The sequence below is a fragment of the Streptomyces sp. NPDC003635 genome (assembly GCF_053587635.1).
This window is the reverse complement of record NZ_JBSFOK010000006.1, coordinates 42,765-88,558: the sequence shown is the minus strand read 5'-3', so window position 1 is coordinate 88,558 and position 45,794 is coordinate 42,765. Positions and strand designations below refer to the sequence as shown.

39 protein-coding genes, 1 tRNA gene and 4 pseudogenes are annotated in these 45,794 nt (G+C 69.7%); 18 read left to right on the top strand and 26 right to left on the bottom strand.

The annotated features are described in order from the left end of the window. Positions 1 to 60 precede the first annotated feature (60 nt). The 4 genes from ACWDRW_RS08135 to ACWDRW_RS08120 all read right to left on the bottom strand — a co-directional run bounded on the left by ACWDRW_RS08135 (position 61) and on the right by ACWDRW_RS08120 (position 5,083). Positions 61 to 1,710, bottom strand: a complete 1,650-nt coding sequence (locus tag ACWDRW_RS08135) for an AMP-binding protein (RefSeq protein WP_451721463.1) — start codon at positions 1,708 to 1,710, stop codon at positions 61 to 63. Between the two features lie 145 nt (positions 1,711 to 1,855). Beyond that, complete coding sequence (locus ACWDRW_RS08130; RefSeq protein WP_451721462.1) at positions 1,856 to 2,461, bottom strand: lytic polysaccharide monooxygenase auxiliary activity family 9 protein; 606 nt, start codon at positions 2,459 to 2,461, stop codon at positions 1,856 to 1,858. A 101-nt stretch (positions 2,462 to 2,562) separates the two neighbouring features. Next, positions 2,563 to 3,696 (bottom strand): SPFH domain-containing protein, encoded by a 1,134-nt coding sequence (locus ACWDRW_RS08125; protein WP_451721461.1) that lies wholly within the window; start codon positions 3,694 to 3,696, stop codon positions 2,563 to 2,565. Between the two features lie 55 nt (positions 3,697 to 3,751). Continuing rightward, positions 3,752 to 5,083 (bottom strand): peptidoglycan-binding protein, encoded by a 1,332-nt coding sequence (locus ACWDRW_RS08120; RefSeq protein ID WP_451721460.1) that lies wholly within the window; start codon positions 5,081 to 5,083, stop codon positions 3,752 to 3,754. Positions 5,084 to 5,260: 177 nt separating this feature from the next. On the opposite strand from ACWDRW_RS08120, the gene ACWDRW_RS08115 reads away from it, so the two are divergent. From ACWDRW_RS08115 to ACWDRW_RS08105, 3 genes are all read left to right on the top strand, one after another. Then, a tRNA-Lys gene (locus ACWDRW_RS08115) sits at positions 5,261 to 5,334 on the top strand. Between the two features lie 419 nt (positions 5,335 to 5,753). Next, complete coding sequence (locus ACWDRW_RS08110) at positions 5,754 to 7,742, top strand: glycosyltransferase family 2 protein (protein ID WP_451721459.1); 1,989 nt, start codon at positions 5,754 to 5,756, stop codon at positions 7,740 to 7,742. Beyond that, positions 7,739 to 9,676: a galactose oxidase-like domain-containing protein gene (locus ACWDRW_RS08105; RefSeq protein WP_451721458.1), complete on the top strand. Its 1,938-nt coding sequence runs from the start codon at positions 7,739 to 7,741 to the stop codon at positions 9,674 to 9,676. The genes ACWDRW_RS08110 and ACWDRW_RS08105 overlap by 4 nt, the downstream gene beginning before the upstream one ends. A gap of 36 nt (positions 9,677 to 9,712) precedes the next feature. Here the strand turns inward: ACWDRW_RS08105 and ACWDRW_RS08100 are convergent, their stop codons facing one another. Then, complete coding sequence (locus ACWDRW_RS08100) at positions 9,713 to 10,729, bottom strand: glycoside hydrolase family 6 protein (RefSeq protein WP_451721457.1); 1,017 nt, start codon at positions 10,727 to 10,729, stop codon at positions 9,713 to 9,715. Positions 10,730 to 10,890: 161 nt separating this feature from the next. On the opposite strand from ACWDRW_RS08100, the gene ACWDRW_RS08095 reads away from it, so the two are divergent. Then, the gene (locus ACWDRW_RS08095) at positions 10,891 to 11,664 is read left to right on the top strand and encodes an ANTAR domain-containing protein (protein WP_451721456.1); all 774 of its coding nucleotides are present in this window, start codon (positions 10,891 to 10,893) and stop codon (positions 11,662 to 11,664) included. 728 nt (positions 11,665 to 12,392) lie between these two features. Here ACWDRW_RS08095 and ACWDRW_RS08090 read toward each other — a convergent pair. From ACWDRW_RS08090 to ACWDRW_RS08055, 8 genes and pseudogenes are all read right to left on the bottom strand, one after another. Beyond that, positions 12,393 to 13,058 carry a class F sortase gene (locus tag ACWDRW_RS08090; RefSeq protein WP_451721455.1) on the bottom strand — a complete coding sequence of 222 codons (666 nt, stop codon included), beginning with the start codon at positions 13,056 to 13,058 and terminating at the stop codon, positions 12,393 to 12,395. Positions 13,059 to 13,060: 2 nt separating this feature from the next. After that, positions 13,061 to 13,603, bottom strand: coding sequence for a hypothetical protein (locus tag ACWDRW_RS08085; protein WP_451721454.1), 543 nt, complete (start codon positions 13,601 to 13,603; stop codon positions 13,061 to 13,063). 103 nt (positions 13,604 to 13,706) lie between these two features. After that, positions 13,707 to 14,486, bottom strand: a complete 780-nt coding sequence (locus tag ACWDRW_RS08080) for an HAD-IIA family hydrolase (protein ID WP_451721453.1) — start codon at positions 14,484 to 14,486, stop codon at positions 13,707 to 13,709. 76 nt (positions 14,487 to 14,562) lie between these two features. Then, positions 14,563 to 15,035: pseudogene (locus ACWDRW_RS08075) on the bottom strand (alkaline phosphatase family protein); the annotation flags it as partial. Then, positions 14,996 to 15,198, bottom strand: a pseudogene (locus tag ACWDRW_RS08070) (2-aminoethylphosphonate ABC transport system ATP-binding subunit PhnT); the annotation flags it as partial. The pseudogenes ACWDRW_RS08070 and ACWDRW_RS08075, both read right to left, overlap by 40 nt. Before the next feature lie 65 nt (positions 15,199 to 15,263). Continuing rightward, a pseudogene (locus tag ACWDRW_RS08065) lies at positions 15,264 to 15,632 on the bottom strand (GntR family transcriptional regulator); the annotation flags it as partial. 31 nt (positions 15,633 to 15,663) lie between these two features. Continuing rightward, positions 15,664 to 16,434: a hypothetical protein gene (locus tag ACWDRW_RS08060; protein WP_451721452.1), complete on the bottom strand. Its 771-nt coding sequence runs from the start codon at positions 16,432 to 16,434 to the stop codon at positions 15,664 to 15,666. Positions 16,435 to 16,807: 373 nt separating this feature from the next. Next, a complete protein-coding gene (locus tag ACWDRW_RS08055; RefSeq protein WP_451721451.1) occupies positions 16,808 to 17,884 on the bottom strand; it encodes an ROK family transcriptional regulator in 1,077 nt (358 codons plus the stop codon). A gap of 82 nt (positions 17,885 to 17,966) precedes the next feature. Here ACWDRW_RS08055 and ACWDRW_RS08050 point away from each other — a divergent pair, with 82 nt between their 5' ends. Both ACWDRW_RS08050 and ACWDRW_RS08045 read left to right on the top strand, forming a co-directional pair. Beyond that, positions 17,967 to 19,034 (top strand): Gfo/Idh/MocA family protein, encoded by a 1,068-nt coding sequence (locus ACWDRW_RS08050; RefSeq protein ID WP_451721450.1) that lies wholly within the window; start codon positions 17,967 to 17,969, stop codon positions 19,032 to 19,034. Beyond that, on the top strand, positions 19,031 to 19,540 hold the full coding sequence (locus tag ACWDRW_RS08045) for a heme-degrading domain-containing protein (protein ID WP_451721449.1): 510 nt from the start codon (positions 19,031 to 19,033) through the stop codon (positions 19,538 to 19,540). The genes ACWDRW_RS08050 and ACWDRW_RS08045 overlap by 4 nt, the downstream gene beginning before the upstream one ends. A gap of 15 nt (positions 19,541 to 19,555) precedes the next feature. On the opposite strand, the gene ACWDRW_RS08040 is transcribed toward ACWDRW_RS08045, so the two are convergent. The 4 genes from ACWDRW_RS08040 to ACWDRW_RS08025 all read right to left on the bottom strand — a co-directional run bounded on the left by ACWDRW_RS08040 (position 19,556) and on the right by ACWDRW_RS08025 (position 22,411). Then, complete coding sequence (locus ACWDRW_RS08040; protein ID WP_451721448.1) at positions 19,556 to 20,407, bottom strand: fumarylacetoacetate hydrolase family protein; 852 nt, start codon at positions 20,405 to 20,407, stop codon at positions 19,556 to 19,558. Between the two features lie 119 nt (positions 20,408 to 20,526). After that, positions 20,527 to 21,216, bottom strand: coding sequence for a YidC/Oxa1 family membrane protein insertase (locus ACWDRW_RS08035; protein WP_451721447.1), 690 nt, complete (start codon positions 21,214 to 21,216; stop codon positions 20,527 to 20,529). An 87-nt stretch (positions 21,217 to 21,303) separates the two neighbouring features. Continuing rightward, positions 21,304 to 21,627 (bottom strand): DUF6412 domain-containing protein, encoded by a 324-nt coding sequence (locus tag ACWDRW_RS08030; protein WP_451721446.1) that lies wholly within the window; start codon positions 21,625 to 21,627, stop codon positions 21,304 to 21,306. A 37-nt stretch (positions 21,628 to 21,664) separates the two neighbouring features. Beyond that, entirely contained in the window at positions 21,665 to 22,411 is a 747-nt protein-coding gene (locus tag ACWDRW_RS08025) for a class E sortase (protein WP_451721445.1), read from the bottom strand. A gap of 240 nt (positions 22,412 to 22,651) precedes the next feature. Between ACWDRW_RS08025 and ACWDRW_RS08020 the strand changes: the two genes are divergently transcribed. Both ACWDRW_RS08020 and ACWDRW_RS08015 read left to right on the top strand, forming a co-directional pair. Continuing rightward, positions 22,652 to 24,124, top strand: a complete 1,473-nt coding sequence (locus tag ACWDRW_RS08020; RefSeq protein ID WP_451721444.1) for a glycoside hydrolase — start codon at positions 22,652 to 22,654, stop codon at positions 24,122 to 24,124. A gap of 57 nt (positions 24,125 to 24,181) precedes the next feature. Then, positions 24,182 to 25,204 (top strand): SEC-C domain-containing protein, encoded by a 1,023-nt coding sequence (locus ACWDRW_RS08015; RefSeq protein WP_451721443.1) that lies wholly within the window; start codon positions 24,182 to 24,184, stop codon positions 25,202 to 25,204. Between the two features lie 7 nt (positions 25,205 to 25,211). Here the strand turns inward: ACWDRW_RS08015 and ACWDRW_RS08010 are convergent, their stop codons facing one another. After that, a complete protein-coding gene (locus ACWDRW_RS08010; RefSeq protein ID WP_451721605.1) occupies positions 25,212 to 25,679 on the bottom strand; it encodes an SRPBCC family protein in 468 nt (155 codons plus the stop codon). A 172-nt stretch (positions 25,680 to 25,851) separates the two neighbouring features. Here ACWDRW_RS08010 and ACWDRW_RS08005 point away from each other — a divergent pair, with 172 nt between their 5' ends. The 8 genes and pseudogenes from ACWDRW_RS08005 to ACWDRW_RS07970 all read left to right on the top strand — a co-directional run. After that, positions 25,852 to 26,271: a very short patch repair endonuclease gene (locus tag ACWDRW_RS08005; RefSeq protein WP_451721604.1), complete on the top strand. Its 420-nt coding sequence runs from the start codon at positions 25,852 to 25,854 to the stop codon at positions 26,269 to 26,271. 176 nt (positions 26,272 to 26,447) lie between these two features. Further along, complete coding sequence (locus ACWDRW_RS08000) at positions 26,448 to 29,012, top strand: Z1 domain-containing protein (protein ID WP_451721442.1); 2,565 nt, start codon at positions 26,448 to 26,450, stop codon at positions 29,010 to 29,012. Beyond that, positions 29,009 to 30,034: a PD-(D/E)XK motif protein gene (locus tag ACWDRW_RS07995; RefSeq protein ID WP_451721441.1), complete on the top strand. Its 1,026-nt coding sequence runs from the start codon at positions 29,009 to 29,011 to the stop codon at positions 30,032 to 30,034. The genes ACWDRW_RS08000 and ACWDRW_RS07995 overlap by 4 nt, the downstream gene beginning before the upstream one ends. After that, entirely contained in the window at positions 30,031 to 32,007 is a 1,977-nt protein-coding gene (locus ACWDRW_RS07990) for a hypothetical protein (RefSeq protein WP_451721440.1), read from the top strand. The genes ACWDRW_RS07995 and ACWDRW_RS07990 overlap by 4 nt, the downstream gene beginning before the upstream one ends. Beyond that, positions 32,004 to 32,903 carry a hypothetical protein gene (locus tag ACWDRW_RS07985; RefSeq protein WP_451721439.1) on the top strand — a complete coding sequence of 300 codons (900 nt, stop codon included), beginning with the start codon at positions 32,004 to 32,006 and terminating at the stop codon, positions 32,901 to 32,903. The genes ACWDRW_RS07990 and ACWDRW_RS07985 overlap by 4 nt, the downstream gene beginning before the upstream one ends. Continuing rightward, positions 32,900 to 34,717, top strand: a complete 1,818-nt coding sequence (locus ACWDRW_RS07980; RefSeq protein WP_451721438.1) for a DUF6339 family protein — start codon at positions 32,900 to 32,902, stop codon at positions 34,715 to 34,717. The genes ACWDRW_RS07985 and ACWDRW_RS07980 overlap by 4 nt, the downstream gene beginning before the upstream one ends. 9 nt (positions 34,718 to 34,726) lie before the next feature. After that, on the top strand, positions 34,727 to 36,079 hold the full coding sequence (locus tag ACWDRW_RS07975) for a DNA cytosine methyltransferase (RefSeq protein WP_451721437.1): 1,353 nt from the start codon (positions 34,727 to 34,729) through the stop codon (positions 36,077 to 36,079). A 19-nt stretch (positions 36,080 to 36,098) separates the two neighbouring features. Then, positions 36,099 to 36,597: pseudogene (locus ACWDRW_RS07970) on the top strand (transcriptional regulator); the annotation flags it as partial. Here ACWDRW_RS07970 and ACWDRW_RS07965 read toward each other — a convergent pair. The 3 genes from ACWDRW_RS07965 to ACWDRW_RS07955 all read right to left on the bottom strand — a co-directional run bounded on the left by ACWDRW_RS07965 (position 36,578) and on the right by ACWDRW_RS07955 (position 38,760). Next, positions 36,578 to 37,240, bottom strand: coding sequence for an HAD family hydrolase (locus ACWDRW_RS07965; RefSeq protein WP_451721436.1), 663 nt, complete (start codon positions 37,238 to 37,240; stop codon positions 36,578 to 36,580). The pseudogene ACWDRW_RS07970 and the gene ACWDRW_RS07965 sit on opposite strands and share 20 nt — an antisense overlap. A gap of 142 nt (positions 37,241 to 37,382) precedes the next feature. After that, on the bottom strand, positions 37,383 to 37,880 hold the full coding sequence (locus tag ACWDRW_RS07960; RefSeq protein WP_451721435.1) for a peptidylprolyl isomerase: 498 nt from the start codon (positions 37,878 to 37,880) through the stop codon (positions 37,383 to 37,385). Between the two features lie 58 nt (positions 37,881 to 37,938). Next, positions 37,939 to 38,760, bottom strand: coding sequence for an alpha/beta fold hydrolase (locus ACWDRW_RS07955; RefSeq protein ID WP_451721434.1), 822 nt, complete (start codon positions 38,758 to 38,760; stop codon positions 37,939 to 37,941). 104 nt (positions 38,761 to 38,864) lie between these two features. Here ACWDRW_RS07955 and ACWDRW_RS07950 point away from each other — a divergent pair, with 104 nt between their 5' ends. After that, positions 38,865 to 39,167: a hypothetical protein gene (locus ACWDRW_RS07950; RefSeq protein WP_451721433.1), complete on the top strand. Its 303-nt coding sequence runs from the start codon at positions 38,865 to 38,867 to the stop codon at positions 39,165 to 39,167. 119 nt (positions 39,168 to 39,286) lie between these two features. On the opposite strand, the gene ACWDRW_RS07945 is transcribed toward ACWDRW_RS07950, so the two are convergent. The 4 genes from ACWDRW_RS07945 to ACWDRW_RS07930 all read right to left on the bottom strand — a co-directional run bounded on the left by ACWDRW_RS07945 (position 39,287) and on the right by ACWDRW_RS07930 (position 43,274). After that, entirely contained in the window at positions 39,287 to 39,646 is a 360-nt protein-coding gene (locus tag ACWDRW_RS07945; RefSeq protein ID WP_451721432.1) for a VOC family protein, read from the bottom strand. A gap of 41 nt (positions 39,647 to 39,687) precedes the next feature. Further along, positions 39,688 to 40,161: a carboxymuconolactone decarboxylase family protein gene (locus ACWDRW_RS07940; RefSeq protein ID WP_451721431.1), complete on the bottom strand. Its 474-nt coding sequence runs from the start codon at positions 40,159 to 40,161 to the stop codon at positions 39,688 to 39,690. Between the two features lie 107 nt (positions 40,162 to 40,268). Beyond that, the gene (locus ACWDRW_RS07935; RefSeq protein WP_451721430.1) at positions 40,269 to 41,759 is read right to left on the bottom strand and encodes an MFS transporter; all 1,491 of its coding nucleotides are present in this window, start codon (positions 41,757 to 41,759) and stop codon (positions 40,269 to 40,271) included. 57 nt (positions 41,760 to 41,816) lie between these two features. Further along, the gene (locus ACWDRW_RS07930) at positions 41,817 to 43,274 is read right to left on the bottom strand and encodes a DUF445 domain-containing protein (protein ID WP_451721429.1); all 1,458 of its coding nucleotides are present in this window, start codon (positions 43,272 to 43,274) and stop codon (positions 41,817 to 41,819) included. A 187-nt stretch (positions 43,275 to 43,461) separates the two neighbouring features. Here ACWDRW_RS07930 and ACWDRW_RS07925 point away from each other — a divergent pair, with 187 nt between their 5' ends. After that, entirely contained in the window at positions 43,462 to 44,796 is a 1,335-nt protein-coding gene (locus tag ACWDRW_RS07925) for an SGNH/GDSL hydrolase family protein (protein ID WP_451721428.1), read from the top strand. A 9-nt stretch (positions 44,797 to 44,805) separates the two neighbouring features. On the opposite strand, the gene ACWDRW_RS07920 is transcribed toward ACWDRW_RS07925, so the two are convergent. Next, entirely contained in the window at positions 44,806 to 45,507 is a 702-nt protein-coding gene (locus tag ACWDRW_RS07920) for a DUF1707 SHOCT-like domain-containing protein (protein ID WP_451721427.1), read from the bottom strand. Positions 45,508 to 45,794 lie beyond the last annotated feature (287 nt).

The following is a 45,794-nucleotide window of genomic DNA, read 5'->3' as shown; positions in this document are numbered from 1 at the left end:
GGGCGGGGCAACTCACACCACGGCTGGGGGTCTGGGGGTCGCCCCCCAGAAGATGCAGCATCAGCGGGTCCGGGGTTCGAGTCCCTGGCGGCGCACCTTTGAAGGGCCTCTCGTGGAGACGAGGGGCCCTTCGGTGTCTTTCGGGGGCAGGGGGCGGTACGTCGGTTCGCCGGGTGGGCGCCACCACACGGGGTCCGGGCAGTGGACGCCCTCTCGGCGCAGCAGGGCTCGGTGGATCTTGTTCGTGGCCGTCACCGGCATGGCGTCCGTCACTCGGACGAACCTCGGGGCCATCTTCGTGCCGAGGTCCGGCTGGGAGCGCAGGAACTCCGTGAAGCCCAGCGGGTCGAACGTTCCGGCGAGGGTCGCCATCACCTGGTCCCCGGTCACCGGATCCGGCACCGCGTACACGGCGACGGCACGGGCACCGTCGTACCGGGCGAGGATGTTCTCGATCATCGCGGCGGCCAGGTTCTCCCCGTCCACCCGCAACCGGTCGTCCGCCCGCCCGGCGAAGTACAGGTAGCCGTCGGTGTCCCGGTAGAACAGGTCCCCCGTCCAGTACGCCCCGCCCCGCCGCCGCTCGGCCTCCGCCCCCGGATTGCGCCAGTACCCCTCGAAGGGGCTCGGCCCCCGGTTGACCAGCTCCCCTATCGACTCGTCCCCGTTCAGCAGCCGCCCACCGGAGTCGAAGCACGCGGCCGGACACTCCTGACCCGTCTCCGGGTCGAGTACGACGAGACCGGGCACCGCCCGCCCCACCGCACCCGCCGGCGTCCCCGGCGACCACTGGATCGCCGCGCCGCCCTCCGAGGAGCCGTATCCCTCCACCAGCCGCACCCCGAACCGCCGCTCGAAGGCCGCCGCGTCCGCAGCCCCCGCCTCGGTGCCGAAGCCGAGCCGTAACGGGTTGTCGCGGTCGTCGGCGCGGGGCTCGGTGGCGAGGACGTACTGGATCGCCCGGCCGACGTAGGTGAAGTAGGTCGCCCCGCAGGCCCGTACGTCGGGGAGGAAGCCGGACGCCGAGAAGCGCCGCCGCAGCGCCACGCCGGCGCCCCGGGCGAGCGCGGGGGCCCAGTCGGCGATGACCGCGTTGCCGTGGAACATCGGCATGCAGATGTAGTGCACGTCCTCGGGCCCGACCCCGAACTGCCCGGCCAGCGACTCCCCGGCGGCGGCCAGGCGGCCCTGGGTGCAGATCGCCGCCTTGGGGGCACCGGTCGAGCCGGAGGTGAAGTAGAGGAGGAGGCGGTCGCGCGGGGTGGCGCGGGAGGGGTCGGGGCGGGCGGCGGCGTAAGGCGCGAGGAGGGCGTCGTACTCCTCGGAGCCGGTCAGCAGCAGCCGTACGCCGGGCAGGTCGAGGCCCTTGAGGAGCGGGACATGCGTCGGCTCGGTGATCAGGACGCGGCACTCGGTGTGCAGGATGTCCCGGGCCAGTTCGGGGCCTCTGCGGGTGGTGTTGAGCCCGGCGACCGCAGCGCGGGCGAGGGCGGCGGCGGCGAGCCAGAGCGGGTACTCCTCGATGTTGTCGAGGAGGAGCCCGAGGTGCGGCTCGGCGCCGGGCGGCAGCAGGTCGGCCAGCAGCGCCGCGCGGGCGGCGGCCCCGGCGGCCACCTCGTGATGACTCAGCACCCTCCCCTCGCACCACAGTCCCGGCCGGTGGTCACCCCAGCGCGCTCCTACGAGTTCGGCGATGCTCGTAAAATCCATGAGCGCGCACGGTAGTTGACATACCGTCAGATGTGGAGGGCTACGGCGTCAGCCCCACCCACGCAACGGTTTCCCGCACGCCGTCCAGCCAGGTGACGTGCGGGAAACCTGCCCGCGGGGGGTGCCGGAGTCGCTCAGGCGGTGCTCAGAACGTGACGTCCGAGCAGGCGTAGAAGGCGTTGCCGGTGTCGTTGATCGTCCACACCGCCAGGATCACGTGTCGTCCGCTGAGCCCGGACGGCAGCGTGCCGCTGTGCGAGAGCGTGGACGGCGGCCGCTGACCGTTGTACGGCACCGTCAGGAACGGGGTGAGGTTGAGGTCGGAGCGGGCCAGGTTGTGGTTCTGGTTCCAGCCCTGCTTGGTCACGTAGTACTTGAAGTCCGTCGTGGCGTGCATGGCGGTGAACTGCCAGCGGAACGTGTAGCTCTGGCCGCCCCTGACACTCGTGGCCGGCCAGGCGCCGCCCGACGGGGTGCGCGGTGCGCTGAGCTGGCTGAACTGGCCCAGCCCGGCGTTGCATATCTGCCCGTCGGCGGGGCCGGAGCCCGGGAAGCCCTTGGGGCCCTCGACACTCTGCGGCTCCCACTGGATGGAGCCGCAGTTGGTCACGGTGCCGTTCTGGCAGAGCTTCTGCCTGCTGATGGGGAGGTCGGTGTAGCCGTGGCCTGTGGCCCCGCCGGACGAGAGCACCAAGGCTCCGGTGGTGGCGAGACCGACCACGGCGGCAGACAACTTGGTCTTTCTGCGCATGCTGCCGCTCCTGGGAACGTGGGGGATGTTCAGTGAGCTGTGCAGGGTAGGTCTAGACCAAGTCTGAGAGTATGGCCGTTAGTTGAACATGTCCATACCAATCACGAGCCCGATTCCCCGCGCCCGGCGCAGAAGGCGACCGTCAGGTCCTTCACGAGCGCCTTGCGTTCGTAGTCGTCGAGTTCGACCAGGCCCCGCATGGTCAGCCGGGTCACCGTGTCCTCCACCGAGTCCACCACCGAGGTGAGCATCGAGGCCCGGTGCTGGGCGTCCAGCGCGGCGATCCGGCGCCGGTGCATGGCGGCGGCCACCTCGGGGGCGTACTCGACCCGGACCGGCTGCACCGAGAAGACCTCGACCCCGATGGGCGCCGCGTCGGTGGCCACCAGCCGGGTCAGCGTCTCCCCCGCCGCGTCCACGGTGCCGCGCCCCGACCCCGGCGTCTCCACCGGAACCCGCGCCAGCGCCGCCTCCACGCACTCGCGCAGGTACGCCTCGTGGTCCTCCACGCCCAGCGTCGCCCGCGCGGTGTCCCGCACCCGCCACACCGCGAGGACCACCACCCGCAGCGCGACCCCGCTCGCGTCCGCAGCCGGCATCGGCTCACTGCGCCAGTGCCGCAGCCGTACGTCCACCCGGCGGCGCAGCAGCATCGGGTTGACCCACATCAGCCCGGTGCGCCGGACCGTCCCGCGGTAGCGGCCGAACAGGCCGAGCACCCAGGCCCGTCCGGTCCGGCCCCGGGCGAGTCCGCCGAAGCCGACCAGACCCAGGGCGCCGGCCCCCGCGTAGGCCGCCCACTGGGCGGGGCCGAGGGCCGCGCCCGCGTACGACGGCAGCCGCAGAGCCTCCAGCGCCAGCGGCGGCAGGGTCCCGGCCCACCAGGAGGTGACCGCGCAGCCCGCGAGCCCGCAGGCCCCGGCGAGCACCCCGGCCGCCCCCGGCAGCACCCGCGCGGGCCGCTCGACCAGCTGGGGGTCCACGTCCGGCACCGACCGCGCCCGCGCGGCGGCCGGCCGGCGCAGGCGGGGCTGTTCCCCCGTCCCCTGCCGTCGGCTGACGACCGCCGGCTTCAACGGGACGGACACCGGGTCGGGCTCGTCACGGAAGAGCAGATGGACCGGGATCTCGGTGGTGACCTCGTTCTGGATCAGCCGCGCGGGCCGGGGGGCCGGGTGCTCGGGACGGCCCTCGGACTCCGGTGTCGGCGGTGTGGACGAAGTGGTCGTGCTCATGCGTGCCTCCAGCCTCCGCGCCAGATGCGTCACAACAGGTGTTCGGGAAAGGCATTCAGGAAAAGAGCCGCCGCCAGGTCTCCGGGCCCGGGTAGCCGTCCGCCGCGCCGCCCCGCCAGCCCTGGGCACGCTGGAAGGCCTCGACGTTCCGCCGGTCCGCCTCGCCCCAGCGCGGCCCGGGACCGGTCGTGTAGTGCTTGCCGAACCCTTTCTTCACGAGCTGCTTCCCGAGCAGCGTGACGTAGGAGTTGTTCGCCCCGGGCCGCAGCAGCGCCCGCCCCGGATACCCGGGCACCCCGTGCGAGGCGGGTGGGGCCGCCGGTCCGCCGTTCACGTCCCGGCCGCCCCCGGTGACCAGCAGTTCCCAGGTGCGCGGCCCCGGCAGCCCGTCCGCGTCCGGGCCCCACCAGCCCTGTGCCCGCTGGAAGGCCTGGGTGGCCCGCCGGTCGGCGTCCGACCAGCGCGGCCCGGGACCCGAGGTGTAGTAGCGGCCCGCTCCGCGCTCGACGAGCATGCGGCCCAGCCGGGTGACGTACTTGTTGTGGGCCCCGGGCCCGAAGTAGGCCCGCCCGGGGTAGGGCGTCGAGCCGGGCTCCCCGGCGTCCGGCCGCTCGCTGCCGGGCGTCTCGGTGTCCGGCGCGGAGCCCGCCGTACCTCCGGCGAGGCCCTTGTAGCGGTAGGCGACATAGCGGTCGGAGTGGCTCCAGTAGGCGTACGGGGTGGACTGCCTGCGGGCGTGCGGGCGGGTCGACTCGTAGGCGATGTAGTAGGTGTGCGTGTAGTCCGTCCAGCCGCCGAAGATGACGACGTGCGAGCCCTTCTCGGGGTCCGCCGGGTTGTGGAACAGCAGGATGTCGCCGGGCTGGAGGTCGTCCTTCGGGATCCGCACGCCGTACTGGTCGAGCGATCCGGTCCACTCGTTGCCGGGCAGGTTCCAGGCCATCGAGACGAACCCCGAGCAGTCCTGTCGGTACCCGTCCGACCAGTACTGGGACATGCTGTACGGCACCCGCGCCGCGACCCACAGCTTGGCCCGCCGGATGATGTCCGCGCGGGTGGTCGTGGGCGCCTTGGCGGGCTTGGCCGGGACCCCGCCCGGGCCGTGCAACGGGGCCTTGCTCCCCTGGGGGGTGTCGGGCTCGTCGGCGCCGGGGAGGCCCGCCGGAAGGCTCGGCCGGCCGGGGGACTGCGAGGTGGCGAGCGCCGGTACGGCGTGTCCCGCGCCGAGCGCCGCTGTGGCGGCGGCCGCCACGATCACCGTGCGGTGGGCCGGGTGGGCGCCGGTGCGGCCCGCCGCGGAGTGCGGCAGGACGCGGCGCCAGTGGACGCATCCGGGGCACTCGCAGTCGTTCGCGGGGTCGAATTCCTCGAAGACCGGAGTCCCCATGCGATGCCCCTCACATTCCGGATGGAAATGTCCGCGTGTGTACACATTCGTCAGTTTCTCAACCGTGTTCCGCGCGCGCATGTTGACGGTCCGAATGATGTACGGGGCCACCCGGGGGCCCGACGGGCGCTGGTCGGGAGCACCCTCCCAGGTCAGGTAGAGTTACGACGTCAGCAGGCGCCGCTAGCTCAGTTGGTTAGAGCAGCTGACTCTTAATCAGCGGGTCCGGGGTTCGAGTCCCTGGCGGCGCACCGACCGAGAAGCCTCCCGCGTGAGCGGGGGGCTTCTCGTACATCCGGACAGGGTGTCCACAGGCAGTCCACACGACCCCCACAGACGCCACAATGAACGCGTATGACCGGTAAACACCGCGTTTCGCATCTTGCGATCATGCTGAACGCCGTAGAACCCTGGTTCTTCAAGATGCTGCGGTTACGCGGCAGTTGGGGGGCAAGGAGCCGGTTGCCCGATTCGGCGGGGAGAGGGGCCCCGTTCACGATCGGATGCCGAGGGGGGCATCATGCAACCGGAAGGTCGCGGTTCCATGTCTATGAAGTGGAAGACGTGGTGACTGTGACCCACCACTGATACGTCTGTGAAGGTCGAGGGGGACCGCAACAGACGAAGGAACCGACAGACACGCGGCGACCCGCGTGTGGGGGGATGACTCATGACGTCGACGCCGACGGGCGCCCGGCCGAACTCCGACCCGTCACAAACCACTCAGCTCAGAGTGCCTACGCACCGGACCGGGGCGTTCCGGCGGATCAAGAAGACGCTGCCGAAATACGACTACGAGCACTACAGCAGGCTGGCCGGTCCCCTCACCCAGCCCGACCCGAACAAGCCGTACCGGGTCCAGTACCGCTCGCTGATCTCGCAGGAGCCGCACCGGATCAGGGTCGCGCTGATGCTCGCGGCCGCGCCGCTGCTCTCGCTGGTCCTGCTGGCCTGGCTGCTCCAGCCCGAGCACTGGACGGAACGCGACTACCCGGCCTACGACTTCCTGCCGACGCTCGACGTCGTCATGCTCGTCTCGATCGGTCTGATCGAGTTCTTCCGCTGCATGAACGTCCTGTCGAACGCGCACGCCACCCTGGTCGCCCGCGACCCGATCCCGGTGGTGCCCGAGACCGGCACGAGAGTGGCCTTCCTGACCTCCTTCGTGCCCGGCAAGGAGCCGCTGGAGATGGTGACGAAGACCCTGGAGGCGGCCGTCAAGCTGCGCCACCGGGGCCTGCTGCACGTCTGGCTGCTCGACGAGGGCGACGACCCGGCGGTCAAGGAGGTCTGCGCCCGGCTCGGCGTGCACCACTTCTCCCGCAAGGGAATCGCGAAGTGGAACCAGTCCAAGGGCCCGCACCGCGCCAAGACCAAGCACGGCAACTACAACGCCTGGCTGGACGCGCACGGCGACGACTACGACTACTTCGCCTCCGTCGACACCGACCATGTCCCGCTCCCCAACTACCTGGAGCGCATGCTCGGCTTCTTCCGCGACCCGAACGTCGGCTTCGTCATCGGCCCGCAGGTCTACGGCAACTACGACAACTTCGTCACCAAGGCCGCCGAGTCCCAGCAGTTCCTCTTCCACGCCCTCATCCAGCGCGCGGGCAACCGCTACGGCGCCCCGATGTTCGTCGGTACGTCGAACGCCGTACGCATCAAGGCGCTGAAGCAGATCGGCGGTCTGTACGACTCGATCACCGAGGACATGGCGACCGGCTTCGAGATCCACCGCCACAAGAACCCGGCGACGGGCAAGAAGTGGCGCTCGGTCTACACCCCGGACGTGCTGGCCGTCGGTGAGGGCCCGAGCGCCTGGACGGACTTCTTCACCCAGCAGATGCGCTGGTCGCGAGGGACGTACGAGACGATCCTCAAGCAGTACTGGAAGGGCTGGTACTCGCTGCCGCCGAGCAAGCTCTTCAACTACACCATGATGATCATCTTCTACCCGATGTCCGCCCTGAACTGGATCCTCGCGGCCATCAGCTGCGCCCTGTTCCTGGGTCTCGGCGCCTCGGGTGTGGACATCGACCCGACCATCTGGCTGATGCTCTACGGCAACGCCTCCGCGCTGCAGATCGGCCTCTACGTCTGGAACCGCCGCCACAACGTCTCGCCGCACGAGCCGGAGGGCTCCGGCGGTGTGGCCGGCATGGTGATGTCCGCCCTCTCCGCGCCGCTGTACGCCAAGGCGCTGATCGACTCGGTGCTGCGCCGCAAGAGCAAGTTCGTCGTCACCCCCAAGGGCGACTCCGCCAGCCCCGACCGCTGGTTCGGAACCTTCCGGTACCACTGGTACTTCATCCTGATCTTCGGCGCCTCGATCGCCGCCGGTTTCGTCTACGGGCACTCGCACCCCGCGATGGTCATCTGGGCGACGTTCGCCATGCTGATCACGGCCACGCCGATCTTCGCGTGGCGGCACATGCTCCGGCAGGCGAAGAAGAAGCCGCCGACCCCGGCCGAGCCGGACACGGCCACGCCGGTCGTGCCGCACCAGGCTCAGCCGCAGCCGCTGCCGGCCCAGGCGGGCGGTCACCACAGCCCGCAGCACAAGCCGAGTTGGGCCGCCGCCCAGCAGCCCTCGGCCGGCGGCACCGACCAGACCATGCAAATCGCCCTGGGTGGACTTGGGGGACGTAAGGAATGAAAGACCAGGCCGGCCGCCGCCGTGTCCGTCGACTCGCGATAGGCACGGCGGTGGTGCTCGCGCTGGCCGGGATGAACGGTCCGTGGCTCTACCGCTTCGGCACCGAGAAATACCACCAGTACCAGATCAACAGACCGGAGTACAAAGCCGACAACGGTCACTGGGAGATCGTCGACTTCCCCGAGGAGTACCGGCAGAACACCATCCACGCGGCGCTGCTGCGCACCGGGAAGGTGCTGCTCGTCGCGGGCTCCGGCAACAACCAGGAGAACTTCGACGCGAAGAAGTTCGACACCCGGATCTGGGACCCGGTCAAGGGCACCATCAAGAAGGTGCCGACCCCGAGCGACCTGTTCTGCACGGGGCACACGCAGCTGGCGAACGGCAATCTGCTGATCGCCGGCGGCACCAAGCGGTACGAGAAGCTCAAGGGCGACGTCACCAAGGCCGGCGGCCTGATGATCGTCCACAACGAGAACCCGGACAAGCCGATCACCCTGCCCGCGGGAACCAAGTTCACCGGCAAGGAGAACGGCAAGACGTTCGTCTCCAAGGACCCGGTGCTGGTGCCGCGCGCCAAGAAGGTCTTCGACCCGGACACCGGCGCGTTCCTGCGCAACGACCCGGGTCTCGGCCGGATTTACGTAGAGGCGCAGAAGAGCGGCTCGAAGTACGAGACCGGCACCGAGGACAACTACCGGGTGCAGGGTCTGTCCGGTACTGACGCGCGTAACACGTACGGCATCGCGCAGAAGCTGGCACTGGACAAGAAGGACTTCCAGGGCATCAGGGACGCCTACGAGTTCGATCCGGTCGCCGAGAAGTACATCAAGGTCGACCCGATGAAGGAGGCCCGCTGGTACCCGACGCTCACCACCCTGAGCGACGGGAAGATCCTCAGCGTCTCCGGGCTCGACGACATCGGGCAGTTGGTGCCGGGCAAGAACGAGGTGTACGACCCCAAGACCAAGAAGTGGACGTACACCGAGAAGGTCCGGCAGTTCCCGACCTACCCGGCGCTCTTCCTGATGCAGAACGGCAAGGTCTTCTACTCCGGCTCCAACGCGGGGTACGGCCCTGACGACGTCGGGCGGGACCCCGGTGTCTGGGACGTGGAGACCAACAAGTTCACCAAGCTTCCCGGCCTCAGTGACGCCGATCAGCTGGAGACCTCCGGGACCGTGCTGCTGCCTCCGGCGCAGGACGAGAAGTACATGGTGATCGGCGGCGGTGGCGTCGGCGAGTCCAAGCTGTCCAGTGAGAAGACGCGGCTGATCGACCTGAAGGCCGACAGCCCGAGGTTCGTGGACGGGCCGTCGATGGAGAAGGGCACGCGGTACCCGCAGGCCTCCGTGCTGCCCGACGACACCGTGCTGGTGTCGGGCGGCTCCGAGGACTACCGCGGGCGCGGGGACTCCAACATCCTCCAGGCGCGGATCTACGACCCCACCGCCAACACCTTCGACCAGGTCGCCGATCCGCTGGTCGGGCGGAACTACCACTCCGGTTCGGTGCTGCTGCCCGACGGCCGCGTGATGTTCTTCGGGTCGGACTCGCTGTACGGCGACAAGGCGAACACCAAGCCGGGCGAGTTCGAGCAGCGGATCGAGATCTACACGCCGCCGTATCTGTACCAGGGGTCCCGTCCGTCGCTGTCCAAGGGGACGGAGACCATCAAGCGGGGCGAGACGGGGACGTTCACCTCGCAGCACGCCTCGTCGATCAAGAAGGTACGGCTGATCCGGCCGAGCGCGGCGACGCATGTGACGGACGTTGACCAGCGGTCCATCGCGCTGGACTTCAAGGCCGAGGGCAACAAGGTGACGGTGACCGTGCCGGAGAACAGGAACCTTGTTCAGGCCGGCTGGTACATGTTGTTCGTCGTGGATGACCAAGGAGTGCCGTCGAAGGCCCAGTGGGTCAGGGTTCCCTGAGGTCGAGCCCCGCGCCCCTCTCGGGGCGCGGGGAACTCACTTGGAGGCCTTGGCCAGTCCGAGCGCGTACTCCGCCCACCACTCGCCCGCCTTCGGACCGCCCTTGCACTCGCCGTCCGACTCGCCCGGGCGCTTGACCCAGACATACGCGTCCACCAGCGGGTCCGCCGTCTTGGTCGTCGGCGTCTCCCCCAGGGCCCGGCCCGGCGGATTGCACCACCGCTCGTTCGGGTCGCCCTCCTCGTACGGGCCGTTGCCGTTGCGGCTGGTGTCGATGACGAAGGGCTTGTCGCCGACCTTGGCCGAGAGCGTCTTGCCGTACTCGATGGACTTCTCGGTGGTGTAGAAGTTCGAGACGTTGACCGAGAAGCCGTCCGCCTGGTCGATGCCGGCCCATTTCAGCGGCTCGAAGATCTGGTCCGGGTTGCCCCAGCCCGCGTTGCCCGCGTCCAGGTACACCTTGGTGTTCTTCAGCGACTTGAGCTTCTCCACCGCGCCCTTGAGGAGGTCGTAGCGCTCCTCGTGGAACTCGTCCGGAGTGCAGCCGTCCACCAGGTGCAGGACCGCGTCCGGTTCCAGGATGACCGTCGCCGAGCGGTCGCCGATGCCCGCCGCCACGCCGTCGATCCAGTCGCGGTAGGCGTTGCCGTCGGCGGCGCCGCCCTGTGAGTACTGGCCGCAGTCGCGGTGCGGGATGTTGTAGAGCACCAGCAGAGCCGTACGGCCCGCCTTGTCCGCGGCCTCGGTGTAACCGCGGGCCTCTTCCTCAGGGCTCTCCGGGCCGATCCACTCGCCGGTCGGCTGCTCGGCGATCTTGCGGATCTGCTCGGCGTCGGCGTCCTTGCCGTCCTGCTCGTAGTCGGCCACCTGCTGGGCCGCGTTTCCGTCGGGATTGACCCAGAACGGGTCGATCTCCTTGGGCTGCTGGGTGATTCCGGCGCCGGCACTGTCCGGCTCGTCACCACCGTCGTCGGAGGAGCATCCCGAGATCAGCAGCGCCGCCCCCAGCACCACCGCGGACGCGCCCTTCCGGGCCCCCCTACTGCCGTACATCCAACTCCCCCTTGGGTGCACTGTTCCAAGCCTCAATCCTGACATACGCGTCCTGAGACCCACGAGGTCGGTCGGGCCTTGTCCGAGAGCTGTTACACCCCTGGGGGTGAGGGTAGGTGCGCCGCTGAGCGGGGAGGGCGTCAGGGGAAGGGACGTGGGCCATGCAGTGCACCCCTCGGGAGACCCGGCTGGCCGCCGCGCTCGTGGAGGCGGCGGACACGCTGACCGACGGATTCGAGACAGCCGACTACTTACAACGCGTCTGCGACCACTGTGTGGACCTGCTGAGCGCGCGGGCCGCCGGGTTCATGCTGATCGACGGGGGCCGTACCGTCTCGCTGGCCGGGAGCAGCCGGCAGCGGGAGCTCGCGCTCGACCTGCTCCAGGCGCAGTCCGGCGGCGGGCCCTGCCTGGACAGCTACGGCACCGGGAAGCCGGTGCCGCCGGTCTCCCTCAGCGTCGCGCACGCCGGTTCGCGCTGGCCGGTGTTCACCGAGCGAGCGCTGCGGCACGGGGTGGCGGCGACCTTCGCGGTGCCGCTGCGCCGCCGCGAGACGCTGCTGGGAGCGCTGAACGTGTTCGTGCCGACACTGCCCGAGGACGCGGGAGGCGGCGACGGTGAGCTGCGGCTGGCGCAGGCGCTGGCCGACGCGGCGGCCGTGGGCCTGCAGAACCAGCGGACGTACGCCCGGTACCGCACGCTGGCGGGCCAGTTGCAGGAAGCGCTGTCCAGCAGGGTCCGCGTCGAGCAGGCCAAGGGCATGCTCGCGGAACGCTGGCAGACCGGCGCGGACCAGGCCTTCGTGGCGCTGCGGCAGTACGCGCGGCGGCGCCGACTGCCGCTGGACCGGGTCGCGCAGGCCGTCATCGACCGAGTCGCGGACGACGCGGAACTGCGGCGCGAGGCCGGTGACGGGCCGCAAGAGCGGCCGTAGACGCGGCTTCGGGCCGAGGGCACGACAGGTGACCGGCCGCAGACAAGGACTCCGGACCGAGGTGCGCCGGGTGGGTGGTCGCAGGCAAGGCCTCCGGGCCAGGGTGCGGCGCATGGACGGCCGCAGACAAGGACTCCGGGCCCAGGTGCGGCGCGTGGACGGCCGCTGACAAGGACTCCGGGCCAAGGTGCGCCGCATGGACGGCCGCTGACAAGGACTCCGGGCCCAGGTGCGGCGCGTGGACGGCCGCTGACAAGGACTCCGGGCCAAGGTGCGCCGGGTGGGTGGTCGCAGGCAAGGACTCCGGGCCCAGGTGCGGCGCGTGGACGGCCGCAGACAAGGACTCCGGGCCCAGGTGCGCCGGGTGGGTGGTCGCAGACAAGGACTCCGAGCCAAGGTGCGGCGTATGGGTGGCCGTAGGCAGGGCTTCGGGCCGAGGGTGTGATGGGTGGGTGGTCGTCGAGGGGGCTCTAGGCCACGGCTCGCATCCGTCATAGAGTCGTGTGAGACGGCCCCAGCCCCCGGCCTGTCGCCTCTCTCCGTGATGACCACCCCAACCTCCCGCGCCTGTCGCCGGGTTACTCCCGCAGCCCGAGCGCGCGCGGTCGAGGGCCGGCCCGGTCGGCGGCTTCGGGGGGAGCGGGCCGTCGACCGGGCCAGGTGGCCTTCTTCCAGCCTCGCCGCACAGGTGGCCTTCTCCCGCCCTTGCCGCGCGGGCCGTTGCCCCCTCACAGGCCCGTGCCCGTGAGGTACGCCGACACCACGACGTTCGCCGTGTAGCTGCGGCTGGCCCGGTCGAAGGTGCCGCCGCAGGTGATCAGCCGGAGTTCGGCGCGGCCTCGCTCGCGGGGCCCGTAGGCCTGGCGGGCGTCGAAGCGGTCGCGGGTGACCACCTGGACGTCGTCGACGGTGAACTCGGCGGCCCGGCCGTCGTCGCGGATGACACGGACCGTCTGGCCCGGCTTCAGCGCGCTGATCTTGTAGAAGACGGCGGGCCGGGTCTCGGTGTCGACGTGCCCCACCAGCAGCGCGGTGCCGGACGCCCCGGGCGCCGCGCCGGCGGCGTACCAGCCGACGACGCCGGGCTGGTCGAAGGGCGGTGGGTCGACGGCGCCCTGCGGGTCGAGGCCGCGGGCCACCACGGGGGCCTGCACGCCGAGTCCGGGTATGTCGACGCGCTGGGGAAGGGCGTCGCCGAGCGGCTGGGCGGGGGGCGGCATGGCGACGTCGGGCGGGCGGCCCACCGCCGCCATGTCGCCGGTGGTGGGCGTGGATGTCCCGTGTCGTACGTCGGTGGCGTCCCGTCCCCACAGCCACAGCCCGAGCAGCAGGACGGCCCAGGCGGTGGCGGTGAGCAGACGGCCGGAGAGCCGTGCACGCGGTTGTCCGGACATGGTCAGTCCGTCCCGCGGCTCCGGCGGGCGCTTCTGAGCGCCACGGCCGTCGCCGCGACGCCGGCGAGGACGAGACCGATCACGGCGTGCGTCCGGCCGGGGCCGGTGGTGTCGTCCCCGTTGTCGGCGTCGGCCTCGGCGAGCCGGACCGCCGTACCGCCGCCGCCCGCCTTCACGGGGGCGACCGGCGAGGCCGGGGTGGCGGGCGTCTTCCCCACCGGCAGGGACACCGTCCTCTTGACGTCACCGCAGGTGACGGTGACGTCGTAGCTCCCGATCTCCAGGGAGGACCGGATACGGCTCTCGCCGATGAGGGTGCCCTCGGCGCCGCTGACGGTGAGCTTGACGTCGGTGACGAAGGCGGCCGAGAACGCGCTGGCCGTCTTCTCGGCGCAGCCCGTGACGCGCAGCGCGACATCACCGCCCGGGGTGGGCGAGGCGGGGTTCACCGAGATGCCGCCCCCGTCCGCCGCGTGTGCCCCCGGGGTGAGCGCGAGGACGGCCGCGGCCGCGCCCGCACAGAGAGTGACTTTTATTGAGCCCATCGTGAACCTCCAGTTACTTGGAGGCTCCTCCTGGGCGCCGGACCCCGCATCCTCAGCGGGGCCCGACTGCTCCGTACGGGTCGAATCGTGGCCTCAGGGGTTTTCAGACCCGGTCGACGAGGTCCGCGATGGAATCGACGATCTGGGACGGCCGGTAGGGGAAGTTCTCCACCTGCTCCGGCCGGGTCAGCCCGGTGAGCACCAGGAAGGTCTGCATCCCGGCCTCCATGCCGGCCAGGACGTCGGTGTCCATGCGGTCACCGATCATGGCGCTGGTCTCGGAGTGGGCGCCGATGGCGTTCAGGCCGGTGCGCATCATCAGGGGGTTCGGCTTGCCCGCGAAGTAGGGCTGCTTGCCGGTCGCCTTGGTGATCAGGGCGGCGACGGCGCCGGTCGCGGGGAGCGGGCCCTCGGTGGAGGGGCCGGTCTCGTCGGGGTTGGTGCAGATGAACCGGGCGCCCTCGTTGATCAGCCGGACCGCCTTGGTCATGGCCTCGAAGGAGTAGGTGCGTGTCTCACCGAGGACGACGTAGTCCGGCTCGTGGTCGGTGAGGATGTAGCCGATGTCGTGCAGAGCCGTGGTGAGCCCCGCCTCGCCGATCACGTAGGCCGAGCCGCCGGGCCGCTGGTCGTCCAGGAACTGGGCGGTGGCCAGGGCCGAGGTCCAGATGGACTCGATCGGCACCTCCAGGCCCATGCGCCGCAGCCGGGCGTGCAGGTCGCGCGGGGTGTAGATGGAGTTGTTGGTGAGGACCAGGAACGGCTTTCCGGACTCACGCAGCTTCTTGATGAACGCGTCGGCGCCGGGGATCGGTACGCCCTCGTGGATGAGCACACCGTCCATGTCGGTGAGCCATGACTCGATGGGCTTGCGGTCTGCCATGTGCGGGACTCCTGGCGTACGTACGAAGGTGAGCGGAGGGCGCCGGAACCACGGCGTACCGACGCCCTCAGCCTAATCAGGAAGTGCTCACCCTGACCCCGTCGATCACCCAGTACCAGTTGTTGGCGCCGGTGCAGAGGAAGCGGAAGCTCACGCTGGCGGCCCCGGCGGGGACGGGTACGGAGAGGGACTGCGGCTGGGAGACGACGTCCGAGGTGTAGCTCTCGACGACGGCCGGGGTGCCGCCGTTGTCGGAGTCGGCGAGGGCGAACACGCCCCGGGACCGGACGTTGAGCTCACGGGACTGGTCGCGCTGGGTGCGGGACCAGAACTCGTCGGTGGCGAAGGACCAGCCGCTGGGCGGGGTGTGCGGGCGGAGAGGGTGAGCGCGTCGACGGGGTCGGTGGACCGCTGCTGGATCGGCTTGCCGTCCAGGCCCCAGGCCGGGTCGACGGCGATGCCGAGCTGCTTGAGGACGGTGGGCACGACGTCGACGAGCCGGGTGTCGGCGGGGCCCGGTGCAGCTCCCGCGGCGTCCCGCATGCCTGGAGGCGCGCGCTGTCCATGACCGCGATGCGGTCGGCGAGGGTGAGCGCCTCGACCTGGTAGTGGGTGACGCAGAGGATCGACACGTCCGGCAACTCGCGGTGCGGCGCGTCAGTTCGGCGAGCATCCCGGAGCGCAGGCGGGCGTCGAGGGCGGAGAGGGGTTCGGCCATGGCTCAAGGTGCCAGACGGCCTCGCCGCGGGTGAGTCCGGTCTCGGCGGCCAGCGCCTACGGGCAGGGGAAGCGGTCGAGTGTGACGAGGGTACGGCCGGGGGTGCGGCCCTGGCGCCGTACGCCCTCGGCGTAGCTGGCGAGCGAGAGCGGCTGTTCCAGCTTCGGGCCCGCGACGACCGTGCCGCGCCCCTGCCGGCGCAGCTTGCCCTCCAGCACGAGTTCGCGCAGCGCCTGCCGTACGGTCTCGCGGGCGACGTCGTACTCCTCGGCGAGATCGCGTTCGGTGGGGATGGCCCTGCCCTCGGGAAGTTCCGCCACGAGCCGGTCGATGCGCGCCTTCACCGCGTAGCACTTCGGGATGCGTCCGTGCTCGGGGATGCCGGAGCGGACGGGGGCGCCGGGGGCCTGGTCGTTCGGGTAGTCCACGCAGGGAGCGTGTCAGACGTCCCCGGTGGGCTCAGCGCCGCCTCCGGGCGATCAGCAGCGCTCCGCCGGTGACGAGCAGCACGGCGAACGTCGCGGCGAGGGCGGTGGCGGGGGTGCCGGTGCTGGCGAGCTCCTCGGCGAAGGGGAGGCGGGGGGCGGTGGATCGACCGGGGTCCGCGGTGGCGGTGGTGGGGGGCTCGGAGGCGGAGCCGGCTTCGGAGGCGGAGTCGGAGGCGGAGTCCGAAAGGGATTCGGATTCGATGCCGAACCGGTAGTCGTTGGACTGCCCGATCCAGTCCCCGTCGTCGTCGTGGCGCTGCACCACGGCGGCGTTGGCGGTGACGCGGTTGGGAACGGCGTCGGAGGTGACGGCGAGCCGCACCTTCACGGTGACGGTCTTGCCGGGCCCGACCGTGAACCCGTCCTCGGCCGCCCCGCCGAAGGCCCCGACGAGTTCGTCCTCGTCGGTGGTCTCGAACCGCACGGGGTGGGGCCGGTCGCCGACGTAGTACTCCAGCCGGGGCTGGGCGGCCGTGAGCGCCCGCCGGTCGTCGACGAGCACCACGACGGGGTGCACGTTCTCGCAGGTCACGTCGGTCTTGTTGCGCAGCTCCAGATACCAGGTGCCGAACCCGCCGCCGGCCTCGTACGACCCGGGCCCGCCGCGGATCCGGGTACTGAGCGGAAACGACCGCCCGTCGGACGCGGCACAACCGCTCTCCGGCCCGGCGGCGTGCGCGACCCCGGGCGCGGCGACGAGAGCGAGGGGAAGGAACAGGGACACGGGGAGGAACAGTCGCATGAACACATGACCATGCCGGAGAACTCGCCCGACAGGCGTACGCCGCTCCCAGGAAGCCGCCGTTTCCCCCCGAACGGCCCTGCCGTGCCAACGCCGTGCGGCGAGTACGGGCCGGCAGTACCCACGGAACTCCCGCCGAACCCGCCGTATCCGCCCAACGCCCCCTCCACGCCACCGCCGCGCGATAACTACGGGCCGACCGTCCCCACCGGACTCCCGCCGAACCCGCCGTATCCGCCCAACGCCCCCGCCACGCCACCGCCGTACGGCGAGTACGGGCCGACCGTACCCACCGGAGTCCCACGTGACGTCGTGAAGTCCGCCTCGCCCACCCCGGCGGAGCCCCGCATCCGCACGCGGCCCTCGCCGGCCGTCACCCCACCCCGCGCCCGAACAGGGGTGCGAGCACCAACTGCGCCGCCCCCTCCGCGACTTCCCGGCCCCCTCCCGGAGCGAGCCGAACCGGTACCGGCTGCTCGCCGACTCTCCGGCCGCGTTCCTCGAGGACGGCCGCGGCGCCTCGTACGAAGCACTCCGGACGGGCCGCCACCGTACGGCCGCCCAGCAGCACCACGTCGATGTCCAGCAGCGCCACCAGGTTCCCGGCACCCGTGCCGAGCACCCGCGCCGCCTCCTCGAAGTCCCCGCGTTCCACCGCCGCCAGACACAGCGCCTCCACGCACCCCCGGTTCCCGCATCCGCACACCGGCCCGTCCAGTTGCACCACCTGATGCCCGAACTCCCCCGCCCCGGTTCTGGCCCCCCGACGCACCGCGCCGCCCAGCACGATCCCCCCACCGAGCCCGGCCCCGAAGTGCAGATACGCGAACGACTCCGCCACCCCGCCGACCGCCAGACCCACCGCCGCCGCGTTCGTGTCCTTGTCCACCACCACCGGCACCCCGCCAAGCCCCCGCTCCAACGCCTCCCGGATCGCGAAGCCGTCCCACTCGGGGAACCCGGTGACCCGGTGCAGCACCCCCCGCGCGTGATCCAGCGGCCCGGGCAGCCCCACCCCCACGCCGATCAAGGTCCCCGCGTCCCCGAGCAGCGCCCCCACCTCACCGACCACGCCCTCGACGACCGCCCGCTGCCCGGCCCGCAGCCCCAGCCCGGCGCGCCGCTCGGCCACCACCGCGCCCGTCAGATCGACCAGCACCACCCGCAGCGCGTCCCGGTCCAGATGCACCCCCACCGCGTGCCCGGCCTCCGGCACCAGCCGCAGCACGGTCCGCGGCTTGCCGCCCGTGGACGCCCGCCGCCCCGCCTCCGCGGCCAGCCCCTCCGTCCGCAAGCGCGCCGTGATCTTGCTGACGGCCTGCGGGGTCAGCCCGATCCGCTCGGCCAGCTCGAGTCGGCTGATGCCGTCCGGACCGGCCGTGCGCAACAGATCCAGCACCAGCGCGGTGTTGTGGCTGCGCAGGGCCGGCAGATTCACGCCCTGGGTCACCGGGTCACGTCCTTCGTCCTGCTCATAGGCCCATTCTCCCCACCGCTTGCACTTTGGCAACAGCGTTGCGAAAGTAGGAACCATGACTGGCACACCCCTCCGCACCGGCCTGATCGGCTACGGCCTCGCCGGCTCCGTCTTCCACGCCCCGCTGATCGCCGCGACCGAGGGCCTCGCCCTCGACACGGTCGTCACCGCCAACCCGGAGCGGCAGGAGCAGGCCCGCGCCGAGCACCCGGACGTCCGGATCGCCGCGACCCCCGAGGAGCTGTTCGCCCGCGCCGACGAGCTCGACCTGATCGTCATCGCCTCCCCGAACAAGACCCACGTCCCGCTCGCCACCGCCGCACTCAAGGCCGGCCTCCCGGTCGTCGTCGACAAGCCGGTCGCGGGCACCGCCGCCGAGGCCCGCGAGCTCGCGGCGCTCGCCGAGGAGCGCGGACTGCTCCTGTCGGTCTTCCAGAACCGCCGCTGGGACAACGACTTCCTGACCCTGCGCAAGCTCATCGCCGAGGGCGAACTGGGTGACGTGTACCGCTTCGAGTCCCGCTTCGAGCGCTGGCGCCCGCAACTCAAGGGCGGCTGGCGCGAGTCGGGCGACCCGGCAGAGATCGGAGGTCTCCTCTACGACCTCGGCAGCCACGTCGTCGACCAGGCCCTCGTCCTCTTCGGCCCCGCCGCCTCCGTCTACGCCGAGACCGACGTCCGCCGCCCCGGGGCCGAGACGGACGACGACACGTTCATCGCCATCACCCACACCAGCGGCGTCCGCTCCCACCTCTACGTCTCCGCCACCACCGCCCAACTCGGCCCCCGTTTCCGGGTCCTCGGCTCCAAGGCGGGCTACGTCAAGCACGGCCTCGACCCCCAGGAGGCGGCCCTGCGCGACGGTGTGCGCCCCGGCGCCGACTGGGGTCTGGAGCCCGAGTCCCTGTGGGGCCGCGTCGGTTCCGGCGAGTCCCCGCTGACCGGCGGAGGGCGCCCGGAACCGACCCTCCCGGGCGACTACCCCGCGTACTATGCGGCCGTGGCCAGGGCCCTTTCCGACGGCGGCGCCAACCCGGTGACCGCGCTGGAGGCGGCCGCCGCCCTCGACGTACTGGAGGCGGCCCGCCGTTCGGCCCGCGACTGTGTGGCGGTGACGCTGTGACGCACAACAACGGGATCACGCCGAAGTTCACCCCGGAGATCACCCCGACCATCGAGGAGCTCCAGGCCCAGGAACGCCGCCTGGTATTCCGGGAGTTCACCGAGGAGGACGCCTGGCGACTCGGCTCGCTCCTGGTGGACATGGCCCGCGAGCGCCAGGCCCCGGTCGCCGTCGACATCCACCGCGCCGGCCAGCAGCTCTTCCACGCCGCGCTCCCCGGGGCCACGCCGGACAACGACGCGTGGATCGCCCGCAAGCGCCGGGTGGTGGAGCGCTACCACTCCTCGTCCTACCTGGTCGGCGCGCGGTCCCGGGCCAAGGGCACGACCTTCGAGGACTCCTCGCGCCTGGACCCGGACACGTACGCGGCGCACGGCGGCTCCTTCCCGCTCACGGTGGAGGGCGTCGGCGTGATCGGCGCGGTGACCGTGAGCGGACTCCCCCAGCTGGAGGACCACCGTTTCGTGGTGGAGGCGCTGGAGGAGTTCCTGGGCAAGAGCCGGTAGGCAGGTGGGGAGGGGCTAGGCGCTCTTGAGCTCCTGCCGCTGGCGGCCCAGCCCCTCGATCTCCAGCTCCACGACGTCCCCGGCCCGAAGGAACGGCTTCGGCTCGGGCTGCCCCATCGCGACCCCGGCCGGCGTACCCGTGTTGATCACGTCGCCGGGGTACAGCGTCATGAACTGGCTGACGTATCGCACGACTTCCCCCACCGGGAAGATCTGCTCGGCGGTCGTCCCGTCCTGCTTCAGCTCCCCGTTGACCCACAGCTTCAGGGACAGGTTCTGCGGATCCGGCACCTCGTCGGCGGTCACCAGCCAGGGCCCGAGCGGATTGAACGTCTCGCAGTTCTTCCCCTTGTCCCAGGTCCCTCCCCGCTCGATCTGGAACTCCCGCTCGGACACGTCGTGCGCCACCGTGTACCCGGCGACATGCCCGAGCGCCGCCTGAGCGGACTCGACGTACCGGGCCGTACGCCCGATGACGACGGCCAGTTCGACCTCCCAGTCGGTCTTCACCGACCCGCGAGGCACCAGCACGGTGTCATGCGGTCCTACGACCGTGTCCGCGGCCTTGAAGAAGATGACGGGCTCGGCGGGCGGCTCGGCCCCCGTCTCGCGGGCGTGGTCGTGATAGTTCAGCCCGATGCACACGACCTTCCCGATCCGCCCGACCGGCGGCCCGATCCGCAGCCCGGTCGCGTCCAGCACCGGCAGCTGACCGGCGACCGCACGGATGCGCCCCAAAGCCTCCTCGTCGGCGAGCAGCGGTCCGTCGATGTCCGGCACGACGCCCGACAGGTCCCGCAGAACCCCCTCGGCGTCGAGCAGCGCGGGCGTCTCCGCTCCCGCCGTACCGACTCGCAGCAGCTTCATGGTCACAATCTCCCTCGATCGCGGGGCGCCCGCCGACGGGTGCAGCCATCGGAGGACTGGTCGATCCTCCAAGGTCGGAGTCCAGTCCGCAATACCCGGTTCACGTACTGGACCGTAGGTCAGCGGTACAGAACGGCTCGCTCCACCGCCGCCCAGGTCGTACTGGTCACCACGTACAGCGCGGCGGCCAGTGGTACGACGGCCACGGTGATCAGCGTGAAGAAGGACATGAACGGCATCACCTTGCCGATCGCACCGGCACCGGGGGTGTCCATCGCGGGCGCGCTGTCGGCCAGGGTCAGCTTGGCCCGCCGGTAGCTGAAGACGGCGACCGCGCCGACGAGCAGGAACAACCCCAGATACACGAGCCCGGCCGCCCCTCCCCCGCTGAGCGCGTCCGTCAGGCGTCCGCCGAGGGGCGCGGCGAAGAGCTGGTGGTCGAGGAGCGCATTGGGCCTCCCGCCGATCTCCGAGCTGGAGAAGAGATGGAAGAGGAGGAGGAACGCGGGCGCCTGGCACAGCCCCGGCAGACAGCCGGCCAGCGGCGACACCTGGTGCTCGGAGTGCAGCTCCAGCACGGCCCGCTGCAGCTTCTCGGGGTGCTTGGCGTGCTTGCGGCGCAGTTCGGCGATCTTCGGCTGGAGCGCGGCGCGGGCCTTCTGGCCCCGGGCGGCGGCCCGGGACAGCGGATGCACGAGCAGCCGTACGAGCGCGGTGAACAGGACGATCGCGACGGCGGCCGCGGAGCCGTGGAACAAGGGCTGGAGCAGCTCCGCGAGCTGCTCGACAAGCTGGGCGAAAACGGACATGGGTGAGCCCTTCGGGTCTCGTCGTGCCGGGATACGGGAATGGCGGCATGACGACCCGCGCGGGGTCACTCGGTGGCGGTGCTGCCCCTACGCGACGGTCGTCGAGGAGGCGAGACCAGGGGCTCGGGGCCGGGTGCGCCCCCTGGCGTCGGGGTCGCGTTGCGGCAGGAAGGCCGTACGGCGGTCCCGGTCGCGGATGGCCGTACGGACCCGGGTGGGCGGCACGGCGGGCGCGCAGCGCGCGGCGATGACCGAGCAGACGGCGAGCGCGGACCCGGCGGCGGCGGTCGCGGCGAGGGCGACGGTCGCGAAGAGGCTGCCGGAGTCGAGCAGCAGGACGTCGAGGAAGAGGGTGAGGAGGAGGGCGGGGAGGACGAGAGCGGGACGCGGACCGGCCCAGCGCTTGATCATCGGCTTTCCCTCCCCTCCCGGTTGCCCTTGTTATACCTCAACGCGCTCGTGCCGAGAGAAGTGTCCCCCACACCACCAGCCGGTACCGGGAGGTGAATTGGGGCGTGCAGGTGGTCAGGGTGAGGTAGTACCCGGCCGCCCGGTATCCGCGCCCGGGGTGGACGAGGCTGCGCGGCACGGCCCCGATGACCCCGGTGTCGTGCGCGGAGGTCCGCGCGAGGGTCTGGTCGACGGCGTACGTGTACACGGCGGCCTTCGTCTCCACGACGATCTCGTCGCCCTTGCCGAGCCGGTCGAGCCGCCGGAAGGGCTCGCCGTGGGTGTTGCGGTGCCCGGCGAGGGCGAAGTTGCCGGGGCGGCCGGGCTGTTGGGTACCGGGGTAGTGGCCGACGTGACCCTTGTCGAGGACGTCGGCCGTGCCGATGCCTTCGGCGACGGGGACGCGCAGGCCGAGGCGGGGGATGGTGAGGATGGCGTAGGCGCGGGACGGGGTGGGGGCCGGCCCGGCCCGGACGTCTGCCCCCTGGGAGGGAGCGGGAGTGGCGCCGGTGGGGGCCGAGGTCCTCCGCGGCTGGGCGGGGGCGCCCCACTCCCGCTCCAGCGCCGCGACCTCGCGCCGGGCCTCCGCCTTGGCCTCGCGGTTGGTCCACCAGAGCTGGTGGACGACGAGGAGCAGCAGGACGAGGCCGACGGTGACGAGGAGTTCGCCGCCCGTCCAGAGGGCGCGGTGGCGCAGGGCGCGTCGGCGGCGGGTGCTGTGCTGGACGACGAGGGGTCCCCGCATGTGCGGCCTCCTAGGGGTGCGCCTCCTTCATCGCGGGGCCCGCACGATAGGGCGGCGGGGTCGAAGTCACCAGAGTTCCGGAGCCGTTCGAGACTTCGTACACGGGTTTGAGAAAGGGCTGTCGCAACTCTCGACACGGCCGGGAGCCGGGCCCGATGCTTCCTGATGGCATGTACGGGACACGTGCCGGAAGGCGTGTGCCGAGGCGGACGCCTTCGTGACGAGCGAGGCGGAGGAGTCATGATCAGACGCAGAACTCTGCTGACCGCGACGGGCGGAGCGGTCCTGGGCAGCGCCCTGGCCACCGGCACCGCACACGCGGACGCGACGATCGCGGTCAACCCGAATACGAGGTACGGCACTTGGGAGGGCTGGGGAACCTCCCTGGCCTGGTGGGGCAATGTCTTCGGCACCCGGGACGACTTCGCCGACCTCTTCTTCACCACCAAGTCGGTCACGTACAACGGCACTTCACTGCCCGGCCTGGGCCTGAACATCGCCCGCTACAACCTGGGCGCGTGCAGCTGGAACACCGTGAACGGCGAGACGATGGCCGAGTCGCCGAACATCCCGGCCTTCAAGCAGATAGAGGGCTTCTGGCAGGACTGGACGAACGAGGACCCCACCTCCTCCGCCTGGGACTGGACGGCGGACGCGGCACAGCGGGCGATGCTGGTGAAGGCGACGCAGCGGGGCGCGATCACCGAGCTCTTCGCCAACTCCCCCATGTGGTGGATGTGTTACAACCACAACCCGTCCGGCGCCGCGGACGGCGGCAACAACCTCCAGACCTGGAACCACCGCCAGCACGCCTCCCACCTGGCGGCGGTGGCTCTGTACGCGCGGACGAACTGGGGCGTGAACTTCGCCACGGTCGACCCCTTCAACGAGCCGGCGTCGACCTGGTGGACGGCCACCGGCACCCAGGAGGGCTGCCACCTGGACCCGGCGGTGCAGGCGGCCGTACTGCCGTACATGGGAAGCGAGTTGGACAAGCGCGGCCTGACCGGGGTACGTGTCTCGGCCTCGGACGAGACGAACTACGACACGGCACGCTCGACGTGGGCCTCCTTCGGCTCCGCGACCAAGGCGCTGGTGTCACAGGTGAACGTGCACGGCTACCAGGGCACGGGCGGCCGCAGGGACCTTCTGTACACGGACGTGGTGACGACGTCGGGCAAGAAGCTGTGGAACTCGGAGACGGGAGACGGCGACGGCACGGGCCTGAGCATGGCCCGCAACCTCTGCTACGACTTCCGCTGGCTGCACCCCACGGCCTGGTGCTATTGGCAGGTGATGGATCCCTCGACGGGGTGGGCCATGATCGCGTACGACGCGAGCACGCTCCAGCCGACGACCGTACAGCCGAAGTACTACGTGATGGCCCAGTTCAGCCGCCACATCCGCCCCGGCATGACGATCCTCGACACGGGAGTGAGCTACGCGGTGGCGGCGTACGACGCGACCGCGCGCCGCCTGGTGATCGTGGCGGTGAACACGGCCACCACCGCCCAGACCCTGACCTTCGACCTGTCCCGCTTCACGACGGTGACGGGCGGCTCGGGAGGCCTGGTCCCGCGCTGGAACACGGTGACGGGAGGGGGCGACATGTACCGCGCGTACACGGATGTGCACGTGAGCGGAAAGTCGGTGAGCGTGCCGTTCGCGGCGGGGTCGGTGCAGACGCTCCAGGTGGACGGGGTGACGATCTAGACAACTGCGGGCAGCGGCCGGGGCCCATTGTCACCGCCGGGCAGTACGGTGTCGTGCATGCGCCCCGACACGCCTGCCGAGAACGTCGACCACACCGCCGAAGCGGCACGCCTGGAGCGGACCGCCGGCCTGTACCCCGAGGACGCCGAAGCCCTGCTGCTGCAGGCGGCGGCTCACCTGGAACTGGCCGGTGACCGCCCCGCCGCGAGCACGCTCTACGACCGCCTGCTGTCGTCCGACGGTTCCCTGGAGAACCCCTACCTGGTCCGCGCCCTGAAGGCGTCGAACCTGTGGGAGTACGGCCATGAGGCGGAGGCTCGCGCGATCATCGAGGGAGTCCGGTCCGCGGCCCCTCGTGACCCGGCACCGTGGGTGATCGTGGCGGAGGCACTGGAGGCCCACGACGAGCTGGAGGCGGCGCAGGAGACGTTCACGGAGGGAGTGACGCTGGTCCTGACGCACGTGGCGGAACCCCCGTACTCGACGCATCCGCTGTTGTTCGGCCGCCACCGGGTCCGCAGGATGCTGGGCGCGGCGCACGACGACTGGGACATGCTGGCGGACACCCTGCACGCCTCCTCGGCCGCCCCGGTCTCCCTTGACGAGCTGCACGACCCCAAGCGGGTCTGGTCCCTGGGCTCGAACAACCCGGCGGAACTGGAGGCGGAGATCAGCCGCCTGCGAGCGGAACTCGGCGCGTACCGGGAGGCGTTGTCCCGCCCGTTCCCGGTGGCGATCCTGCACTGGCCGGCGGAGGAACTGACGGAGCTCCTGTCGTCGTACCCGGCGCTGGCGGAGGAGTACCCGTCCCACGAGACCCACCTCGCGACCATAGAGGCCTCCCTGCGCGAGCTGGCCTCCTCCGGCACCCCGAACCTGGGCATCGTGACCGGCACGGTCCCGTCCTACGAGGCCTTCGCGGCATCGGAGGGAACGACGCCGGGCGACGCATCACTGCTCCCCCAGTACGCGACGACGCTGGCGGCGCGGGGGCGGGCGGTCGAGTGGCCGCCGCAGCGGGGGGCGACTTGCTGGTGCGGGTCGGGGCGGGGCTACGGCGACTGTCACGGTTCTCAGTGACCTGAGCTCAGCCCTGGCGCCCCTCGACGGCGGCGGCAACGTCATCAAGATCCTTCGCGATGGCCTTGCTGACCGCACGAGCACCGAGCCCACCCAGCACCTTGGCCAGCACGCCCATGACCCGGCCACCGGCGGTTGTAGCTGTGAACGTCATGCGGACGGTAGTCGTAATGGGCCCGTCCGCACGCAGCTCCCACTCCGACACGTAGCGACTGCCGTGTGACTCGGCTTCGACGACATACCGCTCGGGCACCTCACAGACGGTCACCCACATCTCCTCGGTGGCGTCCTTCCCGAACATCCGCCGGGTTTCGCGCCAGCGGGTCCCGACACCGAAGGGCCCGTCGGAGAGAACCTCCACTTTGGACACGCCACTGAGGACGCGTTCCATGCCCCGGAGGTCAGTGAGGGCTGCCCACACCGACCCTTGAGCTGCGGCGATGCGACGCTCGACGGTGACGCTTTTGCTGGTCATACGCTCCATGAAAGCAGCAGGGGGCGAGATCGCGTTTCAGGCTCTGCGCATGACTGAGTGACCTGCTTCCGGTTCTGCTGGGAATGCAGGGGTGCGGTTTGGCCCGATGACGCTCGCGCGGGACACTGGTGCCATGTCCCCGACCGCATCGTCCCCGTCCGTCTCGGCGCGCATGAGTCGTCAGGTTTCCCGTGACACCCAGCCGGAACTGCTGGTCCGTCGACTTCTGCACGCGGACGGTCTGCGGTACAGGGTGCACTATCCCGTCCCGGGCATGCGGCGACGGAGCATGGACATCGCATTCAGCAAGTTGCGGATCGCGGTGTTTCTCGACGGCTGCTACTGGCACGGCTGCCCGGAGCACGCCACGCATCCGAGAGCCAACGCGGAGTGGTGGCGAGCAAAGCTCGACCGGAACATAGCGCGTGATCGCGAGACGACCGACCATCTGACTGCCGCCGGCTGGGCGGTGCTGCGGTTCTGGGAGCACGAGTCGGCCGATGACGTCGCCCGTCGGATCCAGGCTGCAGTGCTGTCTCGGAAGGGGCCTCGGGCAGCCACTGACCCGGGTGCCGAATCGGGACCACATTGACCCCACGATTCCCGGAATTGGGACGCGCGCCACCCAATATCGTGTAGATGTTGTGTGCAGGGGTGTGTCACAGCGCACTTCCAGGGTGTTTGTGTCGCGGACGGCTGGTCGGCGAGGCACGGCGCCGCGCAGTCCGATTGGCTCCAGCAAAGTGAAACGGGGAACGGTCGACTCCCATGACCGACGAAATCGACGGAATGTACGACACGTTCAAGGCGTTGCTCGACTCCTTTCCTCCGGCGGAGGCAGTCAAGCGGCTGGAACAGTTCGGCATCACTCCGGAGATCGTGCAGCAGATCCGTGAGCGGCACGAGCAGGAGACGATCCGCATCAAGGAGCTCGTGGAGCCGCACGCAGTGATCCAGGGCAACCGCGACACGTGGTACACGGGACCGCAGGCCAAGGACAAGTGCTGGCCGGCGGTGGCGGACCAACTACGCAAGGACGGCTGGCCCGAGGATCCGGCGATCAACAGCCTCAACGACTCGTCGACTCGTGTCGTCTCCCTGCTGAACCACCCGAAGGAGAAGTCGTTCTCCACACGTGGACTGGTGGTCGGCTACGTGCAGTCCGGGAAGACGACCAACTTCACGTCGGTCATGGCAAAGGCCGCGGATCGCGGATACAAGCTCTTCATCGTCCTGGCCGGCATCCACAACGGACTTCGCCGCCAGACCCAGGCCCGCCTCGTGCAGCAGCTCGTGGAACCGAACCCTTCACTGTGGTCACAGCTGACCGGGCTCGAAAAGGACTTCACCCCACAGGAAAACCCGGCGTCTTATTTCGGCAAGAGCAACAAGACCCACGTCCTGTGCGTTGTGAAGAAGAACGCGACAGTCCTGCGCAAGCTCGCCAAGTGGCTTGAGAAGGCCTCGACCTACCTTGAGGACTGCCCCGCACTGATCATCGACGACGAGGCGGACCAGGCCACCGTGGCGACGAAGTCGATCAATCCGTTGATCCTGAGCATCATGAGCCACCTGCCCCGGTCAGCGTACGTCGGATACACGGCGTCCCCGTTCGCGAACCTGCTGATCGACCCGAGCGCCGAGGACCTGTATCCAAAGGACTTCGTCGTCAACCTGCCTAAGCCTGCAGGGCACTTCGGTACTGAAGTCCTTTTCGGTCGCTACGCCCTCGACGGTGAGGATCCGGAGCAGGTCGACGACGGCTACGACATGATCCGCTCGGTACCGGAGGATGACGTCCCTCTTGTACGTCCTGGGACCAGGGCCGACATCGACGGCTTCGAGCCGCAGATCACCGACACCCTCAGCCGGGCCGTCGAGTACTTTTGGCTGGTCACCGCAGCCCGCCGCGTGCGCGGCACGGGGAACCCGCACAACACGATGCTGATACACACCAGCGTCAACACCGCGGTCCACAACAGCTTCAGAAGGCCTCTGGAATTTTTGCGCAAGCGTGCGGCGGAGTCGTTGGGGAATCCGGACCGTCTCTCCGCGCTGCGTGCCTTGTGGGAGATGGAGACCGCACGCGTCCCGGCCGAGGACTTCGGTGAGACGACGGTGCCGTTCGAGGAATTGGCTCCGCATCTGCCCGAGGTACTGGACAGCTGTCGCATCATCATGGACAACTCCAGCAGCGAGGACAGGCTCGACTACGAGAACGGCCCGGTCGTCGCGATTGCGGTGGGCGGCAACACCCTGTCGCGAGGACTCACCCTCGAAGGGCTGTCCGTCAGCTACTTCGTCCGCTCGGTCTCGGCGTACGACACTCTGCTCCAGATGGGGCGATGGTTCGGGTTCCGGAACGGATACGCCGACCTGCCGAGAACCTGGATGACCGACGAACTTGCCGAGTGGTTCCGGCACTTGGCCACAGTAGAGACCGAGATGCGTCGAGACATCGACATCTACATGACCGAGGACGAAAGCCCGCTCACCTTCGCCGTGCGCCTGCGTACGCACCCCGCCCTGCGCGTGACCGCGGCAGCAAAGATGCGCGATGCGGTCGTGGCGGCATCCTCCTACGGCGGCAAGCGGGTCCAGACCCACTACTTCCACACGAACGCCGAGTGGCTGAGAGGGAACATCGATGCGGCACGCAAGCTGGTCGCATCCGCTGTAGCCAACGCGCGCCGTGTGGAGACCCGTGCCGCGGACGGACGCTACGTCTTCCGTGACGTGCCGCACGACTTCGTGCTCGACTTCTTGTCGAATTACAAGTTCCACAAGAAGTCTCCGGAGAACGACGCCGAGCTGATGAGCAACTACATCCGCAAGCGGGTGACCAGCGCCGGCTCTCTGGGGCGCTGGAACGTCGCCATCGTGGGCAACCCCGCAGGGAAGGGCGAGGATTTCGCCTTCGCTCCCCATGTAGCCGTCGGGTTGAACACTCGCGCTCGCCTTGCCCTGTCCAACCCCGACCCGGACTTCGCGGACATCAAAACGCTGATGAGCCGCAGGGATGCGGCGATCGACCTTGCCGGGGACGTCGGGAAGCTCAAGGAGGGGGAGATCATGGAGGAGCGGCACAAGCAGTTGCCGGACACCGGCCTGCTCGTCCTGTACCCGATCGACAAGGTGTCCGAGCCCGACCCGTCGAAGAAGCTCCGTGCTCCGCTCAACGCGGAGGAGCACGTGATCGGTGTCGGCCTGGTCTTCCCCGAGCCGCAGAACGGCGACAGCACTGTGGCGAGCTACATCTCCGCTGACTTGTCCGGCGTGCGTGTCGAGATCGAGGAGGAGGACTACAGCCTCGTCGACGGTGATGACGCATGAGCGAGGACGAGTTCCGCGGCCTCGTGGAGCAGCGTTGGGTCGCCCTGGAGGCCGAGCCGACCACGGGAGAGCGTCGACTGCGGGTGGCGGAACTGTCCGTCGCCACCAGCAACGGCCCCCTCGCGGTGGCCGTGGACCACGACGGACACCGCCACCTCTTGGTCCCGATACACACGCATATGAAGGTTCGCACCGGCCTGGACGGGCCGGTCCTCAGGCTGCGCAAACGTCCACTGGAGGACGCGGAGACCTATCAGACGTACGCAGATCTGGGTTGCCTGCGCGACGACCTCAGCGACCTGTTCACCGAACTGTGCGCGGACGTCCTGGCGGAGGTCATCGAGGTGCCAGACAATCCCGTCAAAGCTCTGTACAGGGTGCTCGACCGCTGGAGGTCACTGTTCCGGACGCAGGGCCCGCGATTGGGCCCGGAGGAACTGGCCGGGCTCTTCGCGGAGTTGACCGTGCTGAACCGTCTCCTCTCGAAGGACCCGAGTGCGCACCGGATCTGGCGGGGGCCCACGGGACACCGCCACGACTTCTCGACTGCGTCCAACGCCGTCGAAGTGAAAGCGAGCACCGTCAGCGAGGGCCGACGGCCGCGCATTCATGGACTCGACCAGCTCGAGGCTCCCGACGGCGGAGCGCTCGGCCTGGCCTGGTTCCGGCTGCACCGCACCACCACCAACGGCGCGGGCACCAGGCTCGTGGAGTCGGTGAACGAAGCCCTGCGGTTGTGCGACGACGAGGGAGCCCTGCTCGAACAGCTTGCGATGGCCGGCTACCGTCTCGCCGACGCAGACCTCTACGAAGACGTCTGCTTCGCGGTCGGTGAGGAGCGGTGGTATCGAGTCGACGCCGGCTTCCCCGGATTGACCGGCGAGGCCCTGACCACCGCAGGCGTGGCCATATCCGTCCTGGACGTCGAGTACACCATCGACCTGTCCGGTGAGAACCCCGCGCCGATGGCCCCCGAGCAGGTGTCCCGGATGATCGAGAATCTGGTCCAGGAGCCCGCGTGATCGAGCCTCGTTGGTTTTCCCAGCCCTACCCGCCGGAAGGCGCCAGTGCCGCCGAAGGCATCCGCAACCAGCTCGGACGCCCGGAACTCGACCTGCTCACCCTCCTGGTTCGCGAGTCCGCTCAGAACAGCTGGGACGCCCGTATCGAGGGCTTGGCCGAACCGGTCGACTACCGCATCGACATGTGGACGGTCGGCCCGGCGCACGCCGGAGCGTGGCGCGAGCTTCTCCTCGACGGCGCGCCCATGAGTGAGGAGCACTTCCCGCTGCGCGAGACGCTGAGGCACCGTCCAGCACGCCTCCTCGCCGTCTCCGACCGCGGCACCCGAGGGCTGGGCGGCCCCACTCGCGCCGACGACGCCGTGGGCCCCGAACGCGACTTCGTCTCCTTCATCCGCAACATAGGCGAGCCACGGGAGACCGCCCTCGGCGGGGGAACGTACGGCTTCGGCAAAGGCATCTTCTACCTGCTGTCGAGATCCGGAACCGTCCTCGTCCACTCTCGATGCCGCACGTCTCAGGGCAGTTACGAGACGCGGCTCATCGGCTGCACCCTGTGGAAAAGCTACGTCGCCCGGGAGAGCGACGGGGAGCGTCGATACACGGGTCGGCACTGGTGGGGCGACACCTCGGGAGACGTCGTCGAGCCCTTGATCGGCCCGGCGGCGGAGACTGCTGCCCGACGTCTGGGACTTCGGGCTTTCGCACCGGAGGAGACCGGGACGACGATCGTCGTCATCGACCCCAATCTGGATGACCTCGAACCGGACTTGGCAGCCGAGTACTTGGCCGAGACCGTGGCATGGCATCTCTGGCCGAAGATGATCTCCGCGGAGGGCACGGACCCGGCCATGCGCTTCTCCGTCACCTGTGACGGGGTGGACCACCCTGTGCCGGATCCCAGGTACACCCGTCCGCTGACCCTGTTCGTGGCCGCGTACGAGGCGATGACGGGACCGGAGGGCAGCGTTCTGGCCTGCTTGAAGCCGCGGCAGCAGCTCGGTCGGCTCGGATTGGTGAAGCGGATCATGCCTCCGGTGGAACCGACCCGCGCGTCGCGCATGCTCGACATCGAGGACGTCGTACACCACGTGTGCCTGATGCGGCCTGCGGAACTCGTCGTCACCTATCACCCGGGACCGAGGCCGCCGAGCGTGAACCAGGGTTATGCCGGGGTCTTCCGCGCGGACGAGGCCATGGACGAGGTCTACGCGAAGGCTGAGCCACCCACGCACGACGCCTGGCACCCGCAGTCGCTGGACAGACCCGAGAGCACCTTCGTGCGGACGACGTTCCAACGCATCGGCGAAGCGTTGAACGACATGCTGTCACTGGGCGGGACCGCTCGCGCCGGTGCGACCAACGTGGCGCTGGGTGCGGCCAGTTCGTTCTTCTCCGGGCTGGTGGGCGGAGCCTGGGGTATTGGTGGCGCCACGGCCTATTCCAATCCGGGCAGCAACGACACAAAAGCCTTGAAGCCTGTTGAGGGGTCACGCCGTTCGGCTGCGGGCCGCTCCGCCTCGGAGAGGGCATCGAAAGGCCAGGAGGGATCCATCGCCGACGATGCCGGTGCCGGTGCCGGCGGAGAGTCGTACGGCTCGAAGAACGGCGGGACGGACGCCGTCGCCGTACGACGGCGTCCGCGGGTGCAGTACGTGGGTGATCCGTACTACGAGGATCGCGGTGACGACGAACTACTCGTCCAGGACTTCCGCCTACCCGCGGAGGGTCCACAGCGGGTCCGCATCCACCTAGCCGTCACACTTCCCGGAACAGGAGGGCGCGAGACCGATCCGCCGATCGGAGCCCGCATGCCCGCTCTGGTCGGCTGGGAGGACGGCGACGGCCGTCTGCACGGCGGCGATGCCTGTGTCATCGAAGGGGGCGATTCCGTGTGGCGTGCGCTCGTACGGCCGGCCCCCGACACGATGACCGAGATAGGCATCAAGGTCGAGGCGGTGAAGGAGTCGTGACCCGCCGAGCCCTCCCATACCGCGTCCCGACCGAGGATGTTGTCAGCGCCGAACCGTGGCGGCTGGTCACCGAGGACGGAGAGGTCCCGATGCCGGAGGCATTGCCGGACTGGGACTACCACATGGATCTGCGCCTGCGCAGGACCGTCAGCGTCGATCTCGACCGTGCGCGCTCCCAAACGGGACTTCCAGCCGATGCGGCGCTCACCCTTGCCGTGGTGTGGACGGCCACCGGCTCCAGCCTCAGCGGGCCGGCAGAGCACGCACGCCTGATCGACAGCGGCACGATCACCGCGGAGTTCGACATCGTCCTGGGTGGCGCGGACCTCGGCGGCCTGCTCGCGCTCGACACCGCCCTGGTTCTGGCCGAACGCCGTCTCGACGCCCGTCCCTCCTCGCCCCGCCGTGCCGGCTCGGTGCTGTGGAGCGATCGGGAAGAATTGCGCCTGCAGGGCGACGCCCCCCAGTTCCCCATGGCGGTGATCGATTTCTCACTGACGTCGTTCCCCGACGACGCCGCATGGCACCTCCAGATCAGCGGCGGGCTGGAGAGCGCCACCATGGGTTCGCTGCTCCTGCTCGTCAACGAGCGAAACACCATCACTGCCACGGCGTTCGAGAACGCGGGAAAGCCCCGCCCGGTCGACCGGATCGTCCTCTCCGCGGTGTACGCGGACGCCGCCCGGGTCATGATCGAGCACGCTTTGGCCGACGACGACTTCATCGAGGACGGCGACTTCCCGGACGGCTCGCTCGGCGCAACCATGCTGAGTCTCTTCGACAGGCTTTTCCCGGGGCAGCTGATCACGGATGTCCGGCTGCGGCAAAGACAGTCACCTGCCCTGTTCGCCTCGGATCTGCAAGCGGCGGTCAAGATCTTCGAGGTGTCACGATGAGCTTCCTCTTTCCCCGACTGCTCGCCGAGCAGGCCAAACCGCTCTTCGAGGAATACCGATACCTGTCGATCGCCGAACTGGCCGGTCGCGTCGCATACGCCCACGATTCCGCCGTGTACGTGGCCACCGGCGGGGACAGGGTCTCCACCACCCAACTCCGCCATTTGCGCGCAGGGGTTGTCGACCTCGCCAAGAGTGCGGGCTTTCCCGACGACTCCGACCGCGCAAACAACGCCGAATTCGACCTTCGGCTCGCCGCCCAACTGCACGCCGAGACGGGCATGGTGCCCGCCGAGGCGGCCTCCCGGGACGTCTGGGCCTTCCTCGCCCTTGTGGTGCTCCCGGATGTCGCGTTCTGGCGCTATCCCCAGCCGCCGAAGGACCGCGTCCTCGGCACCGACCTCACCCGCCACGTCTTCGGCCGCCTGTGGTGGCGCGCTCAGCTCGTACGGGCCTCGGATGATCCGGAGCCGTACAGTGCGCTCAAGATCCTCGGGGAGGCTGCGTTCGACCAGATCTACGCTCGTCGTGCCGCTCTCGGCGGAAGCCCTCACATGGTCCGCGCGATTCTCCGCGTCTGGAGGGACCTTGATCTTCAGGGCCTGAACGAGCGTGAGACCCTTCGCGACTTCCTCAAACGGTTGCTCCGGCTCGCCCCGTTCGTGCTCTTCGACGGCATCGAGGAGCACGCCTTGGACGACGAGTTGCGGGCGGTTGCCCAGGAGTCCGTCGATGCGCAGCGCCGCGCATCGTCGCCCACCGGGAGCGACGCGACGCGCAGCGCTGTTGTCGATGCTTCGCCCACCACTTCACTCGCGACGCCGCCTGCGCAGGATCCCCGCCTGGCGGAGTCGGTCGAGACCCCTCGGTTCCGTTCCGTCGAGATCTGTGCCGGGTGCGGCGCGCAGGCACTCGGTCTGGAGCAGGCCGGTTTCGACCCCGTGGTGCTCATCGACAGCAAGGCCGACGCGTGTTTCACCCTTGGGCGGAACAGGCCGGAATGGGACACCATCTGCATAGACCTCATGCATTTCCCCGTCCATGAGCGGCCGGACATCATCGGCGTCGACCTCCTCAGCGGCGGCCTCCCACGGGTCAAGTCCATGGCCACCGTCGGGCGCGATGAGGACACCGAGGAACGCAAAGTCCTCCGGGCCGCGATCGAGCTGGCCCGCGCGGTGAGGCCGCGGGCCGTCCTTTTGGAGAACGTCCCGGATCTGGCCGAGAGTCCGGAGTTCGCGGTCGACCGGGATTGGGTGGGAGCCCAGCTTGCGGCAGGTGGGTACCGCATGACGTGGAAAGTTCTCAATGCCGCCGATTTTGGCGTCCCGCAGAACCGCAAGAGCAGCTTCATGGTCGCCATGCCCGAACCGTACTTCTCGCGGTTCTCCTGGCCCGAACCGGAAGACAGCCCTACCCCGACCGTGGGCCAGGTGCTCGGCCCGTCCATGTCCTCGCGGGGCTGGCCGGCCGCAGAGGAGTGGATCAAGAGGGCCGACCGCCTGGCGCCTGCGCTCGTAGGTGGCTCCGACCGAAGGGGTGGTGCCGACCTTGGGCCCACGGGGAGCAAAAAGGCCTGGGCCGCTCTGGGGGTGAACGGCAACAGCCTCGGCGACGAGCCGCCAGGGATGGATTTCCCCCCGGGGGAGATGCCCAAGCTGACCGTCGAGCAGGCGGCACTGATTCAGTCGATCCCGGAGGAGTGGATCTTCGCCGGGGGCAAGACGTCCCGCTACCGACAGATCGGCCACGCCATGCCCCCGCCACTTGCCGCCGCTGTCGGACGGGCAATCGCAACAGCTCTACGAAGCTAAGATCACCCCATGCGCGCGCACCGTCCCGACGACCTCAAGATGATCACCGTTCTCGACCTTTTTTCGGGCTGCGGTGGCTTCACTCAGGGGTTCCACGAGTTTCGGCCCGCCGGGGCGGAGGACGGCGGTCCTGTTTTCCGAAGCCTCGCGGCGGTCGAGCACAACGAGGCCGCGGCTGCCACATACGCGGTCAACTTCGGCAGAGGGCGGCTCGACAAGCGGATTCCAGCCGCCCGCGTACACCTCGGGGACATCGAGAAGTGGGAGCCGACCGAGGACGACCTGCACGCGGATGTGGTGGTCGGCGGGCCTCCGTGCCAGGGCTTTTCTGCCCTGAACCGGAACAAGAAGGGCGTAGAGCGCAACCGCCTGTGGGAGGAATACGTACGAATCGTCGCGAAGGTGCGCCCCAAGGTCTTCGTGATCGAGAACGTCGACCGCTTCCTCAAGTCGGATGAGTTCCACAACCTGCTCAACGAGGTCGAGGCGGGCGGACAACTGGCCGAGTACCGACTGGTCGACCCTCCAGGGCACGTACCTGCCGACACGAACGAGCAGAAGATCAAGCGCTACCTCCTCAACGCGGCGGATTACGGCGCGGTCCAAGTACGCCGGCGGACCATCGTCATCGGTGTCCGCAAGGACATCGACAACGGTCATGCGATGTCCTACCCGACCCCGACGCACAGGCGCCGTCCGAAGAAGAGCACGTATGCACAGGCACCGACACTCGACGGCGTCAGTGCCGAACCCCGCTTTTGGAAAGCCGTGGACGGAGTCTTCGAGGAATCCTCAAAACTCCCGCTCTCAGGGACCGAACTTCCCAGCGGGAAAGAGCACATCGAAGACATCGGCGTTAATGTTGCCGGCGTCTTCACCACCGAGGATCTCCACTTCAGGCGCCAGCCGAAGCAACTCTCGGTGGCTCGCTACCTTGCCATCCCTCCGGGGGGGAACCGCAAGGATCTGGAGGGAAAGTGGTACACGGTGGGCGAAGACGGCGCTTTCGCTTTTTACACGGTACCCAGACCTGCGGGCGTGAAGACCGACGTCGAGTACCTCTCGACAGAAAGCTGGGACAATCACAAGACGGGCACGGGCGACGTCATGGGCAGGCTTCGTATCGGAGAGCCGTCCGTCACCATCCGCACCGAGTTCTTCAAACCGGAAAAGGGTCGTTACCTCCATCCCACGGAACCCCGCCCGATCACCCATTACGAGGCCGCCCGAATCCAGGGATTCCCTCGAGAATTCCGGTGGTGCGGTTCGAAGACGGAGATCGCAAAGCAGATCGGAAACGCGGTACCCATCCCCCTGGGAATGGCAGTCGCTTCGGCTATTTACGCCTGCCTGGGTGGTTAGGGGCGCACTGGGCTGTTGGCTTGCGTGGCTCGACGCCGTGGAGGCCGAATGCGACTCGAGATGCGGCAACACCCGCACTGCTCTCAACCTGATCGGGCACGCCGAGGACATCCTCACGACGGCCAACGAGCGCGACTCGCCGGAGTGGCTGGACTGGCTCTCCCCGGCCCCACCGGCCGCCCTCAAAGGGAACACGCAGATGGTGGCGGGGCGCCTTACCCAGGCTCGCGAGAGCCTTCTGGCAGCCCCGGAGTCGATGGGGCTCGGCGAGGACAAGCAGCGCGCGGTCGTGTACGGCGATCTTGCGGCCGTTGAGACGGCGTGTGGGAATACAGAGCTGGCCTGCGAGTACGCGGGCAAGGCCCTCGGCCAGTTGGCCATCAATTGGTACGCCACCGGCATGGACCGCGCGCGAGGTCCGCCGCGCCCTCGCTCCCCATCAGCATGAGCCCTGCGTCCGCGCCCTCGACGACCGCCTCTACGAGTGGTCGACGACCGTCAGTGCGCTGTGCCGTTGAACTCGCGGACATGGCTGACCAGTTCCCTGAGATCGTCCGCCTGGAAAGAGGGCAGTTCCATCGCCTCTGGGCTGTGCCACTGGATGGTGGCCCACGGTCCACGATGGACCAGCGCGGTCCTCATGCCCGCCTCTCGCGCCGGGCGGATGTCGTTGTCGCAGCGATCGCCGACGTAGAGGATCTCGTCGACCTCGAACGGGACCGCAGCAGCGACGCGTTTGAAGAACTCAGGGCTGGGCTTGCCGGCACCCCAGTCATCGGACGTGCCGATCAGGTCGACGTCGTGGGAGAAGAGCTGCCGCAGGATCCGGCCCGCGTTTACAGTCTGGTTTCCGGCGATGCCGAGCCACAGCCCTGTGGCCCGGAGCTCCGTCAGGGCCGGACGAACGTCGGCGTACAGATCCGTTTCGCCGAAAGTCTCCGCCTGCCCCGCCGCAGCACGCTTCTCGCGCTCCAGGCAGAGGTCGAACCCTGGCCGGAATTCCTGGAAAGTCTCCCGGTAGTCGCGCCCTTGGGCGATGACCGTGCCGAACATCGCGTGAAAGGTGTGCCTCGGGACGCCCAGCCAGTCAGCCCAGGTCGCGTACTCGCGGGTCTCGTCCATGAGGCACTCACCGACGTCGAAGACCGCCTCTCGAATCATTGAGGCAGGCTATCGATGGCCCAGAAAGGAGCGGAACGAGAGTCAGCGGCTGCTCCAGAAGGGGAGCGATGTCGTGGCCGGTGATCGTCGATACGAACGTGGCCGGGGCGCAAACACCTTGCGCCCCGACCCCCGCAACGCGTCAGAGCTGGCCCGACTCCGAGATCGTGATCTTGGCGGACGTGGCGCCGCTTCGCGAGCCCAGGGACTCGATCTTCTTCACGAGCGCCATGCTCGACTCGTCCGCGACCTCGCCGAAGACGACGTGCTTGCCGTCCAGCCAGCCCGTCACGACCGTCGTGATGAAGAACTGGGAGCCGTTGGTGTTCGGGCCCGCGTTGGCCATGGAGAGCAGGCCGGGGCGGTCGTGCTTGAGCTTGAAGTTCTCGTCGGCGAACTTCTCGCCGTAGATGCTCTTGCCGCCCGTGCCGTTGCCGGCGGTGAAGTCGCCGCCCTGGAGCATGAACTCCGGGATGACACGGTGGAAGGAGGAACCGGCGTAGCCGAAGCCCTTCTCGCCCGTGGCCAGGGCGCGGAAGTTCTCAGCCGTCTTCGGGACGACGTCGTCGAAGAGGTTGAAGGTGATGCGCCCCTCGGGCTTGTCGTTGATGGTGATGTCGAAATAGACCTTGGTCGTCATACCCCCCATCCTGCACCCTCCGGACCGCCGCCACCGTCGCAGGGGGCATAAGACGAGGTCACCGTGTCTGTCCGGCGGCCTTCCCGGTGTGCTCGGCCAGGAAGTCCCTCACCTCCGCGTGCAGTCGTTCCGGCTGGTCCAGGTGTACGTCGTGGGCGGCCGCCGGGATCGTGCGCAGCACCGCCGTCGGACGCGTGGCCGTCATCGTCCTGGCCTCCTCCTCCGGCATCCAGCCGTTCTCGCCCCGGAGCAGCAAGGTGGGGGTCGTCATACCGCGCCACTCCCGCCAGTAGTCCCTCCTCGTCAGGGTCGTGATCATCGCCACCATCACGTCCCGGTCCACCCTCGGCCACCAGCCGTCCGCCCGCTCCTCCAGGCCTCTCGCCCATGCCTCATGACCCAGGAAGTCCCTGGCCGCCTCGAAGGACGCGAACGGCTTCGGCCAGCTGTCCAGCCACTCCCCTATCCGCGCGGGGGTGTCCTCGGCAGCACGTTCCGGGCCCGCCTCGATCAGGACCAGCGCCGACACCAAATCCGGGCGGGCCGACGCCAGCAGCATCGCCGTATGACCGCCCAGGGACTGGCCGATCAGGGTTACGGGGGACAGCGACAGGTGGTCGATCAGCGCTGCCGCGTCCCCTACGCACGCCTCCCTGGTAACCGTCGGCGGGCGGCGTGTGCTCGCGCCGTGGCCGCGGGCGTCGTACGTCACCACGCGGTGGCCGTCGCAGAGCAGGCGGGTCGTCAGGTCGTCCCACTCGCCCTGGTGGCCCGCGAGGCCGTGAAGGAGCAGGATCGCCGCCGGGGTGTCGTGCGGGCCGTGGTCGCGGTACGCGATGCGGGTGCCGTCAGGGGTGGTGAAGTGCCGGTGCAGCGTCACGCCTGTGCTCTCCAGGGGGCTCGAGTGATCGTCGAGCCCGACGATTAGCCTCTTCCCATCAGGCACGCAAGCCCAGCGGGCACGCAACCAGGAGGCAGGCAGACATGGCGAAGATTCCCAGTGCGGTCATCGCAGCGGGCGGGCTCGTCGGCGGGTACGGCGTGGCCCGGTGGACGAAGAAGCGGCCGCTGGGCGGGGCCGTGCTGGCCGCCGCGGGGGCGGCCGCGGCGCAGCAGTGGCGGGAGCGGGCGGGCGGGCCGGCCGCGGGTGCGCTGACAGCCGCGTACGTCGCCGCCTTCGCCGGCTCGCACCCGCTGGCCAAGAAGGTCGGCGCCTGGCCGGCCGTGTTCGGCGTCGCCGGCGCCGTGGCGCTCGCCTCCTGGGCCGTGGCCGACCGCAACGCCTGACGGCTGGCGCTGCGCCTTACGCCGACACCTCAGGCCAGTCACTGACACCCGGCGCTGACACCCGACGTCAGCACCGGACCTCAGCACCTGACGTCGGCACCAACCCAGGCGCTCGGCGCTCAGCGCGCGTGCGTCAGCACATTCACCACGCGCCCGTTCGGATCGCGGACGAAGAAGCGCCGTACGCCCCACTCCTCGTCCCGCAGCTCCCGTACGATCTCCGCGCCCGAGGCCAGGACCTGGGCGTACGCCGTGTCCACGTCCTCGACCTCCACGCTGAGGTCGGGGACGACCGGGCCGGTGCGTTCCTCGGTGAAGAAGCTGATCTGGGCCGTGGGGTTGGCCGGTGAGGCCAGAGTCGCCACCCAGCCCATGTTCATGACCTCCTCGAAGCCGAGCAAGCCGTAGAAGGCGCGGTTCGTGTCCAGCGCCTCCGGCGAGCCGACCTCGACGTTGGGGACGATCCTGCGGATGGTCATCTACGGCCCCTCGGTTTCCGGACGTGGGTCGACGGAGCTGGTCAGCCGAACATACCGGGCTGGTAGTCCCCCGCGGGCTGCTGCACGATGACGTTGAACCGGTTGTACGCGTTGATCAGCGCGATCATCGCGACCAGCGCCGCCAGCTGCTCCTCGTCGTAGTGCTTGGCGGCGTTCTCCCAGACCGCGTCCGGGACCCCGCCCGCCGCGTCGGCGATGCGGGTGCCCTCCTCGGTCAGTTCCAGCGCGGCGCGCTCCGCCTCGGTGAAGACCTTGGCCTCGCGCCAGGCGGCGACCAGGTGGAGGCGCTGCGGGGTCTCCCCGGCCGCGGCGGCGTCCTTGACGTGCATGTCGGTGCAGAAGCCGCAGCCGTTGATCTGGCTGGCGCGGATCTTCACGAGCTCCAGGGTGGACTGCGGCACCGCGAGGTCCGACACCGCCTTGCCGGCGGAGTTGATGTGCCGGAAGACCTTGGCGAGGGCGGGGTTCTCGAAGAGGTTCAGGCGGGCTTCCATGGTGGGCTCCTTGTCCGTCGTAGGTGCGTACACCCCTATGACGGGAGGGCTCGCGCCTGTGTGACACGGTCACATGTGACCTGTGCCATACGGGAGTTGGGGCCCGTTCACGCCACCTTGTGCGAGGCCTTGGCGCCCACCGCCGACAGCGGCGTCGCGATGTCCTCCAGCGACCGCCGTTCCGCGCGCACCGCGAGGAACGCCGCCACCAGGCCCGCCGCGCACATCAGCCCGGCCCCGATCTGGAAGGCGAGCACGGTGTCCCCGACGACGCCCGACTCCGTGAGGTCCGCGAAGATCAGCGGGCCGCTGATGCCGCCGGCGGCGGTGCCGAGGGCGTAGAAGAAGGCGATGGCCATCGCCCGGGTCTCCATCGGGAAGACCTCGGAGACGGTGAGGTACGCGCTGGAGGCGCCGGCCGAGGCGAAGAAGAGCACCGCGCACCAGCAGGCCGTCAGGGTCGTCGCGCTCAGCGAGCCGCGGTCGAAGAGCCACGCCGTGCCGAAGAGCAGCACGCCGGAGAGCAGATAGGTCGAGCTGATCATGATGCGTCGGCCGAGGGTGTCGAAGAGCTTGCCGAGCAGCAGCGGGCCGAGGAAGTTCCCGGCGGCGATGACGGCGAAGTAGTAGCCGGTGCGGCCGGGCGGGACGTCGTAGAAGGTCGTCAGGATGGCGCCGAAGCCGAAGGTGATGGCGTTGTAGAGGAACGCCTGACCGATGAAGAGGGCGAGGCCGAGCGTGGCGCGGCGCGGGTACTGCCCGAAGACCGTGCGGGCGATCAGGCCGAAGCCGATGCTCTTGCGCTGCTGGATGGTGATCTCGCCGCGCGCGGGCGGCAGCGGCTCGCCCTTCTCCCGCTCGATCTCGTGCTCGACCTTCGTCACCAGTTCCTCGGCGTCCTCGCCGCGGCCGTGGATGAACTGCCAGCGTGGACTCTCGGGGACGTGCCGGCGCACGAGGAGGATGACCAGGCCGAGGACGACGCCGAGGGCGAAGCTCAGCCGCCAGCCGAGGTCCTTGGGGAAGATCGCGGTGTCCAGCATCACGATGGACAGCAGGGCTCCGCCGACCGCGCCGAGCCAGTAGCTGCCGTTGATGATCAGGTCGACGCGGCCCCGGTAGAGGGAGGGGATCAGCTCGTCGATCGCCGAGTTGATGGCCGCGTACTCGCCGCCGATGCCGAAGCCGGTGAGGAACCGGAAGAGGAAGAACCACCAGGACTCGAAGGACAGGGCGGTCATCGCGGTCGCCGCCAGGTACACGGCGAGCGTCACCATGAACAGCTTCTTACGGCCGTAGCGGTCCGTCAGCCGGCCGAAGAAGAGGGCGCCGACGCAGGCGCCAGCCACGTACAGCGCGGCGGCCAGGCCCGTGACCTGGGCGGAGGTGATGTCGAGGCCGCTGCCCTCCTCGGCGAGGCGGCCGGCGACATTGCCGACGATGGTGACTTCGAGGCCGTCCAGGATCCACACGGTGCCCAGACCGATGACGATCATCCAGTGCCAGCGCGACCACGGCAGCCGGTCCAGGCGGGCCGGTACGGCGGTGGTGACGGTGCCGGTGGTTCCCGGCACCGGCTCGGACGCTGCTGCTGTCATGGGCACGGCTCCCTCCGGACAAGCGGAACCCCTGGCGGGTGCCCCGCTCATCAGGGATTACGCCCCCAGCGCTCGCGACACCGTGTAGATCAGCAGTCCGGCCAGCGAACCGACGACCGTGCCGTTGATCCGGATGAACTGCAGGTCACGGCCGATGTGCGCCTCGATCTTCCGGGTCGTGTGCTCTGCGTCCCAGCTCGCCACGGTGTCCGTGATCAGGGAGGTGATCTCCTTGCGGTAGGTCGTGACGACGTACACCGCGGCGCCCTCCACCCAGCTGTCGACCTTGCTCTGGAGCTTGGGCTCCACGGCCATCCGCGCGCCCAGCGACAGCAGCGAGGCCCGCAGCCGCAACCGCAGCTCGCTGCGCTCGTCCTCCGCCGCCGAGACGATCATGGATCGTACGGCGGTCCAGGCGGAGGCGATCAGGTCCTGGACCTCGCCGCGGCCGAGCACCTCGCCCTTGAGCCGCTCGACGCGCGCCCGGGTGTCGGTGTCGGACTGGAGGTCGGAGGCGAAGTCGGTGAGGAAGCGGTCGAGGGCGCCGCGGGCCGGGTGGGAGGGCATGTCGCGCATCTCGGTGACGAAGCGCAGCAGCTCCTTGTAGACGCGCTCACCGACCCGCTTGTCCACGAAGCGCGGGGTCCATCCGGGCGCTCCGCCCTGGACGGCGTCCATGACCTGCTCGTCGTGCAGCACCAGCCAGTCGTGCGCCCGGGAGACGACGAGGTCGACGACCCGCTTGTGGCCGCCGTCGGCCACCACCTTCTCCAGCATCTTGCCGATGCCGGGCCCGATCTCCTGGGCGTCGGCCCGCCGGGTGATCGCCTCGCCGACGACCGCCTGCACGTCCTGGTCCCGCAGCACGGTCAGCGCGCCGCGCAGCGCGGCCGACACCTCGGCGGTGACCCGGTCGGCGTGCTCGGGGTCGGCGAGCCAGGCGCCGAGCCGGCTGCCGATGCCGACGGCGCGCAGCCGCTGCCGTACGACGGCCTCGGAGAGGAAGTTCTCGCCGACGAACTCGCCCAGGGAGACGCCCAGCTGATCCTTCTTGGTCGGGATGATCGCGGTGTGCGGGATGGGGATGCCCAGGGGGTGGCGGAACAGGGCGGTGACGGCGAACCAGTCGGCCAGCGCGCCGACCATGCCGGCCTCGGCCGCCGCGGCGACATAGCCGGCCCAGGCACCGGCGCCCTCATTCGACGCCCACTTGGCGAGGACGTAGATCAGTGCCACGAAGAGCAGCAGGCCGGTCGCGGTGAGCTTCATCCGGCGTACGCCGCGCTGTTTCTCCTCGTCGGCGGCGCTGAAGGTGGTCATCGCGCGGACGGCGGCGGCGGGGACGCCCCTGCCCGACCCTCCGGCGGGGTCAAGTCGTGCTCCGGCAGGGTTGGACCGGCCCCCGGCAGGGTTCGCCGGAGTGCCCCGCCGGGCATGCTGCCCTACGTCCGTCGCTTCCGTTTCGCCCGTTTTCGATCGTTCCATCCGCTCCACCCGTTCACACTCCCCGTACATATTGTCCCTTCCTGACCGACTCCTGGAACGAAACGAGAGTTCCCGGCGTCTGTCCGGTGGGGGGAGCACCATGGGGAACTCCACGGCCCAATGGGGGGTCTGTTCAGGCCCTCCCTGCCTCATGGCGCATCATGAGGTGATCACATCGGAGCCTCGGGCTCCCATTGCCCGAGGAGACACGCACCGCATGACCAGGCGTCACGGTTATGCCCTGCTTTCCGCCATCGTCGCCCTGATCGTGGGACTGTCCGCGGCGATCTACGTAGGAGTCGCCGCCGACGACGGCAGCGGCCAGGAGTCCACCCTGGCCAGCGGGAACACCCCGCGCAACCCCGCCGCACCGGTCTCCACCGGCACCTGGGTCGGCACCTGGTCGACCTCGCCGGCCGCCGCCGAGCCCGGCACCGAGACGGAGGGGATGGCGGGCCGCTCGGTCCGCAACGTCGTCCACACCAGCGTCGGTGGTACGAGTGCCCGGATCACGCTTTCCAATCTCTACGGCACGTCCCCGTTGACGATCACGCACACCTCGATCGCCGTGGCGGCGGGCAGCGACACCGCCGCGGCCGTGACGCAGACGATGCGCCGGCTGACCTTCGGGGGCAACACGACGGTCGTGATCCCGCCCGGCGGGCAGGTCATGAGCGACGCGGTCCGCGTCGGCGTCCCGGCGGACGCGGACGTGCTGGTCACGACGTACTCCCCGACCCGCTCCGGCCCGGTCACCTACCACCCGCACGCCCGGCAGGCCTCCTACGTCGCCCGGGGCGACCGGACCGAGGACGTGACCGGGGCGGCGTTCACGGAGGAGGTGGGGTACTGGCGCTATCTGACGGCCCTGGACGTGCTGAGCAAGGACTCGGACGGCACGGTGGTCGTGCTGGGCGACTCGCTGACCGACGGCATCACCTCCACGTCGGGGGCCAACCGCCGCTGGACGGACGTGCTTTCGCTGCGACTGCGCACGGCGCTCGCGGCCGGGGAGGACCTGCCGCGCTACAGCGTGGTGAACCAGGGGATCAGCGGCAACCAGATCCTCGTCGGAGGGCTCGGGCGCCCGGCGGACAACCCGAGCGGCCTGGACCGCTTCGGCCGGGACGTGCTGAACCGCACGAACGTCAAGGTCGTGGTCATCGCCCTGGGCGTCAACGACATCCTCCGCAACCCGCAGCTGGCGGACCCGGAGCGCATTCTGGAGGGCCTGCGCGTCATGGTCCGCCAGGCCCACGCGCGGGGCCTGAAGGTGATCGGCGCGACGCTGATGCCGTTCCAGGGACACCGCGGCTATACGGCGGAACGCGAGGCGGTGCGGCAGCGGATCAACGCGGAGATCCGCTCCGGCCGGGTCTTCGACGGCGTCGCCGACTTCGACGAGGCCCTGCGGGACCCGTACAACCCCCGCAAGCTCCGCGGCGACTACGACTCGGGCGACCATCTGCACCCCAGTGACCGGGGCTACGAGCGGATGGCCGAGTCCTTCGACCTGAAGACCCTGAAGGGCTCGGCACCGGCGGAGCTGTGACCGGCGCCGTCAGTCCTCCTCGTCCCTCCGCCGCTCGTGCAGCGCGTGACGTGACGTCCTGCGTTCCAGTTTCTCCTGGCGGCGTTCCTCGCGGAGTCGTTGGCGTTCCGCCTTGGTGACCTTGCGTTCCACGCCCACGCCGCCCCAGAAGGCGAAGCCGGTGATGATCACGCGTGGGGCGTCGGGTTCGCCGGGGACGCCGTCCTCGGACTGGTCGAAGCCGCCCATGATGCCGATGCCGCGGGTCGCCACCTCGACGCCGGGCGGCACGATCACATTCAGGCCGCCCATGATCGCCACGCAGTTGATCACGATCTCGCGGTCCGCGAAGTTCGCCTCGCGCAGGTCGATCTCCCCGCCGCCCCAGAAGGCGAAGCAGTTGAAGCGGCGCGGGGCGGTCCAGCGGCCCTTGCGCTCGAACCCGGACATCACCGCGATCCCGAGCGTGGAGGAGCCCTCGCCGCCCGTGATGCGGCTCGCCCAACCGCCGTTCCCCTCAGGGCCCTTGACCAGGTTCACGGAAACCGCCACCGGAAGGTCGCGGGTGATCGGGTTCAGTTCCCCGTACGTCCGTGCCTTGTAGGTCGCGTCCAGCCGTTCCCCGAACTCCTCCATGTCGAGCCGGCCCTCGGCGAGGGCTTCCCGCAGGATGTCGGCGACCCGCTCACGGTCGGCGTCGGATGCTCGAAGCTCAGGGAGTTCTTCGGTCATGCGTTCAGCCTACGAGTTCCAAGGGCCCGGCACTATGCGGTCGCCGCGTCCGCACAGTGCCGAGTCGTCGACGCCCCCCGCCGCGCCGTCGACTTGCCCCTGCGGGCCACCGACACTGCCGTCCACCGACCCTGCCCGTCCACCGCCCCTGCAGCCCACGGCTCCTGCCCGTCCACCGCCCCTGCAGCCCATGGCCCCTGCCGTCCACCGACCCTGCAGCCCACGGCCCCTGCCGTCCACCGACCCTGCAGCCCACGGCCCCTGCCGTCCACCGACCCTGCAGCCCA

Excerpts from the sequence above, each read along its gene's own strand:
- ACWDRW_RS08135 (WP_451721463.1), bottom strand. The coding sequence starts at position 1,710 with ATGGATTTTACGAGCATCGCCGAACTCGTAGGAGCGCGCTGGGGTGAC.
- ACWDRW_RS08130 (WP_451721462.1), bottom strand. The coding sequence starts at position 2,461 with ATGCGCAGAAAGACCAAGTTGTCTGCCGCCGTGGTCGGTCTCGCCACC.
- ACWDRW_RS08125 (WP_451721461.1), bottom strand. The coding sequence starts at position 3,696 with ATGAGCACGACCACTTCGTCCACACCGCCGACACCGGAGTCCGAGGGC.
- ACWDRW_RS08120 (WP_451721460.1), bottom strand. The coding sequence starts at position 5,083 with ATGGGGACTCCGGTCTTCGAGGAATTCGACCCCGCGAACGACTGCGAG.
- ACWDRW_RS08110 (WP_451721459.1), top strand. The coding sequence starts at position 5,754 with ATGACGTCGACGCCGACGGGCGCCCGGCCGAACTCCGACCCGTCACAA.
- ACWDRW_RS08105 (WP_451721458.1), top strand. The coding sequence starts at position 7,739 with ATGAAAGACCAGGCCGGCCGCCGCCGTGTCCGTCGACTCGCGATAGGC.
- ACWDRW_RS08100 (WP_451721457.1), bottom strand. The coding sequence starts at position 10,729 with ATGTACGGCAGTAGGGGGGCCCGGAAGGGCGCGTCCGCGGTGGTGCTG.
- ACWDRW_RS08095 (WP_451721456.1), top strand. The coding sequence starts at position 10,891 with ATGCAGTGCACCCCTCGGGAGACCCGGCTGGCCGCCGCGCTCGTGGAG.
- ACWDRW_RS08090 (WP_451721455.1), bottom strand. The coding sequence starts at position 13,058 with ATGTCCGGACAACCGCGTGCACGGCTCTCCGGCCGTCTGCTCACCGCC.
- ACWDRW_RS08085 (WP_451721454.1), bottom strand. The coding sequence starts at position 13,603 with ATGGGCTCAATAAAAGTCACTCTCTGTGCGGGCGCGGCCGCGGCCGTC.
- ACWDRW_RS08080 (WP_451721453.1), bottom strand. The coding sequence starts at position 14,486 with ATGGCAGACCGCAAGCCCATCGAGTCATGGCTCACCGACATGGACGGT.
- ACWDRW_RS08060 (WP_451721452.1), bottom strand. The coding sequence starts at position 16,434 with ATGCGACTGTTCCTCCCCGTGTCCCTGTTCCTTCCCCTCGCTCTCGTC.
- ACWDRW_RS08050 (WP_451721450.1), top strand. The coding sequence starts at position 17,967 with ATGACTGGCACACCCCTCCGCACCGGCCTGATCGGCTACGGCCTCGCC.
- ACWDRW_RS08040 (WP_451721448.1), bottom strand. The coding sequence starts at position 20,407 with ATGAAGCTGCTGCGAGTCGGTACGGCGGGAGCGGAGACGCCCGCGCTG.
- ACWDRW_RS08035 (WP_451721447.1), bottom strand. The coding sequence starts at position 21,216 with ATGTCCGTTTTCGCCCAGCTTGTCGAGCAGCTCGCGGAGCTGCTCCAG.
- ACWDRW_RS08030 (WP_451721446.1), bottom strand. The coding sequence starts at position 21,627 with ATGATCAAGCGCTGGGCCGGTCCGCGTCCCGCTCTCGTCCTCCCCGCC.
- ACWDRW_RS08025 (WP_451721445.1), bottom strand. The coding sequence starts at position 22,411 with ATGCGGGGACCCCTCGTCGTCCAGCACAGCACCCGCCGCCGACGCGCC.
- ACWDRW_RS08020 (WP_451721444.1), top strand. The coding sequence starts at position 22,652 with ATGATCAGACGCAGAACTCTGCTGACCGCGACGGGCGGAGCGGTCCTG.
- ACWDRW_RS08015 (WP_451721443.1), top strand. The coding sequence starts at position 24,182 with ATGCGCCCCGACACGCCTGCCGAGAACGTCGACCACACCGCCGAAGCG.
- ACWDRW_RS08010 (WP_451721605.1), bottom strand. The coding sequence starts at position 25,679 with ATGACCAGCAAAAGCGTCACCGTCGAGCGTCGCATCGCCGCAGCTCAA.
- ACWDRW_RS08005 (WP_451721604.1), top strand. The coding sequence starts at position 25,852 with ATGAGTCGTCAGGTTTCCCGTGACACCCAGCCGGAACTGCTGGTCCGT.
- ACWDRW_RS08000 (WP_451721442.1), top strand. The coding sequence starts at position 26,448 with ATGACCGACGAAATCGACGGAATGTACGACACGTTCAAGGCGTTGCTC.
- ACWDRW_RS07995 (WP_451721441.1), top strand. The coding sequence starts at position 29,009 with ATGAGCGAGGACGAGTTCCGCGGCCTCGTGGAGCAGCGTTGGGTCGCC.
- ACWDRW_RS07980 (WP_451721438.1), top strand. The coding sequence starts at position 32,900 with ATGAGCTTCCTCTTTCCCCGACTGCTCGCCGAGCAGGCCAAACCGCTC.
- ACWDRW_RS07975 (WP_451721437.1), top strand. The coding sequence starts at position 34,727 with ATGCGCGCGCACCGTCCCGACGACCTCAAGATGATCACCGTTCTCGAC.
- ACWDRW_RS07965 (WP_451721436.1), bottom strand. The coding sequence starts at position 37,240 with ATGATTCGAGAGGCGGTCTTCGACGTCGGTGAGTGCCTCATGGACGAG.
- ACWDRW_RS07960 (WP_451721435.1), bottom strand. The coding sequence starts at position 37,880 with ATGACGACCAAGGTCTATTTCGACATCACCATCAACGACAAGCCCGAG.
- ACWDRW_RS07950 (WP_451721433.1), top strand. The coding sequence starts at position 38,865 with ATGGCGAAGATTCCCAGTGCGGTCATCGCAGCGGGCGGGCTCGTCGGC.
- ACWDRW_RS07945 (WP_451721432.1), bottom strand. The coding sequence starts at position 39,646 with ATGACCATCCGCAGGATCGTCCCCAACGTCGAGGTCGGCTCGCCGGAG.
- ACWDRW_RS07940 (WP_451721431.1), bottom strand. The coding sequence starts at position 40,161 with ATGGAAGCCCGCCTGAACCTCTTCGAGAACCCCGCCCTCGCCAAGGTC.
- ACWDRW_RS07935 (WP_451721430.1), bottom strand. The coding sequence starts at position 41,759 with ATGACAGCAGCAGCGTCCGAGCCGGTGCCGGGAACCACCGGCACCGTC.
- ACWDRW_RS07930 (WP_451721429.1), bottom strand. The coding sequence starts at position 43,274 with ATGTACGGGGAGTGTGAACGGGTGGAGCGGATGGAACGATCGAAAACG.
- ACWDRW_RS07925 (WP_451721428.1), top strand. The coding sequence starts at position 43,462 with ATGACCAGGCGTCACGGTTATGCCCTGCTTTCCGCCATCGTCGCCCTG.
- ACWDRW_RS07920 (WP_451721427.1), bottom strand. The coding sequence starts at position 45,507 with ATGACCGAAGAACTCCCTGAGCTTCGAGCATCCGACGCCGACCGTGAG.